Source organism: Ruegeria sp. AJ12, assembly GCF_056536245.1.
Map to the genome: position 1 here is coordinate 1429345 of NZ_JBQFJJ010000001.1, position 56342 is coordinate 1485686.

The 56342-nt window shown below is 58.6% G+C and carries 56 protein-coding genes and 1 tRNA gene (2 of these 57 only partly in view); 22 read left to right on the forward strand and 35 right to left on the reverse strand.

What is annotated here, in order from left to right:
* Together ACR3E0_RS07250 and ACR3E0_RS07255 are read right to left on the reverse strand one after the other, a co-directional pair.
* Positions 1–330: the 5' portion of a relaxase/mobilization nuclease domain-containing protein gene (locus tag ACR3E0_RS07250; protein WP_480477582.1), read on the reverse strand. Its footprint begins 978 nt before the window's first position; the window shows 330 of its 1308 coding nt (coding positions 1–330); the start codon lies at positions 328–330; the stop codon falls past the left edge of the window.
* 6 nt (positions 331–336) lie between these two features.
* Positions 337–756 carry a plasmid mobilization protein gene (locus tag ACR3E0_RS07255; RefSeq protein WP_480477584.1) on the reverse strand — a complete coding sequence of 140 codons (420 nt, stop codon included), beginning with the start codon at positions 754–756 and terminating at the stop codon, positions 337–339.
* 358 nt (positions 757–1114) lie between these two features.
* Here ACR3E0_RS07255 and ACR3E0_RS07260 point away from each other — a divergent pair.
* Positions 1115–1200, forward strand: a tRNA-Leu gene (locus ACR3E0_RS07260).
* 285 nt (positions 1201–1485) lie between these two features.
* Here the strand turns inward: ACR3E0_RS07260 and ACR3E0_RS07265 are convergent.
* A complete protein-coding gene (locus ACR3E0_RS07265; RefSeq protein ID WP_480477586.1) occupies positions 1486–2241 on the reverse strand; it encodes an IS5 family transposase in 756 nt (251 codons plus the stop codon).
* 28 nt (positions 2242–2269) lie between these two features.
* Positions 2270–3280, reverse strand: coding sequence for a tyrosine-type recombinase/integrase (locus ACR3E0_RS07270; protein ID WP_480477588.1), 1011 nt, complete (start codon positions 3278–3280; stop codon positions 2270–2272).
* 339 nt (positions 3281–3619) lie between these two features.
* On the opposite strand from ACR3E0_RS07270, the gene ACR3E0_RS07275 reads away from it, so the two are divergent.
* Together ACR3E0_RS07275 and ACR3E0_RS07280 are read left to right on the forward strand one after the other, a co-directional pair.
* Positions 3620–3997, forward strand: a complete 378-nt coding sequence (locus ACR3E0_RS07275; protein ID WP_480477590.1) for a rhodanese-like domain-containing protein — start codon at positions 3620–3622, stop codon at positions 3995–3997.
* 94 nt (positions 3998–4091) lie between these two features.
* Positions 4092–4280 (forward strand): hypothetical protein, encoded by a 189-nt coding sequence (locus tag ACR3E0_RS07280; RefSeq protein WP_480477592.1) that lies wholly within the window; start codon positions 4092–4094, stop codon positions 4278–4280.
* On the opposite strand, the gene ACR3E0_RS07285 is transcribed toward ACR3E0_RS07280, so the two are convergent.
* Complete coding sequence (locus ACR3E0_RS07285) at positions 4281–5039, reverse strand: alpha/beta fold hydrolase (RefSeq protein ID WP_480477594.1); 759 nt, start codon at positions 5037–5039, stop codon at positions 4281–4283.
* 90 nt (positions 5040–5129) lie between these two features.
* On the opposite strand from ACR3E0_RS07285, the gene ACR3E0_RS07290 reads away from it, so the two are divergent.
* Positions 5130–5504: a hypothetical protein gene (locus ACR3E0_RS07290; protein ID WP_480477596.1), complete on the forward strand. Its 375-nt coding sequence runs from the start codon at positions 5130–5132 to the stop codon at positions 5502–5504.
* Between the two features lie 130 nt (positions 5505–5634).
* Here the strand turns inward: ACR3E0_RS07290 and glyA are convergent, their stop codons facing one another.
* A complete protein-coding gene (glyA, locus tag ACR3E0_RS07295; protein WP_480477598.1) occupies positions 5635–6930 on the reverse strand; it encodes a serine hydroxymethyltransferase in 1296 nt (431 codons plus the stop codon).
* A gap of 166 nt (positions 6931–7096) precedes the next feature.
* On the opposite strand from glyA, the gene ACR3E0_RS07300 reads away from it, so the two are divergent.
* Positions 7097–7858, forward strand: a complete 762-nt coding sequence (locus ACR3E0_RS07300) for an NAD kinase (protein WP_480477600.1) — start codon at positions 7097–7099, stop codon at positions 7856–7858.
* A 265-nt stretch (positions 7859–8123) separates the two neighbouring features.
* Here ACR3E0_RS07300 and ACR3E0_RS07305 read toward each other — a convergent pair whose 3' ends face one another.
* The 4 genes from ACR3E0_RS07305 to ACR3E0_RS07320 all read right to left on the reverse strand — a co-directional run bounded on the left by ACR3E0_RS07305 (position 8124) and on the right by ACR3E0_RS07320 (position 14495).
* Positions 8124–9584: an amidase family protein gene (locus tag ACR3E0_RS07305; RefSeq protein ID WP_480477602.1), complete on the reverse strand. Its 1461-nt coding sequence runs from the start codon at positions 9582–9584 to the stop codon at positions 8124–8126.
* Positions 9585–9667: 83 nt separating this feature from the next.
* On the reverse strand, positions 9668–11557 hold the full coding sequence (gene prpE / locus ACR3E0_RS07310) for a propionate-CoA ligase PrpE (protein ID WP_480477604.1): 1890 nt from the start codon (positions 11555–11557) through the stop codon (positions 9668–9670).
* Between the two features lie 231 nt (positions 11558–11788).
* The gene (locus ACR3E0_RS07315) at positions 11789–12178 is read right to left on the reverse strand and encodes a GFA family protein (protein ID WP_480477606.1); all 390 of its coding nucleotides are present in this window, start codon (positions 12176–12178) and stop codon (positions 11789–11791) included.
* Positions 12179–12221: 43 nt separating this feature from the next.
* On the reverse strand, positions 12222–14495 hold the full coding sequence (locus ACR3E0_RS07320; protein WP_480477608.1) for an NADP-dependent malic enzyme: 2274 nt from the start codon (positions 14493–14495) through the stop codon (positions 12222–12224).
* A gap of 214 nt (positions 14496–14709) precedes the next feature.
* Between ACR3E0_RS07320 and ACR3E0_RS07325 the strand changes: the two genes are divergently transcribed.
* The 6 genes from ACR3E0_RS07325 to upp all read left to right on the forward strand — a co-directional run bounded on the left by ACR3E0_RS07325 (position 14710) and on the right by upp (position 20429).
* The gene (locus tag ACR3E0_RS07325) at positions 14710–15813 is read left to right on the forward strand and encodes a cupin domain-containing protein (RefSeq protein WP_480477610.1); all 1104 of its coding nucleotides are present in this window, start codon (positions 14710–14712) and stop codon (positions 15811–15813) included.
* 91 nt (positions 15814–15904) lie between these two features.
* Positions 15905–16297 carry a cytidine deaminase gene (locus ACR3E0_RS07330; protein ID WP_480477612.1) on the forward strand — a complete coding sequence of 131 codons (393 nt, stop codon included), beginning with the start codon at positions 15905–15907 and terminating at the stop codon, positions 16295–16297.
* Positions 16298–16301: 4 nt separating this feature from the next.
* Positions 16302–17609: a thymidine phosphorylase gene (locus tag ACR3E0_RS07335; protein ID WP_480480968.1), complete on the forward strand. Its 1308-nt coding sequence runs from the start codon at positions 16302–16304 to the stop codon at positions 17607–17609.
* Complete coding sequence (locus tag ACR3E0_RS07340) at positions 17606–18817, forward strand: phosphopentomutase (RefSeq protein WP_480477614.1); 1212 nt, start codon at positions 17606–17608, stop codon at positions 18815–18817. Before ACR3E0_RS07335 ends, ACR3E0_RS07340 begins: the two co-directional genes overlap by 4 nt.
* Positions 18814–19800 (forward strand): adenosine deaminase, encoded by a 987-nt coding sequence (locus ACR3E0_RS07345; protein WP_480477616.1) that lies wholly within the window; start codon positions 18814–18816, stop codon positions 19798–19800. Before ACR3E0_RS07340 ends, ACR3E0_RS07345 begins: the two co-directional genes overlap by 4 nt.
* Entirely contained in the window at positions 19797–20429 is a 633-nt protein-coding gene (upp, locus tag ACR3E0_RS07350; protein ID WP_480477618.1) for a uracil phosphoribosyltransferase, read from the forward strand. The genes ACR3E0_RS07345 and upp overlap by 4 nt, the downstream gene beginning before the upstream one ends.
* A gap of 6 nt (positions 20430–20435) precedes the next feature.
* On the opposite strand, the gene ACR3E0_RS07355 is transcribed toward upp, so the two are convergent.
* Complete coding sequence (locus ACR3E0_RS07355) at positions 20436–21449, reverse strand: hypothetical protein (protein ID WP_480477620.1); 1014 nt, start codon at positions 21447–21449, stop codon at positions 20436–20438.
* Positions 21450–21602: 153 nt separating this feature from the next.
* Between ACR3E0_RS07355 and ACR3E0_RS07360 the strand changes: the two genes are divergently transcribed.
* The 3 genes from ACR3E0_RS07360 (at position 21603) to ACR3E0_RS07370 (ending at position 24143) form a co-directional block, all read left to right on the forward strand.
* Positions 21603–22538, forward strand: a complete 936-nt coding sequence (locus ACR3E0_RS07360) for a DMT family transporter (protein WP_480477622.1) — start codon at positions 21603–21605, stop codon at positions 22536–22538.
* Positions 22535–23182, forward strand: coding sequence for a sulfotransferase family 2 domain-containing protein (locus ACR3E0_RS07365; protein ID WP_480477624.1), 648 nt, complete (start codon positions 22535–22537; stop codon positions 23180–23182). Before ACR3E0_RS07360 ends, ACR3E0_RS07365 begins: the two co-directional genes overlap by 4 nt.
* A gap of 187 nt (positions 23183–23369) precedes the next feature.
* Entirely contained in the window at positions 23370–24143 is a 774-nt protein-coding gene (locus ACR3E0_RS07370; RefSeq protein WP_480477626.1) for a Hint domain-containing protein, read from the forward strand.
* A gap of 56 nt (positions 24144–24199) precedes the next feature.
* On the opposite strand, the gene ACR3E0_RS07375 is transcribed toward ACR3E0_RS07370, so the two are convergent.
* From ACR3E0_RS07375 to ACR3E0_RS07410, 8 genes are all read right to left on the reverse strand, one after another.
* Positions 24200–26401, reverse strand: a complete 2202-nt coding sequence (locus tag ACR3E0_RS07375) for a 3-hydroxyacyl-CoA dehydrogenase NAD-binding domain-containing protein (protein ID WP_480477628.1) — start codon at positions 26399–26401, stop codon at positions 24200–24202.
* Positions 26394–26882 (reverse strand): cupin domain-containing protein, encoded by a 489-nt coding sequence (locus tag ACR3E0_RS07380; protein ID WP_480477630.1) that lies wholly within the window; start codon positions 26880–26882, stop codon positions 26394–26396. The genes ACR3E0_RS07375 and ACR3E0_RS07380 overlap by 8 nt, the downstream gene beginning before the upstream one ends.
* The gene (locus ACR3E0_RS07385) at positions 26882–28093 is read right to left on the reverse strand and encodes an acetyl-CoA C-acetyltransferase (RefSeq protein WP_480477632.1); all 1212 of its coding nucleotides are present in this window, start codon (positions 28091–28093) and stop codon (positions 26882–26884) included. Before ACR3E0_RS07385 ends, ACR3E0_RS07380 begins: the two co-directional genes overlap by 1 nt.
* A 12-nt stretch (positions 28094–28105) precedes the next feature.
* Positions 28106–28744 (reverse strand): glutathione S-transferase family protein, encoded by a 639-nt coding sequence (locus ACR3E0_RS07390; protein WP_480477634.1) that lies wholly within the window; start codon positions 28742–28744, stop codon positions 28106–28108.
* A gap of 59 nt (positions 28745–28803) precedes the next feature.
* A complete protein-coding gene (locus tag ACR3E0_RS07395) occupies positions 28804–29016 on the reverse strand; it encodes a hypothetical protein (protein ID WP_152457422.1) in 213 nt (70 codons plus the stop codon).
* Between the two features lie 55 nt (positions 29017–29071).
* Positions 29072–30853, reverse strand: a complete 1782-nt coding sequence (locus ACR3E0_RS07400) for an acyl-CoA dehydrogenase C-terminal domain-containing protein (protein ID WP_480477636.1) — start codon at positions 30851–30853, stop codon at positions 29072–29074.
* A gap of 37 nt (positions 30854–30890) precedes the next feature.
* On the reverse strand, positions 30891–31292 hold the full coding sequence (locus tag ACR3E0_RS07405) for a MerR family transcriptional regulator (RefSeq protein ID WP_480477638.1): 402 nt from the start codon (positions 31290–31292) through the stop codon (positions 30891–30893).
* 276 nt (positions 31293–31568) lie between these two features.
* Positions 31569–31937 (reverse strand): MerR family transcriptional regulator, encoded by a 369-nt coding sequence (locus ACR3E0_RS07410; protein ID WP_480477640.1) that lies wholly within the window; start codon positions 31935–31937, stop codon positions 31569–31571.
* A 115-nt stretch (positions 31938–32052) separates the two neighbouring features.
* Here ACR3E0_RS07410 and ACR3E0_RS07415 point away from each other — a divergent pair, with 115 nt between their 5' ends.
* The 3 genes from ACR3E0_RS07415 to ACR3E0_RS07425 are packed head-to-tail and all read left to right on the forward strand — an operon-like array spanning position 32053 to position 34311.
* Entirely contained in the window at positions 32053–32472 is a 420-nt protein-coding gene (locus ACR3E0_RS07415; protein WP_480477642.1) for a PaaI family thioesterase, read from the forward strand.
* 1 nt (position 32473) lies between these two features.
* Positions 32474–32992: a PaaI family thioesterase gene (locus ACR3E0_RS07420; protein WP_480477644.1), complete on the forward strand. Its 519-nt coding sequence runs from the start codon at positions 32474–32476 to the stop codon at positions 32990–32992.
* Between the two features lie 2 nt (positions 32993–32994).
* Positions 32995–34311, forward strand: coding sequence for an MATE family efflux transporter (locus tag ACR3E0_RS07425; RefSeq protein ID WP_480477646.1), 1317 nt, complete (start codon positions 32995–32997; stop codon positions 34309–34311).
* Here ACR3E0_RS07425 and arsC read toward each other — a convergent pair.
* Genes arsC through ACR3E0_RS07445 form a run of 4 tightly spaced genes read right to left on the reverse strand, consistent with a single transcriptional unit; the run spans position 34308 to position 36467 of the window.
* Positions 34308–34649 carry an arsenate reductase (glutaredoxin) gene (gene arsC, locus ACR3E0_RS07430; protein ID WP_480477648.1) on the reverse strand — a complete coding sequence of 114 codons (342 nt, stop codon included), beginning with the start codon at positions 34647–34649 and terminating at the stop codon, positions 34308–34310. The genes ACR3E0_RS07425 and arsC overlap by 4 nt on opposite strands.
* Complete coding sequence (locus tag ACR3E0_RS07435; protein ID WP_480477650.1) at positions 34646–35704, reverse strand: quinone-dependent dihydroorotate dehydrogenase; 1059 nt, start codon at positions 35702–35704, stop codon at positions 34646–34648. The genes arsC and ACR3E0_RS07435 overlap by 4 nt, the downstream gene beginning before the upstream one ends.
* On the reverse strand, positions 35701–36132 hold the full coding sequence (locus ACR3E0_RS07440) for a DUF1330 domain-containing protein (protein WP_480477652.1): 432 nt from the start codon (positions 36130–36132) through the stop codon (positions 35701–35703). Before ACR3E0_RS07440 ends, ACR3E0_RS07435 begins: the two co-directional genes overlap by 4 nt.
* Complete coding sequence (locus ACR3E0_RS07445; protein ID WP_480477654.1) at positions 36129–36467, reverse strand: DUF952 domain-containing protein; 339 nt, start codon at positions 36465–36467, stop codon at positions 36129–36131. The genes ACR3E0_RS07440 and ACR3E0_RS07445 overlap by 4 nt, the downstream gene beginning before the upstream one ends.
* A 108-nt stretch (positions 36468–36575) precedes the next feature.
* On the opposite strand from ACR3E0_RS07445, the gene ACR3E0_RS07450 reads away from it, so the two are divergent.
* The gene (locus ACR3E0_RS07450; protein WP_480477656.1) at positions 36576–38153 is read left to right on the forward strand and encodes a bifunctional metallophosphatase/5'-nucleotidase; all 1578 of its coding nucleotides are present in this window, start codon (positions 36576–36578) and stop codon (positions 38151–38153) included.
* 54 nt (positions 38154–38207) lie between these two features.
* Here ACR3E0_RS07450 and ACR3E0_RS07455 read toward each other — a convergent pair whose 3' ends face one another.
* A complete protein-coding gene (locus ACR3E0_RS07455) occupies positions 38208–39899 on the reverse strand; it encodes a tetratricopeptide repeat-containing sulfotransferase family protein (protein ID WP_480477658.1) in 1692 nt (563 codons plus the stop codon).
* A gap of 5 nt (positions 39900–39904) precedes the next feature.
* On the opposite strand from ACR3E0_RS07455, the gene ACR3E0_RS07460 reads away from it, so the two are divergent.
* The gene (locus ACR3E0_RS07460; RefSeq protein WP_480477660.1) at positions 39905–40594 is read left to right on the forward strand and encodes an SOS response-associated peptidase; all 690 of its coding nucleotides are present in this window, start codon (positions 39905–39907) and stop codon (positions 40592–40594) included.
* Between the two features lie 22 nt (positions 40595–40616).
* Positions 40617–41669: a tRNA 2-selenouridine(34) synthase MnmH gene (gene mnmH / locus ACR3E0_RS07465; RefSeq protein WP_480477662.1), complete on the forward strand. Its 1053-nt coding sequence runs from the start codon at positions 40617–40619 to the stop codon at positions 41667–41669.
* Here the strand turns inward: mnmH and selD are convergent.
* The 7 genes from selD to ACR3E0_RS07500 are packed head-to-tail and all read right to left on the reverse strand — an operon-like array spanning position 41660 to position 49755.
* A complete protein-coding gene (selD, locus tag ACR3E0_RS07470; RefSeq protein WP_480477664.1) occupies positions 41660–43819 on the reverse strand; it encodes a selenide, water dikinase SelD in 2160 nt (719 codons plus the stop codon). The two genes, mnmH and selD, sit on opposite strands and share 10 nt — an antisense overlap.
* Positions 43820–43824: 5 nt before the next feature.
* Positions 43825–44211 carry a Na+/H+ antiporter subunit G gene (locus ACR3E0_RS07475; RefSeq protein ID WP_480477666.1) on the reverse strand — a complete coding sequence of 129 codons (387 nt, stop codon included), beginning with the start codon at positions 44209–44211 and terminating at the stop codon, positions 43825–43827.
* A gap of 7 nt (positions 44212–44218) precedes the next feature.
* Positions 44219–44488: a K+/H+ antiporter subunit F gene (locus ACR3E0_RS07480; RefSeq protein ID WP_480477668.1), complete on the reverse strand. Its 270-nt coding sequence runs from the start codon at positions 44486–44488 to the stop codon at positions 44219–44221.
* Positions 44485–44982, reverse strand: coding sequence for a Na+/H+ antiporter subunit E (locus ACR3E0_RS07485; protein ID WP_480480970.1), 498 nt, complete (start codon positions 44980–44982; stop codon positions 44485–44487). Before ACR3E0_RS07485 ends, ACR3E0_RS07480 begins: the two co-directional genes overlap by 4 nt.
* Positions 44982–46529, reverse strand: coding sequence for a monovalent cation/H+ antiporter subunit D (locus tag ACR3E0_RS07490; protein WP_480477670.1), 1548 nt, complete (start codon positions 46527–46529; stop codon positions 44982–44984). The genes ACR3E0_RS07485 and ACR3E0_RS07490 overlap by 1 nt, the downstream gene beginning before the upstream one ends.
* The gene (locus ACR3E0_RS07495; RefSeq protein ID WP_170433082.1) at positions 46526–46885 is read right to left on the reverse strand and encodes a Na+/H+ antiporter subunit C; all 360 of its coding nucleotides are present in this window, start codon (positions 46883–46885) and stop codon (positions 46526–46528) included. Before ACR3E0_RS07495 ends, ACR3E0_RS07490 begins: the two co-directional genes overlap by 4 nt.
* A complete protein-coding gene (locus ACR3E0_RS07500; protein ID WP_480477672.1) occupies positions 46885–49755 on the reverse strand; it encodes a monovalent cation/H+ antiporter subunit A in 2871 nt (956 codons plus the stop codon). Before ACR3E0_RS07500 ends, ACR3E0_RS07495 begins: the two co-directional genes overlap by 1 nt.
* 219 nt (positions 49756–49974) lie before the next feature.
* Between ACR3E0_RS07500 and ACR3E0_RS07505 the strand changes: the two genes are divergently transcribed.
* Together ACR3E0_RS07505 and ACR3E0_RS07510 are read left to right on the forward strand one after the other, a co-directional pair.
* Positions 49975–50445: a rhodanese-like domain-containing protein gene (locus tag ACR3E0_RS07505; RefSeq protein WP_480477674.1), complete on the forward strand. Its 471-nt coding sequence runs from the start codon at positions 49975–49977 to the stop codon at positions 50443–50445.
* Positions 50445–51260, forward strand: coding sequence for a CE1 family esterase (locus ACR3E0_RS07510; protein WP_480477676.1), 816 nt, complete (start codon positions 50445–50447; stop codon positions 51258–51260). The genes ACR3E0_RS07505 and ACR3E0_RS07510 overlap by 1 nt, the downstream gene beginning before the upstream one ends.
* Here the strand turns inward: ACR3E0_RS07510 and mdoH are convergent, their stop codons facing one another.
* The 4 genes in view from mdoH to ACR3E0_RS07530 are tightly spaced (at most 28 nt apart) and all read right to left on the reverse strand, a layout consistent with a single transcriptional unit that may run on beyond the window.
* The gene (mdoH, locus tag ACR3E0_RS07515) at positions 51261–53129 is read right to left on the reverse strand and encodes a glucans biosynthesis glucosyltransferase MdoH (protein WP_480477678.1); all 1869 of its coding nucleotides are present in this window, start codon (positions 53127–53129) and stop codon (positions 51261–51263) included.
* Positions 53126–54625: an OpgD/OpgG family glucan biosynthesis protein gene (locus ACR3E0_RS07520; protein ID WP_480477680.1), complete on the reverse strand. Its 1500-nt coding sequence runs from the start codon at positions 54623–54625 to the stop codon at positions 53126–53128. Before ACR3E0_RS07520 ends, mdoH begins: the two co-directional genes overlap by 4 nt.
* On the reverse strand, positions 54622–55842 hold the full coding sequence (locus ACR3E0_RS07525) for an OpgC family protein (protein WP_480477682.1): 1221 nt from the start codon (positions 55840–55842) through the stop codon (positions 54622–54624). Before ACR3E0_RS07525 ends, ACR3E0_RS07520 begins: the two co-directional genes overlap by 4 nt.
* Before the next feature lie 28 nt (positions 55843–55870).
* On the reverse strand, positions 55871–56342 hold the final stretch of the coding sequence (locus ACR3E0_RS07530) for a tetratricopeptide repeat protein (RefSeq protein ID WP_480477684.1). Its footprint extends 899 nt past the window's final position; only the last 472 of its 1371 coding nucleotides appear in the window; its start codon lies beyond the right edge, outside the window — the gene reads right to left on this strand; its stop codon occupies positions 55871–55873.

The following is a 56342-nucleotide window of genomic DNA, read 5'->3' on the forward strand; positions in this document are numbered from 1 at the left end:
CGCATGCGCATGGGTGCGCCCCTTCTTGGTGTGCAGAACGATGGCGCGCGGCTGACCTGCAAGACCAAGGCGATCCTCGGCGCGATCCACTGTGGCTTCAAACTCATCGGGGGAAAGGTCCGCATCATGAGGCGGGTTCAGGCTCAGGCTAAACAGATGTTGCTTGCATCGCGTTGCTCGCGATATGGCGTATGATTCCTGAAATGCCGATTGCAGATCATCCGAAGCAAAGCCACGGATTTGATGAACATGCACATGCTCATTCTCATCCTTCATCAAATGAAGGGCGAGGTTCTTTCCACCACCGCGTTGATTGCCAACAAGGATCATGACCGCTCAGCCTTTGAGGCCGAGTGCCTTGATCAGCTCTGACCTAATACTGCGAACCGTCGCACAGGCCTCGCGAATATCGGCTTCCACCTCGGCAGACGCTTCAAGTTTTTGTTGTTCGATAGCCAGCACAAGCGCAGATAAGCTCGTATAGATATCGGAGCGGCCCATGAGGCTCAGCGCCCGTGCCAATGCCTCATAGTCTTTAATAGGGGCTCTGCCGCGCGTTCGGGAGGGTGTGTCCTCTGAAAACAATCGTGCGCGTACATAGCTATTTACCGAGCGCCCCGCAGCATCTCGCGTGAGACGTTCTCGCTCTTCTTCACTCACGCGCACGGATATCGGAGCGGGGCGCTTCTTCTTCGTTGCTACCTTGCGTATTGCCGTTTGAGCAAACGATTGAGAAAGGGAAGGGGCGTGTTTCATGGCTCCAAATCCTGCAATTCAACACCGCTTGCTTCGAGCAGTTGCTGGCAGTCTTGGAGTGCTTCAAAGACCTCGTTGATGTCACCATTGAATGCGTTTTGGAGATCGTGTTTGGAGTTCGATGTGGTTCCCGTTGGGGGCACCATTCAGCCGATAACTTACTGCCTTTCCAATCGGATGACTTGATTGTAAGAGTTCCGGAAGTTGTCGGTGGAACAAACCCGATGACTCGCGGATGTGGCGAAACTGGTAAACGCAAGGGACTTAAAATCCTTCGCTTCCGCCCGCAAAGCGCATTGTATTCATGGCCTTGTGGCCGTATGGAGATTTCCAGGCCCGGAATAGGCCCGACACGCTTGCCCGCGTGGTGGAATGGTAGACACAAGAGACTTAAAATCTCTGGGCCGGAAGGCCGTGCCGGTTCGAGTCCGGCCGCGGGTACCAGTTCAAGACAGTGCCGGAGGAGCCAAGCCGCGCGTGGTAGGTTCCGCCAAACGTTGTAAACCGTTTGCCTATTTTATTTTAGCAATTTGCTTCGGATTGATTAGTTTGCTTCGTGCATAAATCCACCTATGCGACACATTCGGAATACTCTACTTTTGATCCTTCTGAGGCTGAAAAAATAACGCTGCTGCAGGAAACGCTTTCGACAAAAGTCAGTGTGTCAGGGCATTCATCTTCAAGAATTGTCAAGGGAGTTGATAACTGCTTAAGTTCTAGGGTCAGGACTCATAGCCAATAGATGACCAGAGCGGCGAGTGCGATTGCGGAGAGGAAGACCTTGGGACATCTGTCGTATCGTGTGGCAACACGCCGCCAATCCTTCAGCCTGCCGAACATGATCTCAATCCGGTTGCGGCGTTTGTAGCGGCGCTTGTCGTATTTTACGGCTTTCTTGCGCTGTTTCCGACCTGGGATGCAGGATCTTACCCCTTTGTCTTTCAACGCTTCTCTGAACCAGTCGGCGTCATAGCCTCGATCCCCAAGCAACCACTCGACCTTGGGCAAGCTGCTCAGCAACGCCCGTGCTCCGATGTAGTCGCTGACCTGTCCGGCGGTGACGAACAAGTTGAGTGGCCGCCCCTGACTGTCGCAGATGGCGTGCAACTTGGTGTTCATGCCGCCTTTGGTCCGACCGATTAGGCGCCCACGCCCCCTTTTGACGCCCATGCTGGCCGCTGTTCGGTGGGCCTTGAGATAGGTTGCGTCGATCATCACGGTCTTCTCTTCGCCGTGGTTAGCCGCCAGACCGGTCATCATCTGCGCAAAGATGCCTTTATCGCTCCAGCGCTTCCAACGATTGTAGAGCGTCTTGTGAGGACCGTACTCCCTCGGCGCATCACGCCACCGTAAACCATTGCGATTGATGAAGATAATCCCACTCAACACACGCCGATCATCGACGCGGGGTTTGCCGTGGGACTTGGGGAAGAAGGGCTCAAGACGCGCCATCTGCGCATCTGTCAGCCAGAATAGATCAGACATATTCACCGCTCGTTTTTACAACTGTGAATCATGCTGCCGTGCGGAAATCAATGGGTCCTGACCCTAGCGCATGCGTCCGGTAGGTATGGCGCATCTGATGCGGGGCGTATGGAAACAATTTCAGGCGCACCATCTGCTCGACGTGACCCGACTTGGCGGTCGCCGAAGGAAAGATGAATGGGTTCTCCAGCGGCTTTGTCAGTTCTAGAACCTCACCAAGCTCCTGGATCATGAGGCGGGGTAGGGGCAGGTGAAAACTGCGACCTGATTTGGCTCGAGGGATGAACAGCACCCCATTTTCGTCAAGATGCTCCCACCTCGCCGAACGGGCGTTCGAGGAGCGAAGTCCCGTGGTCAACATTAGCAGCCAGCAGGCGCGACGAACAGGGTCTTCCATCGCATCCAATCCGCGCCAGAGTTGAGGCATCTCATAAGGGCCGACCGCCCAGTCACGCGCATGCTCCTTGTTCATTCGCACGCCGCGCGTGACCGGGTTAGGCGGAAGATCGTGCGTTCGAGCTACGTCATTCAACAGCAGTTTGAGGACCCGCATGGCTCCGTTCGCGCAGTAGGGCCCAGATTTCTTGGTAAGCCGCTCGTGAAGCGACCTTACGGCTTCGCGGTCGATCCGATCTGCTGGCAGTTTGCGGAGGCCGCTGAGCGAACCGTCGACCTTCTGGCGGTACCATGAGACCGTCTGCTCACTCAGGTCGGGCCGCCCCTCTAGATAGCGCTCGAGGGCCTCCGCGATGGTCGGTACCGCTGCCTTCTTGGTCCTCGGATCATCGCCTCGCCGTAACGCCAGCCGGAGCTCAGCCGAGCGCTCCCTAGCGCTGCGCAGAGACACCTCGTCCGTCCTGCCGATGATGGACACGTAGCGGTTGGTGCCGTCATTGATGCGCCCCACGTGCTTGTAGGAGATTCCGCGCTTGCCCACGACGAGCCTGAGGCCCTTCGCCTCGCTGTCGTAGATTTGAGCGCCAGGTTGATGATCTTCGGCCAGTCCATACACTATTGCTTGTGTGAGTCTTTTGGTCATCCTTGATCGCCTCTGTAGGCCATGTTACAGGCCATGTCTCGGTTAGGTCCTGACAGGTCTCAGGACATGCTGTGAGACGATGATGTCTTGTTTTCTTGGCTTCGCGGACCCTCAATACGTGCTATTGGGCGATAAAATATCTCGGGCTCAGTAACTTAAAATCCCTCGCCTACGGGCTTGCGGGTTCGATCCCCGCCATCCGCACCATTTTGATACTCAATGAAAAAACTGCCGGGAAGTGTCGGTACCCGAGCTCCCGGGCAATATTGGATTTATACGGCTACGCCACCTAATTCCTGCATGTTAGCTTCAGATAAACCAGCGAATGGAGAACAGTGCATGCCGGCCACACTCAAGGACATGATGGAAGCTGCCAATGCGGCGGTCGAGCGCATCAATACGGATCAGGCCAAAACTTTGCTGGAACATGGTGGCCTGCTTTTGGATGTGCGGGACGCGATCGAGGTTCAGCGTACAGGCCGTGCCGCCGACGCTCATCATATTCCACGCGGTATGTTGGAATTTCGTGCCGACGACACGCTGCAATCTCATGATCCTGAAATGCGCAAGGATCGTGCCATCGTGCTGTATTGCGCGTCTGGCGGGCGCTCTGCTCTGGCGGGGAAACTTCTCAAGGATATGGGGTACGAGCGGGTCTACAATCTCGGCGGCCTGACCGATTGGGTCAGTGGGGGCGGGGACGTCGTCGATTCGTAGGAATTGACCGTACCCGATCTGACACACATCAAAGTTGTGCGCTTGCAACTTCAATAAAATAGCGGCCAGTATTCAACCAATAGGACCACTGGCCATGTTTCGCCTTGCCGCTATGCTGTACACATTGATCGCAACCGCTCTGGCAGGATCAGCCGTTATTGCGGTTCTCTCCGCCGGGTTGTTTTCTGTCGTTGCAATTGTGTCTGCTGCGGCTGCGGGCGCGGTTGTCGCAGCTCCGGCGTCGTGGCTGGTTGCCAAAAGAATCTACCAGGACCAGGCCTGATCAGGCGTTCAGAAACGTCCTAACTGCGGCTTCGAATTCACGCGGTTTTTCGGCATGCAACCAATGGCCAGCGCTGGGGATTTTTGCGAACTTGGCATTGGGAAACAAGGCTCGGATCCGGTCGCGGTGGTGTGGCTGGACGTAGTCTGACGCGCCTCCGGACAAAAACAGCGTAGGTCCTTTCCACGTGGCCGCAATGTGCGGAAACCCCATGATCTCAGGCATTTCCTGGGCCAGCACGTCCAGGTTCAAAAGCCAGCGCCGGCCTTTGACATCAAGCGATTGTGTGAAGAAGCTTTGCAGGGCAGGTTCAACGCCGCGATTGGCCAGTTGCTGTTCCGCGTCCGAGCGGCGCGAGACCTGCGACATATCCACTGCACGCATGGCATCGATGAACTGGATCTGGCTGTGGCCATACGTCACCGGCGCGATGTCAGCCACAACCAGTTTGTGGATCAGGTCGCCATGTTCCAGCGCAAGGACCATCGCGGCCTTGCCACCCATGGAATGTCCCAAGACGTCAGCGGAGCCACCAAGGTTATCGATTACTTCTGCAAGGTCTGCGGCCAGATCGGTGTATCTGTGGCAGGGGTCCCATCTACTATGGGCATGATTGCGCATATCCACGGCTGCAACCTGTCGTTCGTCTGAGAGCCGCTTTGCTATGACGCCCCAGTTTCGGGCCGAGCCATATAGGCCGTGTGCAATGACCAGGGGCGGTTTCGAAGACGGTGCGCCATGTACAATCGTGTTCAGCATGATTGGGTGATACCCGGCAGGGGTGGGGACGACCAGCCCCATTGTAGACCTTGGACTGTGCAGATAGATTGATCCGTCAGGAGGCGTCGCATGTCGCAGGATACAGACATTCATATCCGGATCACCGAGACGATCCTTCTGCTGCGCGCCAAGTTGGGCGTGCGCGACAAAACCCTGTTGGCCTCAGTGAGGCGCGCAAAGCGCCGGTTGCCTCGTCGCATCTATAAACAGGCAATGGCTCTGGCTGGTGCAGAGCAGATGGCAGCACATCCAAAGCTGCGGTTGGTTCTGGATTCTCCGAAACTGCAGCAGGCGGCAGAAGAGGTTCAGACCTATCTGAGCAGCATCAATCTGGCAGATCGGCGATGGGGCTGGTTTCTGGGCATGCTGGGGGGGCTGGCTTTCAACGTTTTGGCGTTTTCAAGCCTGCTGCTGATCTTTCTTTTGTGGCGCGGCCTGATCTGACACCACCCGGTCTGCAGCTTTGGGCGGCGCTGCACACAGAGTTTTCAGCGCACCGGCTGCGCGCGCCAAAGAAAACACTTGGCCCAAATTGCCCGAACGGCACCGCTCGGGTGCCGTTCAGCAGTTCTGTTTAATGGTTCGGGTAGATCGGGAAGCGCGTGCAGAGCTCGGCCACCTCGGCCTTTACCTTGGCTTCGACCGCCCCGTTGCCGTCTTCGCCATTGGCGGCCAGCCCGTCGACTACGTCGATGATCCAGTCTGCGATCTGGCGGAACTCGATCTCTCCAAAGCCGCGAGTGGTGCCGGCGGGTGATCCCAGACGGATGCCGGACGTGATGGTCGGTTTTTCAGGATCAAACGGCACGCCATTCTTGTTGCAGGTGATATGCGCCCGTCCCAGAGCCTTTTCGGTGGCGTTGCCCTTGACCCCTTTGGGGCGGAGGTCAACCAGCACCACATGGGTGTCAGTGCCGTGGGTCACGGTGTCCAAACCGCCTTTGATCAACTGGTCCGAAAGCGCCTGTGCATTGGTCACGACCTGCTGGATGTAGCTTTTGAACTCGGGACGCAGGGCTTCACCAAAAGCCACCGCTTTGCCCGCGATCACATGCATCAGCGGGCCGCCCTGAATGCCTGGGAAGATCGCCGAATTCACTTTCTTGGCGATATCTTCATCATTGGTCAGGATCATACCGCCACGCGGGCCGCGCAGGGTCTTGTGTGTGGTGGTTGTGGCCACATGGGCATGCGGAAAGGGGTTGGGATGCTCATCGGCGGCCACCAGACCCGCGAAATGCGCCATGTCCACATGCAGATAGGCACCGACCATGTCGGCGATCTCGCGCATGCGGGCAAAATCAATCTGACGCGGGATAGCCGAACCGCCTGCGATGATCAGCTTCGGCTGGTGTTCCTTCGCCAGCGCTTCGACCTGGTCATAGTCCAGCATGTTGTCTTGCTGGCGCACACCGTATTGTACCGCGTTGAACCACTTTCCCGACTGGTTGGGCCGCGCGCCATGGGTCAGGTGGCCACCGGCATCCAGGCTCATGCCCAGAATGGTGTCTCCGGGTTTGATCAGCGCCTGGAACACGCCCTGGTTCGCTTGACTGCCCGAGTTCGGTTGGACGTTGGCGAAATCACATCCGAACAACTGCTTGGCGCGGTCGATGGCGAGGTTCTCGGCGATGTCGACGAACTGGCAGCCGCCATAATAGCGGCGTCCGGGGTAACCTTCGGCGTATTTGTTGGTCATCACCGATCCCTGCGCCTCCATGACGGCGGCGCTGACGATGTTTTCGGATGCAATCAGCTCGATTTCGTCGCGCTGGCGACCCAGTTCGGATGTGATCGAGGCGTAAATATCAGGATCACGATCAGCCAGAGACTGGGTGAAAAAACCGGTGTCACGAAGATTGGCGTTCATGGTGGCTCCACATAGCAGGGATTATCTGGCGGATTTCCTATCGGAAACACTGCCGGTGCAAAAGGCTTAAAGCGACGAATTGGCCGGCTACGGCGTCAAGTCTGGCCTAATGGGGAAAGGTATGTTTGTTTCGGAACCAAATGCGTAGCACCGGAAACCGGAATACATGATCAAGAGAATCGCTTTTCTCGCCAGCGATGTCAAAGTGGCGCAAACCGCCCGGGACAGTCTAATTGCACGATACGGCAATGCCGCGCCTCGGGATGCGGACGTTGTCGTCGCACTCGGCGGTGACGGGTTCATGCTGCACACCCTGCAAAACATGCAGCACCTCGACACGCCGGTCTATGGTATGAATCGCGGAACCATCGGGTTTCTGATGAACGGGTTCCACGAAACTGACCTGATGGATCGGCTGGCCGCTGCCGAGGAAGAGGTGATCAACCCACTGGCGATGCGTGCAATGGATCAGGCGGGAAAGTTGCACGAAGCACTGGCGATCAACGAAGTCTCGCTGCTGCGCGCGGGACCGCAGGCCGCGCGGCTGAAGATCAGCGTCGATGGTCGGTTGCGCATGGCGGAGCTTGTCTGCGACGGGGCATTGCTGTCCACACCAGCCGGATCCACCGCATATAATTATTCTGCCCATGGCCCAATTCTGCCGATCGGGGCCGACGTTCTGGCCCTGACGGCGATTGCTGCGTTTCGTCCTCGGCGCTGGCGCGGCGCGTTGCTGCCAAAGATCGCCAATGTACGATTCGATGTGTTGGATGCGGAAAAAAGACCGGTCATCGTTGCCGCCGACTCTGTGTCCTTTCCGGACATCGACTGGGTGGAAATTCGATCAGAACCGGCCATCCAGCATCGCATTCTGTTCGATCCCGGGCATGGCCTCGAAGAACGGCTCATATCCGAACAATTCACGTAAAATTTGTCTGACGAGAGTTAATTTCACCCAGTGTGAACCAGTTCACAGGCGATTCCTTGACTATTGGCTAACGTGATCTTGCCCGGAGAACACGCCAAGGTGGGAGTGAGTGGCCACCAGACGGCGTTTTCGAATGATTGCGCAGATTTCGCGCTGGCGAGGGTGGGTGGTGCTACGCTCGTCATCAGAAATCCGGGCATATTTTAGCAGCTGGACCCCGGGCAAAATAACCCGGGGTCTATTAATTCTGCATGGTGCAGAACCTTTAGTCGGACGTGCCCATTTGATCCCACGACGTGCCCATTTGATCCCACAAGGGAAAGCACATCTGTCCGACACGAGCCTCAATAGCGGCAGCGGCATCCACCGCCAGATCCTCTCGCCAGCGCCGGGCGGCGATCTGCACGTTTATCGGTTGCGGGCCTTCCGGCAAGTCTGAAAGTCGCGCCGGAACGCAGGCCGCAGGCAGGCCCAGAAAATTCATTGCGTAAGAGTAAACGGCGCACCCAAGAACCTCATGGACACCTTCGACCCCTTCGGTGTCACGGTCCGGTTTGAAAAAGGGTTGCGGCAAAAACGGGGACAGGACCAAAGGATAGTCCTGCATAAAAATCGACCACTCGCGCGCATAGTGACTGCGCTTGGCCAGCATGCGGATCAGTTCGGTTTCAACGATCGGCGGGAACTCCTGGAAATAAACATCAAAGATATCCCGTATGGTCTGTGATCCTGCCGCCTCGATGTCCGATTTCATCAGGGTCAAAACTTCGCCCATCAGCGCGCGATACCCGATGCGACCTGCTTCGAATACGTCCGGCGGCTCTGCTTCGTGCACCACATACCCCGCGTCGACCAGCGTATCGCGCGCTGTATCCAGCGCTTTTTCGACCTCTGGATGCAGGGCGTAGCCAAATGTGTTCTTGGTGACGGCAACTTTCACGGGGCCGTCCAGTGCGTCGCCGCGCCATGGAAGCGGTGCGTGGAACGGATCGCGCGGGTCCGCCGCGATCAGGCTGGGCATCGACAGATGCAGATCTGCGGCAGAGCGGGTGATGACGCCCTGCACCGACATGGATTGTGCCAGCAGCCCGCGCTCGGCTTGTTGGCTGGGGTTCCACGCGGGCACGCGACCAAGTCCGGGTTTCACTGTGACCGCACCGTTGGCTGCTGCCGGAAACCGCAGGCTGCCGCCGATGTCATTGCCGTGCCCAAGCGCGCCGATACCGGCCATAACCGCCGCGCCAGCCCCGCCAGAGGATCCGCCCGCAGATGTATGGCGGCCCCAGGGATTATGTGTGCGCCCGTAGAGGGGATTGTCCGTGTCCGCGCGGAACGAGAATTCTGGCGTATTGGTCCGCCCGATGACTACCGCGCCGGCGTTTTGCAGATTGCTGACAACCGGCGCATCCGCCGGTGCAATCATGTCTTTCAGGGCAACCACGCCATTTGTCGTCGCATGGCCTTTCTGGTCCACATTGATCTTGATGGTGACCGGAACACCGTGCAACGGCCCGATTGGGGCACCCTGAATGCGAGCCCGGTCTAAGTTGCGCGCGCGCTTCAACGCCTCGGCGCTCAGGTCTTCGACAACCGCGTTCAGGTCCGGATTGACCAGTAGCATCCGACTGACCGAGGCCTGCACGGCTTCTTCTGCGCTGACGTCTCCCGTGCGGGTCAGGGCTGTTAGTTCAGTGGCGTTGAGACGCCAGAGTTCGTTTTGTGTCATTGGCCCTCTCTGTCTCATTGCGACAGTACGGGGCCTGATCCGGGTTGCAAGTCAAGATCGGCCAGGTCGATGCCGACCCGGGTTTACTGCGCGTATCCTATCGATTGCAGTGCCGACTTGATCTCATCCAGAATGGCAGGGTCGTCGATTGTCGCAGGCATTTTGTAGTCTTTGCCATCTGCAATCGAAACCATGGTGCCGCGCAGAATCTTGCCCGAGCGGGTTTTGGGCAAACGATCCACGACAACCACCAGCTTGAACGCGGCGACAGGTCCAATCTTCTCGCGCACCATTTTGACAACTTCTTGCGCGACTTCACCGTTGTCACGGGCCGCGCCCGCGTTCAGGCACAGGAATCCAACCGGCATCTGCCCCTTGAGCTGATCCGACACGCCGATCACAGCGCATTCGGCGACGTCGGGATGTGCGGCCAGAACCTCTTCCATGCCACCCGTGGACAGGCGGTGGCCGGCCACGTTGATGACATCGTCGGTCCGGGCCATGATGTAGAGATACCCATCCTCATCGATCATGCCTGCGTCACCGGTTTCATAGTATCCCGGAAAATGCTCAAGATATGACTTCTTGAAACGCGCCTCGGCATTCCAAAGGGTTGGCAGCGTTCCTGGTGGCAAAGGCAGTTTGACCGCAATGGCCCCCAACTCCCCCGGTTTCATCGGATGGCCCCCTTCGTCCAGAATCTGAACGTCGTAGCCCGGCATGGGTTTCGCAGGGGATCCCAGCTTGACCGGCAATTCCTCAATACCCAGTGGATTTCCGGCGATGGTCCAGCCTGTTTCCGTCTGCCACCAATGATCGATCACCGGAACCTTCAGCGCATCTTGTGCCCAGAGGATCGTGTCGGGATCAGCCCGTTCACCCGCCAAAAACAATGCGCGCAACCCGGAGAGATCATATTTGGCAAGCATTTCGCCTTTGGGATCCTCGCGCTTGACGGCGCGGATTGCGGTCGGGGCGGTGAAGAAGCTTTTGACACTGTGCTCGGAAATCACCCGCCAGAACGTGCCTGCATCGGGGGTGCCCACGGGCTTGCCTTCGAAAACGATTGTGGTGTTGCCGTGGATTAACGGCGCATAGCAGATATAGGAATGACCGACGACCCACCCGACATCCGAGGCCGCCCAGAACACATCGCCGGGGTCGACATTGTAGATGTTCTTCATTGACCAGTTCAAAGCCACCAGATGGCCTGCGGTTGGCCGGACGACGCCTTTTGGAGCTCCGGTTGTACCAGAAGTGTAAAGGATATAGGCCGGATCATTGCCTGCGACCGGCACGCAGTCTGCCGGTTCGACACCGTATTGAAACCCGTGCCAATTGAAATCGCGGCCCTCGACCAATTTGGCAACCTCTTGCTCCCGTTGGAAGATGACGCAGAAATCCGGCTTGTGGCTCGCCATCTCGATGGCGCCGTCCAGCAGAGGTTTGTAATGCACGACACGACCCGGCTCCATCCCGCAGGAGGCCGCGATGATCGCCTTGGGTTTTGCGTCGTCGATGCGGACGGCCAGTTCGTTGCTAGCAAACCCACCGAACACGACCGAGTGCACTGCGCCCAGACGCGCGCAGGCCAGCATCGCCTCCAACGCTTCTGGGATCATTGGCATATAGATGATGACGCGGTCGCCTTTTTCTATGCCTTTGGCGCGCAATGCTCCGGCAAGGGTCGCGACGCGATTGCGCAGCTCGACATATGAGATTTCGCGCTTGGTGTGGGTGATCGGGCTGTCGTAGATGATGGCCGTCTGTTCGCCGCGGCCGCTTTCGACATGGCGGTCAACCGCGTTCCAGCATGTATTGACCTGAGCGTCCGAGAACCATTCATAAAGCGGCGCGTTGTCGTCAAACAGAGCTTTGCTGGGGGCTTTGACCCAGTCGATCCCTTTGGCGGCCTCCATCCAGAACGCCTCGGGGTCGGTTTTCCAGCTTTCATAAACGTCTTGATATGCCATCTCGTCCTCCTCCCAAAGCCGTCCGCAAGTTGTTAGGCATCCCGGCTGCCATGAACAAGCAACTGAAATGACGGCGCGTCAGTTTATCGCGAAATATTTGCAATCTGGTCCAATCTTCCCTGCAAATTTTTGCAAACTGCTTTCTGTGTAGCACCTTGTTTGCAGCAGAGAGGCTTATTTGCAAACCTGCAAACCCAAGCGTGCAAAATCGTGTGCGCTAACAGATTCGGGTCAGCCGGCATTTTTTGCATAACGCGGCAGGCTGTCCTGAATGCTCAGCCAGCGGATATGATCCGCATGATAGACGTGGAACCGGGGTGGCAGGTCATCCGGGTCTTCGAGCGTCGCGATGTAAAGATGTATGTTCTTGGTGTCGAGTGCGTTGCGGTACGCCATTTGCGTCCCGCATGTGGCGCAAAACAATCGCTCCACACCCTTTGACGACCGGTAGATGTTCGGCGCGTCACCCTGCCATTTGACCGAGCTATTTGGTAATCCAAAAAACGCAGTGACCGGTGACGCGCAATTGCGGCGGCAATCTGTGCAATGGCAATAGCAACTCCACGCCACTTCGCCGTCGCTTTCCCAGCGCACCGCATTGCAGTGACAATGCCCCTTCATGCTGACCTCCCTGAATGGCGGCCAGCCGATGGGGCCGCCTGGCTCAACCGTAATGTGCGACGGGCGTTCCGGCAATGGCGGCCATGTTCAGCAGACCCCGCGCGGTGATGGAAGGCGTCACGATATGAGCCTTGTTGCCCATACCCATCAAAATGGGCCCAACTTCGATCCCGTCTGCTTTCATTTTTAGGACGTTGCGAACCCCGCTGGCGGCATCCGCATGCGCAAAGATCAAGACGTTTGCTGCGCCTTTCAGACGCGAGGCCGGAAGGATGCGCGCCCTCAGATCTTCGTCCAGCGCCGCATCCAGGTTCATCTCGCCTTCATACACGAAATCACGCGGTTTCTGATCCAGAATCTCCAAGGCCGCGCGCAGACGCTTGCCTGACCCCTCAGCTTGATTCCCGAATTGCGATTGGGAACAGAATGCGATCTTGGGTTCCAGTCCAAACCGGCGAACGTGCCGAGCGGCACCGATTGTGCTCTCAGCCAGTTCCTCGGGTGTCGGCAGTTGCCGGACATGGGTATCCGCGATGAAAAGCGGGCCATCGTCGAGAATCATCAGCGACAATGCGCCGTGCGGGCGCAGGTCGCCGTCATCCAGCACCTGTTCAACGTAATTCAGGTGCCAGCGGTACTCGCCAAACGTGCCACAAATCAGACTGTCGGCCTCGCCTCGATGAACCATGATGGCCCCGATTGCCGTCGTGTTGGTGCGCATGATCGCCTTGGCCAGATCCGGCGTGACCCCACGGCGCTGCATGATTTGATGGTACGAGTTCCAGTAGTCATAATACCGGGGATCGTTTTCCGGGTTTACGATCTGGCAATCTTTTCCGGGCCGAATGTTCAGGCCAAGCTTTTCGCAGCGTGTTTCGATCACATCCGGTCGCCCGATCAGGATGGGCGTTTCGGTGGTTTCCTCCAATATGGCCTGTGCGGCCCGCAAAACCCGTTCGTCTTCGCCCTCGGCGAACACGATCCGGCGGGACGCAAGGGCAGCGGCCTCGAACACCGGGCGCATGAGCAGGGCGGATTTAAAGACCGTCTGGTTCAGCTTTTCCTTGTAGGTTTCAAGATCGTCGATCGGTCGCTTGGCCACGCCACTGTCCATCGCAGCTTTGGCCACGGAGGACGAGACCACACCAACCAGACGTGGATCAAAGGGTTTCGGGATCAGGTAATCCGGACCAAATGTCAGTTGCTCACCTTTATACGCGGCAGCGGCCTCGGCGCTGGTCGTGGCGCGCGCCATCTCTGCAATCCCGTCAACGCAAGCGATTTGCATTTCATCGTTTATCTCGGTCGCGCCGACATCCAGTGCACCCCTAAAAATGAAGGGAAAACACAGCACGTTGTTGACCTGATTGGGAAAATCGCTGCGTCCGGTGGCAATGATGGCATCGGGTGCAACCTCGCGCGCGGCCTGCGGCAGGATTTCCGGGGTCGGGTTGGCAAGGGCAAAGATGATCGGGCGCTTGGCCATTCGTTCGACCATCTCCGGCTTCAGGACATTTGGTCCACTGAGACCAAGAAACAGGTCGGCATCGCCGATGACGTCATCCAGGGTTCGCAGGTCCGACTTCTGCGCGAACTGATCCTTGTGGGGGTTCATGTCTTCGGCCCGCCCTTCGTAGACCAGACCATGAATGTCACATAGCCAGATGTTTTCGCGTTTGACGCCCAGCTTTACCAGCATGTTCAGGCAGGCAATGCCCGCCGCGCCGCCGCCGGTCGAGACGATCTTGATATCCTCAAAGGATTTCCCGGCGACATGCAGGGCGTTTTTGGCGGCGGCGCCGACGACGATGGCGGTGCCATGCTGATCATCGTGAAAAACGGGAATGTTCATCCGTTCGCGGCACAGTTTTTCGACGACAAAACAATCGGGCGCCTTGATGTCTTCAAGATTGATTGCCCCGAAGGTCGGTTCCAAAGCGCAGACGATGTCGGCCAGTTTTTCCGGGTCCGCCTGATCGACCTCAATGTCAAAGCAGTCAATACCGGCGAACTTTTTGAACAGGACGGCTTTGCCTTCCATAACCGGTTTGGACGCCAGCGCACCAATATTTCCCAAACCCAAAACCGCTGTCCCATTTGATACGACCGCGACGAGATTGCCGCGTGCGGTGTAGCGTTCTGCGTTTGCAGGATCAGCCTTGATTTCCAGGCTGGCCTCGGCAACGCCGGGGGAGTAGGCACGGGCCAGATCACGCCCGTTGGCCATCGGCTTGGTCGCCTTGATCTCCAGCTTTCCGGGCTTTGGATGGGCGTGGTATTCCAGCGCGGCCTGCCGCAGGTTGGGTGTGTCTGACATGAGCGATTCAGCTCCCTTTTGAAATTTGATTTAGTATTAAACTATTTTTTTGAGGTTGGCTATGCTGCGACGTTTTGCACCCGTTTTGCCGGTCCGGAAGGGTGGGGGCGGTTCTTGTTTACAGGGAAAGAAACGCATGGGATGCGTTTTCGATTGGCAATTTTGTGCCGTTCTGGTCGGATGGCGCAAGCCGAAGAGAAAAGAGAAATAATAAATGACCCGTACATCACCTCAAACAGCGACGCGCGCCGAGATTCGCCTTCCGACGCAAGAGTTGCGAGATGATATCCCGTTCTACACCAAAGTGCTCGGGATGCAGATGGACATGATTTATCCTGCCGATGATCCTCGGGTTGCAGTGTTTTCAGGGCACGGGTTGCGGTTGCGCATCGAAAAGGACGCGCCAGAAGGACCCGGAACGCTCCGAATTCTGACCGATGACCCCGAGGGATTTGCGGAGGGTCGGCGTGTGCTCGTCGCCCCGAACGGAACCCGAATTGAGATTGAGGAACTGGACCCACCGCTGGTCATGCCGGAAACGGTACATTCCTTTGTGGTGCGCAGGCTCAAGGATCAGGCGCCATGGATCATTGGCCGGGCTGGCATGCACTACCGGGATTTGGTGCCCGACAGGCTGGGCGGATCCATTATCGCCAGCCATATCCGCATCCCGGATGGCGGCCCGGTGCCCGATATGGTTCATTTCCACAAGGTCGGGTTTCAATTGATCTTTTGCATTCACGGCTGGGTGGATGTGGTTTACGAGGATCAGGGCGAAAAGATGCGGCTGACCGCAGGAGATTGCTTCATCCAGCCACCGGAAATCCGTCACCGCGTATTGGAAGCATCCGACAATGTGCAGGTGATTGAGATCGGAGTACCGGCCGAACATGTCACCGAAATCGATTATGACATGGAATTGCCCACACCACATCTCCGACCGGATCGCGAATGGCAGGGGCAGCGCTTTGTCTACAACCAGGTCAAGGACGCGGAATGGGGGCCGTTCCGCCTGCCGGGTTACACCTGCCGTGACACGACGATTGCCCAAAACACCAAGGGCGTTGCAGGGGTGCAGGTCGCGCGACGGGGGCAGGGCGAACCAGTCTGGTCCAGCCACGATACCGATATCCACTTCTCATTTGTGATGAATGGGGCCGTCACGCTGGAGGGTGAGGGGCGCGAGCCCTATCGGCTGGAACAGGGTGACGCCTTTGTCATACCGCCGGGTATGCGCACGCGCCTTGGCGACCCCTCCGACGACATCGAAATAATGGAGGTCACTTTGCCGGGCACCTTCAAAACGCATCTGGATTGACTGAAAATCCCGCTGCGGGTCTTCTATTCCCTCTATAGTTTCCATTAGGGTAAGTGTTTCTGACCAGACGATCAAAAATTGGGGAATCGCCATGTCGCTGAAGGACGCCGCCTTGTCTGTGCGTGAAAAAGCTTACGCGCCCTATTCCAACTTCAAGGTGGGTGCGGCGATCCGATCCGCATCTGGTGAGATTTACGCGGGCTGCAATGTCGAGAACGTGGCCTATCCCGAAGGCACCTGTGCCGAGGCCGGAGCCATCGCTGCGATGGTGGCTGCGGGTGAACAGGAACTGGCCGAAGTCTATGTGGTAGCGTCGAGCCCTCAGCCGGTGCCGCCCTGCGGGGGGTGTCGGCAAAAGCTGGCTGAATTCGGAAAGCGCGACGTCAAGGTGACGCTGGCAACCGTTGATGGCGCAGAGCTGGAAACAAGTATCGGGCAACTGCTGCCGGGTGCTTTCGACGCATCGCATATGGAAGATGCCTGACCGGATGGACGCCCGCTCGATCATTGCGAAACTGCGCCAGCACCATGTGCCAACCCAACCGGAATTGGTTTGGTTTGCGCAGGGACTGGCTGACGGCAGTGTCAGCGACGCTCAGGCTGGGGCATTTGCCATGGCGGTTTGCATGGGCGGTCTGGGTGCGCAGGGGCGGGCTGATCTGACCATCGCAATGCGGGACAGTGGTGAGGTTTTGACCTGGGATCTGGATGGCCCGGTGATCGACAAGCACTCGACGGGCGGCGTGGGCGATTGTGTCAGTCTGGTGCTGGCACCGGCGCTGGCAGAATGCGGCGCCTATGTTCCGATGATCTCCGGGCGCGGTTTGGGACACACAGGGGGTACACTGGACAAGCTTGAGGCAATTCCGGGCGTGAGCACGCATATCAGCCAGGATAGGCTGGCGCATATCCTGCGCGATACAGGTGCAGCGATCGTGGGGGCCACCAGCCAGATCGCGCCGGCGGACAAGCGTCTCTACGCAATCCGGGATGTCACGGCAACGGTTGAAAGTCTGGACCTTATCACCGCGTCGATCTTGTCCAAGAAACTGGCTGCCAGCCCGGACGCCTTAGTACTGGACGTCAAAGTCGGCAGCGGCGCGTTCATGAAAACCATCGAAGACGCGCGCAAGCTCGCCATTGCCCTGACCGAGACTGCAAACACGGCAGGGTGCCGAACGTCCGCCGTGATTACCAATATGCATCAACCGTTGGCGCCGGCGTTGGGCAATGCGCTGGAAGTGGCCGAGGTCATGAAGGTATTGACGGGTGCGTCGGGTACTCCGCTTGCAGAGATTTCAACTGAACTGGGCGGTGTCCTGCTGCGTGATGCCGGGATGTGTGACACGGTGGATCAGGGCCGGGCCAAGATTGCCCAGATCATCGCGGATGGTCGTGCAGCCGAACGGTTCGGACGTATGATGGCGGCAGTGGGTGGTCCGTTGCGGCTTGTCGATACCTGGTCAAGGTTCCTGCCAGAGGCAAATGTGATCCGCGAGGTACCGGCCCCCAAAGATGGCTATGTGACCGCCATCGACGGAGAGGCGCTGGGCCTCGCAGTTGTTGCTTTGGGAGGTGGCCGCCAAGTGGAAAGCGACGAGATTGACCCCGCCGTCGGTCTGTCGCAAATCCTGCGCCTTGGCACGCGCGTTGCCAAAGGGGCTCCGCTTGCCTTTGTCCATGCGGCTCGTGAGGATGCGGCACAGCGTACAGCAGCTACGGTGACAGCAGCCATGACCATAGAAGACGAACAGGGCGCAGAGCCGGACCTTGTCCACGAAAGGATCACCGCATGAGCCGAGCCTTTCTTGTGGTAATGGATTCGGTGGGTATCGGCGGCGCGCCGGATGCCGGTCAGTTCTATAACGGGGAAACCCCGGATACCGGTGCCAACACGCTGGCTCATATCGCGCAGGCCTGTGTAGCGGGCGGCGCAGAAGAGGGTCGGACAGGTCCTCTGCACCTGCCAAATCTGGACGCTTTGGGTTTGGGGGCGGCTGTAGCTTTGGCGTCGGGTGATCGGGCTCCGGGATTGGGCGCTGATCCGACCGGCCTGTGGGGGTGCGCCCGCGAGCATTCTCCGGGCAAGGACACACCGTCGGGTCATTGGGAACTGGCAGGTGTGCCGGTGCCTTGGGATTGGCACTATTTCCCGGACACGGTACCGGCATTTCCCCACGATCTGACGCAAGCCGCCGCGCAGGCTGCCGGAACGTACGGCATACTGGGCAATTGCCATGCCTCCGGAACCGCAATTATTGCGGAACTGGGAGCGGAACACATGCGGACTGGTCGGCCCATCTGTTACACCTCCGCGGACAGCGTGTTTCAGATCGCGGCGCACGAGGAAAGCTTTGGTCTGGATCGACTGCTCAAAATGTGCCGAACACTCGCACCACGTTTGCACGACATGAAAGTGGGACGGGTCATCGCGCGACCTTTTGTCGGTACGCCCGAGGAGGGGTTCACCAGAACAACAAATCGAAAGGATTTTGCCATTCAACCGCCCGCACCGGTCCTCACCAATTGGGTGCAGGACGCCGGTCGCCGGGTCCATGCGGTGGGCAAGATCGGTGACATTTTCTCGATGCAGGGGATCGATACGCTGCGCAAGGGCTCGGATGCGGAATTGATGCGGCACCTCTCGGATCTGGTGGACAATGCTGAAGAGGGCAGCCTGACATTTGCCAATTTCGTCGAGTTCGACAGCCTTTACGGTCACCGTCGTGACATCAGTGGGTATGCCCGCGCTTTGGAATGGTTTGACCGAGAAATCGGCAAAGTCCTGAAAAAACTGCGCCCGGGCGATCTGATACTGTTGACCGCAGATCATGGTAACGATCCCAGTTGGACGGGGACAGACCACACCCGGGAACAGGTCCCTGTGCTGATTGCCGGTCGGGGCGCGGGCAAGATCGGTCAGGTAAACTTCACCGATGTGGCCGCCAGCATCGCCCACCACCTGAACGTCCCGGCACAAGGCCCGGGAAGGAACTTTTTATGAATGTCGCCGACCTGCCAAAGATTGAACTGCACCTCCATCACGAAGGTGCCGCACCACCGGCTTTCATTCGCCAGCTGGCACATGAAAAACAGATCGACCTGAGCGGTATTTTCAAGCCGGACGGGTCGTATGACTTTCGCGATTTTGCGCATTTCCTGAGCGTTTATGAAGCGGCCTGTGAGGTGCTGAAGACGCCCGAGGACTTTCGGCGGCTGACCTTGGCCATTCTTGAAGAAAGTGCGGAGAACGGGGTGGTTTACTCCGAGACGTTCCTCAGCCCGGATTTCTGCGGCGGAGGTGATCTGCACGCCTGGAAAGACTACTTGAACGCCATTCGGGATGCAGCGGATGAAGCCGAGGACAAGTTCGGAATCACTCTGCGGGGTATCGTCACATGTGTCCGTCATTTCGGTCCTGAACAAGCCAAGCGCAGCGCCCGTTGCGCGGCCGAAACGGCCGGAGACTGGATCACCGGCTTTGGCATGGGCGGCAATGAATCAATCGGGGCTCAGGGCGATTTCAAATGGGCGTTTGAGTGCGCGGGCGAGGCCGGCCTTCGACTGACAACGCATGCCGGCGAGTTCGGTGGACCTGACAGCGTTCGGGATGCGATCCGCCATCTGGGGGTCGAACGGGTCGGCCACGGCGTGCGTGCGATCGAAGACCCGGATCTGATCGGCGAGTTGGTTGATCGACAGGTGACGCTGGAAGTGTGCCCTGGCTCGAACGTTGTGCTGGGCCTCTTCCCCGATTTCGCGACCCATCCAATCGCGCGACTGCGCGATGCGGGTGTCAAGGTCACGGTCTCAACCGATGACCCTCCGTTTTTCCATACGACGATGCGGCGCGAGTATGAGATGCTGAATGCGGCCTTTGGCTGGGATGCCAAGGATTTTGCGGCTCTGAATGAGATGGCGCTGAACGCCGCTTTCTGCGATGAAGACACCCGCGCGCGGGTCAAGAAAAGACTGGAGATAACATGAGCGAACATCTGACCATCGTCGATCACCCGCTGGTGCAGCACAAGCTGACGCTCATGCGGGACAAGGGCACGTCGACCGCCGTCTTCCGGCAGTTGCTGCGCGAGATCACGCTGTTGCTGGCCTACGAGGTCACGCGTGAGCTCAAACTGACCACACGCCACATCGAAACCCCGATGGAAGAGATGGACGCGCCCATTCTGGCGGGCAAAAAGCTGGCGCTGGTTTCAATTCTGAGGGCCGGAAACGGAATGCTGGACGGGGTGCTGGAATTGATCCCGTCTGCCCGTGTCGGGTTTGTCGGCCTCTATCGCGACGAAGAAACGCTGAAACCGGTACAGTATTATTTCAAAGCGCCCGAAGGGTTGAAGGACCGGCTGGTCATCGCCGTGGACCCGATGCTGGCCACCGGCAACAGCTCGGCCGCTGCCATCGATCTGCTGAAAGAGGCTGGGGCCACGGATATCCGGTTCCTGTGTCTGCTGGCCGCGCCCGAAGGGGTGGCACGCATGAAAGACGCCCATCCGGACGTGCACATTGTGACGGCCGCACTTGATCGCGAGTTGAATTCCAAGGGTTACATCATGCCCGGCTTGGGCGATGCGGGTGACCGAATGTTCGGGACAAAATAGCCTGCGCTAGTCACCGCAGATGTTCTGGAGCCGGACCCAATCCCGGTCCGGCAATACTTGCTCCAGAGTGCGACCCGCCATCGGGTCGGCCTCAATCAAGCCCAGCACGGTTTCTCCGGTGATATCGCGCGCATAGGCGTAGGGCGTCGACGGCAGGGCCGCTTGTCCAAACGCGGCCAGTAGGGTTTCATCCGCCAAAGACGGGCGCGGCTCAGACAGAACCTGTTCCGTGTACGTGTCCACCATATCCGCCGTCAGTTCACCTGTCGTCAGCAACCGGAAAGCAGTCGTCGGACCGGTCCGGTCGAGAAGATCACCCAGCGGATCATGCGCCTGAGCCCGGGTGCGTTCGGCAATAATGTACCCGGCGGCCACGGCAGGGTCTTCGTGATCCTCGACAAGGGCCCGGTTCAGCAGAATGGTGCCGCCCGGCAAACTCAGGCTGTCCAGAACGCCGGCTGGCAGAATGATGATCTGACGGACACCCGTGCGCTTGGCCAACCGGTCCAAAGAGGTCTGCGCATCCCGCGCGGAACACGCCTTGCCCGAAACCCGTTCAATGCGCTGCAGGATCGTGTCGCCGATTTCTTGGCGTTTGACCTCGGGCACGACGGACACGACGTGACTTTGCAGGGCGACGGGCAACCACAAGACCAGGACAGCAAGCACGGCAACAATGACGCCTGCAACGCTGGCCCAGCGCAAGCGCCCGGGGTGGGGGCGTGATCGGTCGATGGCGCGCTGTAGACGGTCAATGGCTTCAATCATTGTGGTCTCGGATTGCGCCAGTTCCAGCGTTTCATCCGGATCGCCATCGGGATTGAAGATGGCCGGGAATGACCCCGGGTTCTGACGTTCCAGTGCGGCCAGCGACCAGTGCGTCAGGGCGCGGTCGTTGAAATCTGAAATCGTCAATGTGGCCTCGCCAATTGACACCACGACCTCCCGCCGCTGCTCATCGGGCGATGGGCGCCACAGACCGGTGGCTTCGATCCGCTGGTACTGTTTCAGGGCCGTCATTGGGTAAGGTCTGCTCGATTTCGTTTTGCCAAATCTTAGCATGGCGAATTCGCATCGCGCAAACCAGTTGCGCCGCATTTCGGATTTGTGCTGGATAGCATGATGTGCGGAGGTTCGGGTCCACCGCTCTTTGCACTCGGACGGGGACGCAGCATGCACGCAGACAAACCGACTTCGCCGGTGTTGGCATCGATGCTGATGATCAGCGCAATGGCGATCATCGGTGTCGTAGACAACGTTGTGATTCTTCTCGCCGACACCATCGGCCTGTGGCAGTTCCACCTGAGCCGCGCACTTTTGATGCTGCCGCTTATTGTCGGTCTGTCTCTGCTGGGGCTGGGCGGGTTGCGCCCCAAGCGGCTGGGCCCGGTCGTGCTGCGCAGCGTCTTGGTCACGCTGGCCATGCTGTTCTATTTCGCCTCACTGGCCTTGATGCCGATTGCGCAGGCCTTGGCAGGCCTGTTCACGTCGCCGATCTTCGTGCTGTTGATCTCTTCGCTGGCGATGAAACAGGCCATCGGTCCGTGGCGCATCCTTGCCGTCTTAGCGGGGTTTGCTGGGATTTTGTGTGTGCTGCAGCCGAACCCCACAGATTTTGACGCCCGGACGCTGCTGCCGGTTGCCGGCGGTTTATTTTATGCCTTCAGTGCCATCATCACGCGCAGTCACTGTTCCGACGAAAGCACGGTGGCCTTGCTGGCCAGTATGGTGATTACGCTGGGTCTGGCCGGGGCCGTGGGTTTGGCTGTGTTCACCGCTCTGCCGCTCGCCGCACCCGATGGTCCGGGCGGGTTTGCAATGCGTGGCTGGGTCTGGAACATGCAACCGGCCCTGCCTTGGGTCGTGGTGCAGGCGGTTGGTTCGACCGTTGCGGTGTTTATGCTGATCAAGGCGTATCAAGTGGGTGAGCCCTCTTATGTGGCTGTTTTCGAATACTCCGTGATGATCTTTGGCCCGCTCTTTGCCTGGGTTGCCCTGGGGCAGACGATCGGTGTTATGCAGATCGCAGGCATCGGACTGATTGCAGCAGCCGGGGCGTTGTTGGGATGGCGGGCAGGGCGGGCAGCTGCGGAAGTGGGGGCGCCATGATCATTTCCAAAGGTCGAGCCTATGTGTTTGTCCACATCCCTAAAACCGGTGGGACATCCCTGTCTCTGGCCCTGGAACAACGGGCGATGAAAGATGATATCCTGCTGGGCGACACCCCCAAAGCTTTGAAACGCCGCCATCGCGCGAAAGCGCTGAAGGCCGCGGGCCGATTGTGGAAGCATTCAACACTTGCCGATATTGACGGGGTGCTGCCGCCCGAGGACCTGCAATCGCTCTTTGCGTTCACGCTGGTCCGCAACCCGTGGGATCGGATCGTCAGTTACTATTACTGGCTGCGCGAGCAGAGCTTTGACCACAGGGCTGTCGCTTTGGCAAAATCCTCGGACTTCGAGACATTCGTCTTGAGCCCCGCGATGTTGCGGTCTTTTCAGCAGTTTCCGGCCCGCGCTTACATGACGAGGGCCGACGAGGTGGAGCAGTGTCAGGCGTATATTCGGCTGGAGCACTTTGAGACGGACGCCCAACCGTTGTTCGATCACTTGGGGTTCAAAGTTGAATTGCCATGTCTCAATCGATCAAACCGCAAGAAGGATTTTCGTAGCTATTACTCGCCTCAGACAGCGGCAGCGGTGGCACAAGTCTGTGCTGAGGATATTCAGAGATTCGGATATCGGTTCGACTGATCCGTCAGGCTTGCGTTTCCAAAACGGAATTAAATGATGAATCTTTTGGTGCTCTGTTCCGGTTTTTGAGCTTTATCGCCCCTATGAAGGCTCAATTTGGGCGCAAATATGTCAAAATTAAGTCGCCCTTTCACTTTCCATGCTAGCAGTTGCAGACGATTGAAGGTGCCAAAAGGGGGTGAGGCACGTGTTTGAAGTAACGAGTGTTTCGGATTTTTCCGATTTTTCTGAAGAGATGGATGCGACGGTGCCTCGCGATGCGGTCAACGCGCGCCGGGGTGGGTTTCTGCACGGAACCAAAGTTGCGACAGCGGGTGGATGGAAGCCGGTTGAGCGGCTTGTCGCAGGTGATGTCGTCCGCACGCTGGATCACGGGTTCAAGGAGGTGTGTCGCGTCTCGAACAACCGCGTGGCCGTGCCGCTCGGTGAAACCCGAGCCGAGAACCTGCCGGTCTTTGTTCCTGCACACACCGTCCATAATGGGCGACCGGTCTGGCTGATGCCGGAACAAGGCATCGCCATGGACCTTAACAAGCTTGACCCTGAGACCGAAGGTCTGGCGGTGTTCCCGGCGCGGTTGCTCAGTGGCAAATGCCAGCTCAAATCCCGCGCGCCTGGAACATCATTTGCGGTTAGCACGCTGTTTTTCGAACAGGATGAGGTCATCTTTGTTGAGGGTGGGCTGCAGGCCTATTGCCCGTCAGGCCGGTTCAACAGGCGCACAGCGTCTGATCAAACGCTCTACAGCGTGGCGGACGAAGACACAGCTATTGCGTATACTAACATGATTGCAACCAAGGGCGATTTGTCCGCCCTTGCAAACTCGTTGGGTGCACTGCCTGCACCCATCCCGCAGGAACCGGTTTTCCCGATCCGTCCCCCCAGGGGGATACGCAGACCGGGGCGTCCGGGTCGGCCCGATGCGTCGGCCTTGTTTCTGCGGTCAGAATGGCAGACCTAACCAAACATCACGAGAACGATGCAGGCGCGTGATATCGCGCGCCTGCATCATATGGGTTAAGCCGCCTTTGCTTCGGGGTCGAAGCGCCCGTAGAAGCTCTGGCCCTTTTCAGCCATCTCACGCAGCAGCGCCGGGCAGGCAAAGCGTTCACCATAAGCCTCGCTCAGTTGATCGCAGCGTTCAGCGGCGTAGGGCGTGCCGATGATATCCAGCCAGCTGAGCGGACCACCCGACCACGGGGCAAACCCCCATCCAAGGATCGCACCCACGTCGCCTTCGCGGATGTCCTCCAACACGCCTTCTTCCAGCGCGCGGACGGCCTCAAGGACCTGTGCGAACATCAGACGTTCCTGCACCTCGATCAGATCAGGCTGCTCGGTGGCCAGCGGGTACTTGTCTTGCAAACCCTTCCAGTATTCGACGCGCTTGCCTTTTTCGTCATAGTCGAAAAAGCCCGCGTTGGCCTTGCGACCCAGACGGCCCTGTTCTTCCATCCAGAAGATCAGATCGTCCGAGGGGCTTTCGGGATAGGCATTGCCCATCGCTGCCTTGGTCGCACGTGCAATCTTGGCCCCCAGATCAATCGAGGTTTCATCGGTCAGCTGAATCGGTCCAACCGGGAAGCCCAACTGACGTGCCGCGTTGTCGATCAGGATCGGGCTGACGCCCTCGGTGATCATGCGCGCGCCTTCATTGATGTAGGGGATGATGCAGCGGTTGGCGTAGAAGAAACGTGCATCGTTGACCACGATCGGTGTCTTGCGGATCTGACGCACATAGTCCAGCGCCTTGGCCACCGCGCGATCACCGGTTTCCTTGCCTTTGATGATCTCAACCAGGAACATCTTTTCAACAGGTGAAAAGAAGTGAATGCCGATGAACTGATCCGCGCGGACCGACGCCTTGGCCAGATCGCTGATCGGCAGGGTGGAGGTGTTCGAGGCAAAGATGCAGTCGTCTGGGATGATCGCCTCGACCTTCTTGGTCATCTCGGCTTTCACGCCCATGTCTTCGAACACAGCTTCGATGATCAGATCGCAGCCTTTCAGGTGCGCAAGGTCAGGCGTGGCGGTGATGCGACCCAGCATGGCTTCTTTCTTCTCAGCCGTAACCTTGCCGCGTTTCATGCCCTTGTCCAGATAGGTCTCGGTATAGGCCTTGCCCTTGTCGGCAGCTTCCTGATCGCGGTCGACAAGAACAACTTCCATCCCGGCTTGAGCCGATACCAGCGCAATACCTGCGCCCATCATTCCTGCGCCCAGAACACCGATCTTCTTGACCGATTGATCCGGCACACCTGAGGGACGCACGGCACCTTTTTCCAGCGCTTCCTTATTCAGGAACAGCGAGCGGATCATCGCGCCCGAAGACGGGTTCATCAGAACGGACGTGAACCAGCGCGCTTCGATCTTCAGCGCAGTGTCGAAATCGACCAGCGCGCCTTCATAAACTGCGCTCAGCAGAGCTTTGGCAGCCGGGAACGCACCTTGGGTCTTGCCGTTCACCATCGCCGAGGCACCGACGAAGTTCATGAAACCCGCGGGGTGGTAAGGGGCACCACCGGGCATCTTGTAACCCTTCGCGTCCCATGGCTTGACGATATCGGCATCCTTGGCGTTCAGCACCCATTCCTTGGCTGCGGCCATCGGATCGGCTGCGATCTCGTCGATATAGCCCGCGCCCTTGGCCTTTTTGACGTCCAGCATTTTGCCTTCCAACAGCAACGGGGCCGCCGCGATGGCGCCGACCTTGCGGACCATCCGCGTCGTTCCGCCCGCGCCAGGAAAGATGCCGACCATGATCTCTGGCAGGCCATATTTGGCCTTGGGGTTCTCAGCCGCAAAGATGCGGTGCGTCGACAGTGGCAGTTCCATTCCGATGCCTGCAGCGGTGCCGGGCAGAACGGTGGCAATCGGTTTGCCGCCCTTTTTCGTCTTGGGGTCCATGCCTGCCATCTCGATCTTGCGCAACAGGGCGTGCATCTGCATCGTGCCGTCGAACAGACCTTTGGCCGGGTTGTCGCCTGCCTGTTCCTTCATCACGGCCAACAGGTTCAGGTCCATGCCGCCCGCAAACGACCCGTCCTTGCCCGAGGTGACGATAATGCCCTTGATCTCATCATCGGCAAGCGCCTGATCAATGCAATCGCTCAGCTGAGCCAAGCCGTCAAAGGACATCACGTTCATCGTTTTGCCTGGAACATCCCAAGTGATAATGCCGACGCCGTCCGCGTCTTTGCTCAGAGTGAAATCAGTCATTGTCATCTCCAATCTGGTCAGCCGTCAGCGGGCTGCCGTCTTTCCGGGTGAAAGAGAATCCGTTCTCATCATCCTTCACCATCATGTCTATGTCGCTGTAATAGCCGGTCTCGGTCGGGGTCCGCGTGCCCACCACCAAAAAGGTTGCGGGCGCATCGGTCTTGTTGACAAGGTGATGGCCGTTGGCCTCACCTGCTGGCCAAGCGGCGCAGTCACCGGGCAGCATCTCATGTTCACCATCCTCATCGATCAGCACGCATTGGCCGCTGAGCATGATGGCAAACTCGTCCTGCTCCATGTGGTAATGGCGCAGCGAGGACAAAGCCCCCGGTTCAAGCCGTACGACGTTGACCCCAAATTGGGTCAGCCCGCCAGCATCTCCGACGCCTTGGTTGAAACGACCGCCAACCGCCTTAGCCAGTTTGCCGGGATAGGACGAACCGCCCCGAAACGGGATCTGCGAAAGGTCGAGCTTGGGCATCAGACGCGCTCGATAATGGTTGCCGCACCCATGCCGGACGCGATGCAGAGCGTGGCCAGACCGGTTTCCTTGTCCTGACGCTCCAGCTCATCCAGCAGCGTGCCGATGATCATCGCGCCGGTTGCGCCCAGCGGGTGACCCATCGCGATCGAGCCGCCGTTGACGTTTACCAGAGCCGGGTCGACGTCGAACGCCTGCTGGAAGCGCAGCACGACCGAGGCGAAGGCTTCGTTCACCTCGAACAGGTCCAGATCGCTGATCTGCATGCCGTTGTCGGCAAGGATCTTCTCGGTCACCGGAACCGGACCGGTCAGCATGATGGTCGGGTCGGTGCCGATCTTGGCGGTTGCTTTGATGCGGGCACGTGGCTTGAGGCCGTATTTCTCACCGAATTCCTTGTTGCCGATCAGAACAGCGGCTGAGCCGTCCACGATGCCCGAGCTGTTGCCCGCATGGTGGATGTGGTTGATCCGCTCCAGATGCGGGTATTTCAGCATCGCGACTTTGTCGAAACCTGGCATTTGCTCGCCCATCATCTGGAAGGACGGGTTCAACGCGCCGAGGCTCTGCATGTCGGTACCGGGGCGCATGTATTCGTCACGGTCCAGAATGGTCAGGCCGTTCTGGTCCTTGATGGTGATGACCGACTTCTCGAACCGGTTGTCTTCCCAGGCGGCTGCTGCGCGTTTCTGAGATTCGACGGCCAATGCGTCGGCGTCATCCCGGGAGAAGCCATACTCGGTTGCGATGATATCTGCCGAGATGCCCTGAGGCACGAAATAGGTCTCCATTGCCAGCGACGGATCGACCGCTATCGCGGCACCATCGCTGCCCATGGCCACACGGCCCATCATCTCAACGCCGCCAGCGATATAAGCATCACCCGCGCCGCCTTTGACCTGGTTCGCGGCCAGGTTCACGGCTTCCATGCCCGAGGCGCAGAACCGGTTGATCGCCAGGCCGGGGATCGACTGGTCGAGGTCAGAGGCCAGAACCGCCGAGCGTGCCAGACAGCCGCCTTGCTCCATCACCTGCGTGACGTTGCCCCAGATCACGTCCTCAACGGCGTGGCCTTCGAGGTTGTTACGCTCTTTCATTGCGTTCAGGGTCAGGGCGGACAGGCGCACCGAGGTGACCTCGTGCAGGCTGCCATCCTTGCGGCCCTTGCCGCGCGGTGTGCGCAGGGCGTCATAAATATATGCTTCGGTCATGGGGTCTTCTCCTTAAGCTCGATCCGACGGGTTGCCGGGCATCAGGTCATAGGGGTGTTTCCAGCCGGGCTGCTCGGACAGGCGTTGCAGCCAGGCGTCGATATTGGGCCAGTCGGCACGGTCAAAGCCGAATGGTTCGGGGTAGTAGAGGTAGCCACAGCAGCTGAGATCGGCGTTGGTCACGCCGTCCCCAACAATCCAGTCGCGGCCCTCAAGGTGGGTGTTCAGAACATCGTAGGCCGCTTTCAGGCGACCTTGGTTGAAGGCAATCACATCTGCATTGCGGTGTTCTTCGGGGAGGAAGTTGATCAGAAAGCGTGTCACGCCCGCCATTGAGCTGAGCTTGTGATTGTCCCACAGAACCCAGCGCAGGATGTCGTAGTTCTCTTCCCGGGTCTTGCCGCCAAACTTGCCAGATTTCTCAGTGATGTAGGCCTGAATGGCACCAGATTGGGAGGTTTTGAAATCACCATCGATCAAGAAAGGTGCTTCGCCCATCACGTTGACGTCCGAGCGGAACTCGGGGCTGCGGGTGACACCTTTGAAGAAATCGACAAAGACCGGCTCCCACTCGAGGCCGGACATTTCCAGCGCCAGAGCGGCCTTGTACGAATTGCCGCTTTCACCGAAGCAGTGCAGTTTTATGGTCATGCGATCGCCCCTCCCGTGGCGTTTGTGCATCGTCCGCCCAAGCTTTTCGGCCTTGGTGCCTAGCGCTTGCGTGCCTCCAACTCGGAATTGAAGAGACGCAATCGATGGGTCAGGTTGTCTTCATCGATGACGCTGTTGAAATTCTCGAACAGAAAAGACAGCGCTTCGCCTTCATCCAACCCGGCCTCACGGGCAAAAGCCCTGAGTTTGCGATAGCCGTCTTCGGTCATGGCAACCGGGAAGCGGCGCGTAAGGCGAAAGCGTTTGGGCATTCTGTCTCCTCCGAAGTGTAGGGCTCGGGCGGTGCCGCCCGAGCCCAGACTGTGATCAGAAGCTCGCCGCGTCCAGTGCCATTACCGTGTCCGCGCCGGTCTGAATGCGCGCTAGGTGCACACCCGTCGCGGGCAGGCGGCGCGCCATATAGAAACGTCCGGTGGTGATCTTGGTCTCGTAGAACTCTTTGTCCGAGGCTCCACCGTCCAGCGCATCTTGCGCGGCCTTTGCCATCTGCGCCCACATCAGGCCGAGGCAAACATGGCCGAACATGTGCATGAAGTCATAAGACCCGGACAGAGCATTGTTCGGGTTCTTCATACCTTCCTGCATGAAGTACATGCCAGCGGCCTGCAGGTCCTTCGACGCGGCTTTCAGCGGTTCGATGAACGCTTGGTCATAGGCCTCGTCCTTGCCGCTGTTTTCCTTGCAGAAGGTTTTGACCATATCGAAGAAGGCCATGACGTGCTTGCCGCCATCCTGCGCCAGTTTACGGCCCACGAGGTCCAGCGCCTGAACGCCGTTTGCGCCTTCGTAGATCATCGCGATCCGGGCATCGCGGGTGTATTGCGACATGCCCCATTCTTCGATGTAGCCGTGACCGCCATAGACCTGTTGGGCCTGAACGGTCATGTCATAGCCTTCGTCCGTCAGGAAGCCCTTGATGACCGGGGTCAGCAGCGAGATCAGCCCGTCCGCATCCTTGTCGCCCGACCGATGCGCCTTGTCGATCATCGTAGCGCCCCACAGGATGAAAGCACGCGCGCCCTCGGTGAAGCTTTTCTGATCCATCAGGCTGCGGCGGATGTCGGGGTGAACGATCAGCGGATCGGCAGGGCCGTCAGGGTTCTTCACGCCGGTCACATCGCGGCCCTGCAGGCGGTCCTTGGCATATTCCAGAGCGTTCTGGAACGCGGCCTCGGCCTGAGACAGGCCCTGCATCCCCACACCCAGACGCGCTTCGTTCATCATGGTGAACATGGCGCGCATGCCTTTGTGCTCTTCGCCCAGCAGCCAACCGGTTGCCTCGTCATAGTTCATGACGCAGGTCGAGTTGCCGTGGATGCCCATCTTTTCTTCGATCTTGCCAACCGAGACGCCGTTGCGTTCACCTAGTGAGCCGTCTTCGTTCACCATGTATTTGGGCACGATGAACAGCGAGACACCCTTGATGCCTTCGGGGCCGCCGGGGATTTTCGCCAGTACCAGATGGATGATGTTGTCGGCCATGTCATGATCGCCGGACGAGATAAAGATCTTCTGCCCCGAGATTTTATAGCTGCCGTCGCCTTGCGGTTCCGCCTTGGTGCGCATCAGGCCCAGATCGGTACCGCAATGCGGTTCGGTCAGGTTCATGGTGCCGGTCCATTCACAGCTGACCATGTTGGGCAAATAGGTGTTCTTCTGTTCGTCGGTTCCGTGCGCCAGAATGGCCGAGGCCGCACCATGGGTCAGGCCCTGGTACATCACGAAGGCTTGGTTCGCACCCGAGAACATCTCACCCACTGCGGTACCTATCACGTAGGGCATGTTCTGGCCGCCATACTCTTCCGGCATGTCGAGGCCAGTCCAGCCACCTTCCTTCATCTGCTCGAAGGCGTCTTTGAAACCGGTAGGGGTGTACACAATGCCGTTTTCCAACCGGCAGCCTTCGGTGTCACCGACCACGTTCAGCGGGTGCAGAACGTTGGTGGCAACCTTGCCGGCCTCTTCCAGAACCGCGCCGGTAAACTCGGCCTCCAGTTCGTCATAGCCGGGGATATCCGACTGAGAGACTTTCAGAACGTTGTGCAGAATAAACTGCGTGTCTTTGGTTGGCGCGTTGTATACGGGCATGTGAAGCTCCCTTAATTCATATGTCCGGAGGTTGGGCTTATTCAGCCGCCTTCTTTTCCTGTTTCATCGAGGCGATCACTTTCTCGCCCCAGCGCAGTTGTTCTTTCAGATCGTCGATGGCTTGCGTCAGTTCTTCGCGACGCGATTCCATGTCGGCCAGACGTTCGCACGCAATCTCATAGGTGCGGGACATCTGGGTCAGTTGCTGGTCACCCACATGGTACAGATCCAGAAGCTGGCGGATTTCTTCCAGGCTGAAGCCAAACCGTTTGCCACGCAGGATCAGTTTAAGGCGTGCGCGGTCGCGCTTGGTGAACAGGCGTTTCTGGCCGTCACGGATTGGAAACAAAAGCTCTTTTGCTTCGTAGAACCGCAAAGTGCGCGGAGTGACATCGTAGGTCTCGCACATTTGGCGGATGGTCATCAGATCTTCGGTCATTCGTCAAACTCTCATCACTGGCGTCATGCGCCATGAGTTGCGCAGTTGCTGCACGCTTTACAACATCTGAGTGACGTTTACGTAATCTGAACGCTGCGTCATTTCAAAGTTGACGTAACATCCGGGCGCGTAAAGTGAGGTTGGCGCAATTTTCTTCCGCAGGGTAGAGCGAGTTTTGACACTGCTTCACGGAGTCTAACGGCATTGCCCAAGGGTTTCGCCGAATCCTGATTGGATCTTGGCTAGGCCCGATACCTTCACAGATTTCTAAGCGGGTCAGCTCAAGGATCGGGCCGTCTGGTCACGAAGGCGTTTGAGCTCGTCCATGGCCTCATCCAGTTGCTCGCGCTGCTGACGCAGTTCCGCCATCTGGCGATCGGCCATGTCGACGAATGTGGCCATCTGGGCCTGATTGCCCTGATCCTCGTAAATCAGCAGCCACTGGCGAATTTCTTCCAGAGGAAAACCGAATTTTCGCCCTCGCATGATCAGCTTCATCCGTGCGCATTCCCGCGCCCCATAGAACCGGGACCGGCCTTCCCGGTCCGGCTGCAACAGCTCGATATACTCGTAGTAGCGCAGCGTGCGCGGTGTCACATCAAACTCGGCGCACATCTCTTTGAATGACAAACGGTTGTCGGACATTCGGGGTCTCCTCGTTCGCAACCTAGGGTGTCGTGACGACAAGCGCAACAGGTGGGCTTGCCCTTTGCTTGGGCCCCGGCTCATAAAGGGGGACAAGACAACAGGACGCAACCCCATGGTCGACAAGACAGAATTAGCCCGACAGTTCATCGAGGCGATCCCTCACGCCAGGGCGCTGGGCCTCAAGCTGGTGCAGATCGGCGCGGGTGAGGCGGAAATCACCATGCCGTACAACGAGGACCTGATCGGGGACCCACGGACCGGCGTGATTCACGGCGGCGCGGTCTCGACCATTCTGGACACGTGCTGTGGGGCCGCCGTGATGAGTCATCCCTCCGCACCGGGTGGGACGGCCACGATCGATCTGCGCATCGACTATATGAGGGCCGCAACGCCGGGGCAGACGATCACAGCCAAAGCCAGTTGCTATCACATCACACGAAACGTCGCCTTCGTGCGGGCGACCGCCATGGATGACGATCATGACCGCCCGGTGGCGACGGCCTCAGGCTCCTTCACGGTCGAGGGGATTTAAGATGGCCAGACCCCGTCCCGAACCTATGCAGGTTGTCAAAAACCGCCGAGATGCGGCGCTGAACGCGCTTGTTGGCGGTGTCCCATACATCCGCTTTCTGAACATCACTTTCGACCGCCGCGGGGACGAGCTGACCGGCGTTCTGAACTTTGATGACAAGCTGATCGGTAACCCTTTGCTGCCTGCGATGCACGGTGGCGTGACAGCCGCTTTCCTTGAGGTTACGGCCGTGATCACGTTGAGTTGGGAGCACATGTTTCCCCGCATCGAAAGTGGAGAGATTGACGCAGAGGCGATTATCAAAGACGCAAGCATCCGCTTCCCCAAAACCATCGACTTCACGGTTGACTACCTCCGTTCCGGTTTGCCCCGAGACGCATATGCCCGGGCGTTCATAAACCGATCCGGGCGCCGTTACGCCTCGGTCCGGGTAGAGGCCTGGCAGGACAATCACGCGAAACTCTTCGCCCAGGGTACCGGTCATTTCCTGATGCCCCAGCCGGCACGCGCCAAGGGCTGATCATGCACGACGCCTCAGCGCCCATCACGCACAGGCGGGTGCTGAAGATCGCCGTACCGATCGTTCTGTCGAACGCCACGGTGCCAATCCTCGGCGCTGTGGATACTGGGGTGGTGGGCCAGATGGGGCAGGCGGCTCCGATTGGCGCTGTTGGCATCGGCGCGGTCATGCTGTCTGCCATCTACTGGATTTTCGGCTTTCTGCGCATGGGAACAACCGGTCTGGCAGCACAGGCCAGAGGGGCCGGGGACGCGGCAGAAACCCGAGCCCTGTTGATGCGAGGGCTTTTGCTCGGCGGTTCGGCCGGGCTGGTCTTGATTGCTGCGCAGGTCGCGGTTTTCGCTGGGGTATTCGCGCTGTCGCCAGCCAGCCCAGAGGTCGAGGCGCTGACGCGGGCGTATCTGGAAATCCGCATCTGGGGTGCGCCGGCCACGATCGCGCTCTATGCGGTGACAGGATGGCTGATCGCGGTTGAACGCACGCGCGGTGTCTTTGTTCTGCAGATCTGGATGAACGGTCTGAACATCGTTTTGGACCTGTGGTTCGTTCTTGGACTTGGATGGGGCGTCGAAGGGGTTGCGATCGCAACGTTGATCGCAGAATGGACGGGGCTGGCGCTGGGCCTTTGGCTGTGCGGGGACGCGTTCCGGGGCCGTCAGTGGCGCGACTGGCCGGTTATCTTCAACACGGAACGCCTGCGTCGGATGATGCAGGTGAACGCAGACATCATGATCCGGTCCGTCCTGCTGACCGGATCCTTCACGACCTTTCTCTTTGTTGGCTCGGATCTGGGTGACGTCAACCTGGCCGCCAATCAGGTGTTGCTGCAGTTTCTTGAGATCACCGCCTTTGCGCTGGACGGGTTTGCCTTTTCCGCCGAGGCACTGGTGGGAAGTGCCGTAGGCGCGCGCGACCGCTACCAGGTCAGGCGCGCGTCGATCATGGCATCGCAATGGGGCGTTGGCGGGGCAATCCTGCTGGGTGCCGTGTTCTTTGTTGCCGGTCCAGCCCTGATTGATCTGATGTCCACTTCGCCCGAGGTTCGCGTAGCGGGGCGCGAGTTCCTGATCTGGGCCGCGATAGCGCCTGTAATCGGTGTGGCCAGTTGGATGTTTGACGGCATCTACATAGGCGCGACCTGGACCCGGGCAATGCGGAATGCGATGTTACAATCGGTTGCCATATACGTTGTCGCCCTGTTCATTCTGGTGCCCAGTTTCGGCAATCACGGACTTTGGGCGGCTTTGATGGTCCTGAACCTCACGCGCGGCATAACCATGGGGTGGCGCTATCCCAGGCTCGAAGCGCAAATTGGCTAGATCAGCGCAAGCAGGTTTTCCGGTGGGCGTCCAATTGCAGCTTTGTTGCCGGAGATTGCTATGGGGCGTTCGATCAGCACCGGGTTCCCGGCCATGGCACGGAACAGGTCGTCTTCGGATGTGGTCCGGGTCAGACCCAGTTCCTTGAACCGCTTTTCACCTGTGCGCATTATCGCAATGCCCGGCAGCCCCAATATTGCGCATACCTCGCGCAATTCCTGCTCTGACGGTGTGTCTTCCAGATACTTTCGGATTTTCACCTCAGCACCACGTTCTTCCAGCAGGGCAAGCCCTGCGCGCGACTTGGAACAGCGGGGGTTGTGCCAGTAGTCGATCACAGCCAATCCTCTCGTTTGCAGCCGACGGCCTCGGCGACCGAGTTGAATCCGTCTCGAGCCAGCAGAGCATCAAGCCCTCGCGCGATCTCGGTCGCCAGAGAAAGACCCCCGTAGACCATCGCGGTGTAAAACTGCACCGCTGACGCACCGGCGCAAATCTTGGCATATGCCTGCTCAGCATTGCCAATGCCACCGACACCGATCAACGGGATGCCGGCCCCGGCCAGCTTGCTGAGTTGAGCGACGACACGTGTCGATTTCTCGAATAACGGCTCACCGGACAGGCCGCCGTGCTCATCTTTATGTTTGCTGAGCAGACCGTCCCGCGAGAGGGTGGTATTGGTGGCGATGATCGCGTCGATGCGCGCGTCGCTTGCGACCTCGGCAATGTCCGCCAGTTCGGATTCCGAAAGGTCAGGTGCGATTTTCAAGAAGATCGGGATCGGCCGTTCCAGCGTGTCCCGGGTTTCGATCACGCGCGACAGCAGCGCGCCAAGTGCGGCCTTGCCCTGCAGATCGCGCAGTTTCTCGGTATTGGGCGAGGACACGTTGACGGTGGCGAAATCCAGATGCGCGGCGCAATGCGCCAAAACCGTTGCAAAATCCCCGGACCTGTCATCGCTGTCCTTGTTTGCGCCCAGGTTCAGACCGATGACTGCGTCTTTTGGCCTGTCGGCCAATCGTCGGGCCACGACGCCCATACCTTCGTTGTTGAACCCAAAGCGATTGATCGCCGCCTTGTCCTCGGTCAGCCGAAAAAGGCGCGGTTTTGGGTTTCCGGGCTGCGGACGAGGAGTTGTGGCGCCCACCTCGATAAACCCGAACCCGGCTCGTGACAGGGGCGTTAGAACTTCGGCATTCTTGTCAAACCCGGCGGCGAGACCAACGGGATTTGGCAGGTCAAGGCCGGCGATCTGCGTGCGAAGGCGCGGTGACGTGACCGGGCCCGATGCAGGGGCAAGCCCGGCACGCAGCGCCTTAAGGGACAGTCCGTGTGCGGTTTCAGGGTCCAGTCGATGCAGCGCGGCCAGCGCAAGCCGTTCGGTCAGTTTCATCCGAATGATGCCCCGCCCTGTGCCGATCCGCACCGGATCAGGCGTGACGTTTCTACGGCGGCCTGACGATGCACCACCGCCGCGCGGTAAGCCGGGTCTGTCACCATCTCCAGAAACGCATGCGCATTGGGATAGCGTGCAACAAAAACCTCATCCCAGGTTTCATCTGCGGGTCCGATCAACGTGGTCTGAAATGCGCCACGCCAGATGATCGATGCGCCCAACCGGGCAATGATGGGTGCGGTCTCAGCGCCATAATTCCGATAGGCTTGAGCCCCGCTCAGACCGGCCCCGGCGAGTTTGTGATCTGCCGGGTATTCTGCCTGATCCAGAAACCTTACCAGATTGAGCATTTCTATCGGCTGATCCCGATCCAGACCCTTAAAGGCTTCAAACTGCGCGCGCTCCGGGTCGATATATGCGGTCATACCATCTCCTCTGGGAAAACGTGCGTGTCGTCTACCAGCGGAAGGGGGCGTGACCAGATTACATCCGTCATCCGGATCGGGCGATAAAGATGCGGGAACAGGGCGTCTGCGCGCGACATTTCCCATTTCAGGTCTTCGCCCATCGAGTCGGTGTTGCACGCCACAAGCGTTAGCCCGTCGACCCCGGCAAAATGCTTGGCCGCCGTTTCGGCTACCTGCTCGGCAGTTGAGAAATGCACGAACCCGTCCGCTACATCAATCGGTGCGCCATCCGAGGCGCCTTTGGCCTGCAGATCAGCCCATTCGCCCGGGCGGAAAATCTTGTAAATCAGCATGAGGCCGTGATGCCCCGAGCGATCAAGGGAATCAAGCCGGATTTCCCCCTTTGACTCTTTTCCTTGGCCAGCGCACGATTATAGAAAACATCATCAGGGAGTATCATAATGTTAACCCGTTTTCTGACCTCCGCCGCAGTATTGGCATTGACCGCTGGTATAGCGGTAGCTGACTACAAACTGACTATTCTTCATACCAATGATTTCCACGCCCGTTTTGAGCCGATCAACAAGTATGACAGCGGCTGCAGCGCTGAGGACAATGCCGAAGGCAACTGCTTTGGTGGATCCGCGCGCCTTGTCACAGCGGTTCAAGACGCTCGCAGCCGGGCGGGGAATTCGATTCTCGTGGATGGGGGCGACCAGTTCCAGGGTTCGTTGTTCTACACCTACTACAAAGGCAAGGTTGCGGCCGAGTTCATGAACAAACTGGGCTATGACGCAATGACCGTGGGCAATCACGAGTTTGACGACGGGCCCGAAGTGTTGCGCGGGTTTATCGATTCCGTTGATTTTCCCGTCTTGATGTCCAACGCCGATATCCGCGACGAAGAACTGCTGACCGACAAAATCAAGAAATCCACAGTGATTGAGGTTGGCGGGGAAAAGCTTGGCTTGATCGGACTGACACCCATTGACACGGATGAGCTCGCCTCACCCGGTCCGAACATCACCTTTTCCGATCCCGTGCCCGCGGTACAGGCCGAAGTGGACAAGCTGACGGGTGAAGGGATCAACAAGATCATCGTGCTCAGCCATTCGGGCTACGGGGTGGATCAGCGTGTCGCGCAGGAGACGACCGGCGTTGACGTGATCGTCGGCGGCCATTCAAACACCTATCTGTCCAACACGTCCGATAAGGCCGCAGGGCCATACCCGACCGTGGTTAACGGAGTTCAGATCGTTCAGGCCTACGCCTACGGGAAATTCCTCGGCGAACTGAATGTGACCTTTGATGACGATGGCAACGTGGTTGAGGCGGCAGGTGAGCCGCTGATCATGGACAATACCGTGACCGAGGATCAGGCCGCACTGGACCGTATTGCCGAACTCGCCGTTCCGCTGGATGAAATCCGCAACAAGGTGGTGGCGAACACCGCCGAAGCAATCGAAGGCGACCGCGCGGTGTGCCGGGTACAGGAATGTCAGATGGGCAATCTGGTCGCCGACGCAATGCTGGCGCGCGTTGCGGATCAGGGTGTGCAGATCGCCATTGCCAACTCGGGCGGGCTGCGGGCATCGATCGATCCGGGGGACGTGACCATGGGCGAAGTGCTGACCGTGCTGCCGTTCCAGAACACGCTGTCGACTTTCGAGATCAGCGGGCAGGGCATCATCGATGCGTTGGAGAACGGCGTCAGTCAGGTCGAGGAAGTCAAAGGACGGTTCCCGCAGGTGGCTGGTATGACGTTCACTTGGGACGCGTCTGTCGCGCCGAACGAAGGCCGTGTCAGCGATGTTATGGTGGCCAGCGGAGACGGTTTCGAGCCGATCGATCCCGCTGCGACGTATCTTGTCGTAACTAACAACTATGTTCGCAACGGCGGAGACGGGTACAAAATGTTCGAAGGTGACGACAAAAATGCCTACGATTTCGGCCCTGATCTGGCAGATGTCACAGCTGAGTATCTGGCCGAGAACATTCCGTACCAGCCTTACCTTGACGGTCGTATCAAACAGAAATGACGGGCTGCATTCCCCAAAAGCTGCGCCGCTCTGACGTGGCTTTTGGGGTGTTGCTCAGCTGAAATCGTATTCCGGCCACAAGGCGGGGTCGAACCCATCCAGCATGGGTTGAATGTGCTCAGCCACCTCGCGCCATCCACCGATGGATTTTGTCGAGATCTTTTTGCGAACCTGATCGATACTGGCTGTGCGCACCTGTTTCTTGTTCTCTTCCGGGTGCATCATGCTTTCTTGCCATTCGATTCCGCAGAAATCCGCGACCTTCTGACTGTACGTCTTTGGATCGGCAACAAGGTCCTCATACTGAACGGTCAGGATGCGGTCGCCGAATACAGCATCCCAATGCGCCATATACCGACGGTACAGGTTCGCAGAATGTGCAATCGACTCGAGGTTAGAGGCATAATTCATTCCGCCGGCCGGGAACCGCCTGATCCACTTGGACAGGCCCACGTCCCGCGGGTCCCGTAACATGTTTATGATCTTCGCGTTGGGAAAGGCTGCCAGTATGAATCCGACGCGTTGGAAGTTGTGCGGCATCTTGTCGACGAAAGCGATTGAACCGTTTGGGATCGGTGGCATGAGTTCGCGGAAGTCTATCGCAAAATCTCTTGCCGCGACTGCGTCAAATTCCCTAGCGCCCTTTCTATATTCGCCGGAAAGATCGGCTGCCAAAGTGAGTTCCCCGCATCCAGCAATATTGGGGGCCGAACTCAGCATCATTTCCAGAAGGGTTGTGCCTGATCTTGGCTGTCCGATGATGAATATTGGAAGCGGCGTTTCTACGGCAGTGGTATTTTCGGCAGTATTGCCTATTTGGAAGAGCGTTGAAATCGTTTGGAACTTCACTTCTTCTGCAGCCGAGTCATAGGGGTTCGGGTCATGTTGGGCGGCATTTGCGCGAAAAAACTGTGGCAGGGCCGCCTCAAGCCCCCTGCTTTTCGAGGTTAGATGAGCTTTTGCAAACTCAAGTTCAACCAATACGTCTTCGCTTTCTCCGATAGCTTCCTCGACTACTTCTAGTAGCCTGGGAGCTTCTGTTTTGTTAACCATTGTGGAAAGTTGCAACAAAGCACCCTTATGGTGCGGTTGGCTTTCCAGTATCGAACGCAATATCGAAACGGATCCGTGCTTGTCTCCACTTTGGTGAAGGTTCAGTGATTTTGAAAAGGCAACTGCCGGGTTCTCAGGATCAAGGTCGAAAGCCAGAGAAATGTCGCGCGTGTTCTCCTCCACAAACCCAATGCGACCATATGCACGCGCACGACTTGAGAGCAATTCAGCGTTTTCTGGGTCAATCTTCAATTTGCGTGTTACATAATCGATAATGGACCGCCAATTCTGACCCTTTAGCGATATCTCGTCGACAACCCGAATAAGCTCTTTGTTGTTTGGGAACTCCTCAAGTTTTTTTTCTGCATATGAAAGCGCACGTGGAACCTGCCCGGTTTGCATCAGAGCATTCGCCAGATTTTCTACAAACTGTGGGTCGTCCGGTTTCATACGGGCCGCTTCGACGAAATGTGGAATAGACTGCTGGTACTTCTTCATTTCGGTCAGCACAAAACCAGCAATTGCGTGATAATCCGAGTCCTTGGGGAACTTTTTGATGCCAAGCTGCGCTTTTTTAAGCGCCTGCGGCAGTTTGCCTGACTCCAACAAAGCCACTGCCTTGCTTTTTAGGGTTTTTGCCGTTTGATACTCCATCGGACCCTGTGCCTGTAGAAACAATTGTCGATGGTTCATTACCCATGTGCGGACGGTTTGCAATAACCCTTCAAAATGACGCGATGGCCCAGCTGTTTGCTGCGCGACCGGCGAATGACTTGTCGGGACCTCCGAATTTCAACGTTTGCCCGACAAATCAGGTGCATGTGGTGCGGGCGGGCGACACAGGACGCAGGTTGGACGCATTGCGTTGGGGATTTCTACCACATTGGTACAAAACCGAAACGGCCGGGCCGCTGCTGATCAACGCCCGGGCCGAAACACTCGCGGAGAAACCGGCCTTTCGGTCTGCCTGCCGCGAACGCCGGTGTTTAATTGTGGCAACCGGGTTCTATGAGTGGACGAAGACGGAACAAGGCACTCGATTGCCCTGGTACATTCACCGGCAGGACGGCGCGCCCATTGCCTTTGCAGGTATCTGGCAGGACTGGGGGTCTGACGCGGCATGCTACGGGACCTGTGCCATCGTAACAACGATGGCCAATCAAAGGTTGAGTGGGATCCACCACCGCATGCCTCTGATCCTGGAGCCCGAAGACTGGCCGCTCTGGCTCGGAGAAGCGGGCAAAGGCGCTGCGCGCTTGATGCGGCCGGGGGCCGAGGACGTGCTGGCCTTTTACAGGGTTGGTGAGGCGGTGAATTCGAACCGTGCTGTTGGACCGGAACTGATAGAAGCGTTGGAGGGCCAGCATGGAAGAACTTCCCTTGCCTGACTGTGCAAGCTAGACCGCTGGCATGTCCCTGAAGCTTTCAAATCTGTCTGAACTGTATGCGCATGAATTCGACACTGTGATTGACGTGCGCAGCCCGGCCGAGTTTGCCGAGGACCATCTGCCGAGCGCGATCAACTTGCCGGTTCTGGACAATGAAGAGCGCGCCAAAGTCGGCACGATCTATGTGCAGGAAAGTCCGTTTCTGGCCCGCAAGCTGGGTGCCGCGTTGGTGTTCCGGAACGCCGCCAGCCACATTGAAAACAGTCTCAGCCATCACGACGGCAGTTGGCGCCCGCTGATCTATTGCTGGCGCGGCGGGCAGCGGTCGGAATCCTTTGCGTGGATGCTGCAACAGATCGGATGGCGGGCTGAATTTGTCGACGGCGGATACAGAAGCTACCGTCGCTTGGCGAAGTCATACCTGTATGACACGCCTTTGCCGCATCAACTGGTCGCGCTGGATGGGTATACAGGTACCGCCAAAACCGAGTTGCTGTCTTATCTCAGATCATCTGACGTCCAGGTCCTGGATCTGGAAGGCCTTGCCAACCACCGGGGGTCATTGCTGGGCGAGATGCCGGGCGGTCAACCCAGCCAGAAATCCTTTGAATCGGCGTTGTCCGCAGCGCTTTGCGCGTTGGACGTGTCACGGCCGGTCGTGGTCGAGGCGGAATCGTCCAAAATCGGTAATCTGATCCTGCCGCCCGGTCTGTGGACCGCCATGTGCGCAGCGCCTCGGGTTCAGATTGCTGCACCGATCGAGGTGCGCTCGGCCTATCTGGTCCAGGCTTACCAAGACATTCTCTCGGACGGCGGCCGTCTGTGCGATCGCCTGTCGCCGCTACGGGTTCACCGGGGGCATGAGGTTGTGGATGGATGGATTCACCTGATCGCCGCAGGAGACAAACAAGCATTCGCGCGCGCCCTGATGGAACAGCACTACGATCCAGCTTACGAAAAGTCGCGGCGAGCTCGGCAGGTCAAAACACTGGCAAAGATCAACGTTGCAAATCTGAATGGCGCAGGCCTGTCAGATGCGGCTGAACATATCAAACTATTGCTGGATCAACTCTGAACCTGCACCCCTGACCCCTCGGTTAGCCGACCAATGAGCGCTGCCGGATAACCCGCGCCACTCAGTTGGCTCAGCAGGGTTTCGGCCTGATCCGCTTCGACCGCGGCCAGCAGGCCTCCGGCGGTTTGCGGGTCGAACAGCAAGGCGGCTTTGCCTGTGTCGGGCAAGTCTGGGGCAAGACGCCTGTTGTCGGCGAATAGTGTGGACCGGACACCAAGGTCACTCAGTTCACGTGCGCCTTGCATCAATAGAACAGCTGCCAAATCGATTGTCGCACCACAGCCCGAGGCGTCGCACATGCCCAACAGATGCCCGGCAAGGCCAAACCCGGTGACATCTGTCATCGCATGTGCGTTCGCCAAAAAGCGCGACGCCTCCGCTTGCGGTGTGATCATCTGCCGATAGGCAGCCGACACACAGGCCCCGTTGGCAAGGCTGGCCATCTCGGCCGCCAAGATCACGCCACTGCCCAAGGGTTTGGTGAGCAAAAGAACGTCGCCCGGCCGCCCGCCCGACAAAGTGACGGGTTCGCCAGCGCACAGGCCAGTCAGAGTGAACCCGATGGTCAATTCATCCCCCATCGAACTGTGCCCGCCGACGATGTCAGCGCCAGCGTCGCGCATCACCTTGTTTGCAGTCGCCATAATTTCGGACAGTGTTCGATGCTGAAGGTCTTGTGACATTCGGGGCAGAATGATTGTCGCAGTTGCGGCCTGCGGCTCTGCCCCCATGGCCCAGACATCTCCCAAGGCGTGCACCGCGGCGACGTGCGTCATCAGCACCGGATCATTGGAGAAACTGCGCAGGTGATCCGACGTGATCACTTGTCGCATGTCTCCGCTTGTCAGCACGGCGGCATCGTCGCCGGGCAAGGGGCGAATATCGGACCGCTTCGGCTGTGGCAAAGGTCGCACAGCCGACTGCAAGGCTGCGCGCCCGACCTTGGCCCCGCAACCGCCGCACATGGGTTTGTTTCCCAAGGCCTCGCGCAGGCCAGCGGCATGATCCTTTGGTAAGGGGGGGTGTTTCATCTGCGGCAGGTCCCGGAACCTGTTCATGAACGACTGGTCGATATGGTTCTTCCATGTCCACATCAACGGACCGCTGAAAGACGTGCCCAGACGCTCGGCCAAGGCGGATTTGCCGCCCAGTGAGATGAGCTTGAGATAGTCCTTTTGCGGTGTGTAACGTCGCATTTCCCCGGCGCCCAACGCAGCGCGAAGGTTGGTAAAGAGTACAGGCGCCTCGCGCACGGCGTAGACGCCCGCTTTTGGGCGTGGGTTCTCCGTCAAATGCGCGCAGTCGCCTGTCGCAAAAATCGTAGGATCGCTGGATTGGAGATGGCTGTTCACACGGATGTAACCGTCCTGAAGATCCAGACCCGCGTTCGAAATCCATTCATAAGGTCTTGCTCCGGCTGCCCCGGTTACGAATTCTGCCGGGATCCGGCGGCCATCCGACAGTTCCACATGATCCTCAGCAATCTGCGTTATCTGAACCTCCTCGAGGACGGTTACCCCCAAGGCGGACAAGGTGCGGAGAATAGTGGCCGCGGCCTTGCGACTGATCGCTGTCAGTGCCTTTGAGTTGTCGATAAGCGTTACGGTCGCCGCCCGTTCCCTTGATTTCAGCGCGTGTGCCATGGCCATGGCCAGTTCCACTCCGGCAACACCAGCCCCGACAACGGCCACCGCGGCAGGCCCGGCCATCTTCAGATACGCGTCCCATCGCGCCGCAAAGGCACCGAGTGGTTTTGCCGGAACTGCGTGTTCTGAGAATCCGGGCAGGGAGGGCATGTCCGACGTGATGCCGATATTGATCGAGGCCACATCAAACCCAATGGGTGGTCGCCTGGGTACATGAACCTCTCGACGGTCCGTGTCGATCCCGTCAACAGCGCCCAAGATGACCCGCGCGCCGGCAAAACGGGCCAGCTTGATCAGATCGATATCCAGCTCGTCGCGCCGGTAGTGACCGGCAACAAAACCGGGCAGCATGCCGGAATAGGGCGCGGTCGGACCGGGGTTGATGATGGTCACGCGTGCGCCCGGCAGCGGGGTCATCCCCCATTTCCGCAGCAGCAACGCGTGGGTGTGACCTCCGCCAATCAAAACCAGGTCGCGGGTCAGTGGCAGCGGAGGTGTATGCATCAGGGTCAGTTCGTACTGTGGTCCGGGACGTCTTCGACCTGCTCGACGGCATGGGTGGCCCAAAGCTCGTCCTCGCCTGCATTTGGCAGATCATCGGGCTGTTCATGACGGTGAATGTGCCATTTGGCAATGAACAGGGCCGTGATCGGCGCGGTCAGGAACAGAAACAGCGTGATCAGCAGCTCATGCAGGGACAATTGTCCCTCGATCAGGACCGAGTGGAAAATCGAGGCCAGCAAAACGCCGCCGACACCCAAGGTGGTGGCCTTGGTTGGCGCGTGCAGGCGGGACATCGGGTCTTTGAGCTTGATCATCCCGAAGGAGCCGACAAAACCAAAGATGCCCGAGACGATCAGAAAGACAGAAATCAGCAGTTCGAACAGAAACTCCATACCGTCCTCACTCGATGATGTTGCCGCGCAGCATAAAGCGCGCGTAGGCCACGGTTGAGACAAAGCCCAACATGGCGATGATCATGGCGGCTTCGAAAAAGATCTCGGTTCCTTGCGACAGCCCATACAGGATCATCAGGGCAATCGTGTTGATCACCAGCGTATCCAGGGCCAGCACACGGGTGCCGACACCGTCGGCGGTGATGATCCGCCAGAGACACATCAAGATCGCCGCACCGAAACAGGCAAATGCAAAGTAAATCGCGTAGTCGATCATTCAAAAATCTCCTTGAGGCGGCGTTCGTAGCGCTGCTTGATCTGATCGCGGACGGCGTCCGGGTCGGGCGCGTCAAGGCAATGGACCAGCAGGTTGTGCCCTTGCGCAGACAGATCGCAGCTAACCGTGCCCGGCGTCATCGTGATGGTCCCGGCCAGAACCGTGATGGCCTCGGGTGTGCGCAGTTCAAGAGGAACACAAATCCAGTTCGGTTCCCGGTCCGCATCCCGCTTGAACAGGATGATCCGCGCAACGGTGATATTGGCCATCACGATGTCCCAGAGCACCACAAGCATGTACTCAACGACCATTGGCCAGTTCCGCAATTTGGGGCGGTCGGGCCAATAGGGCTGTGTGATGAAGGGGATGATGATCCCCAGAATGAGGCCAAAGACCAAGGAATTCAGCGATGGCCGGTTGGCCAGAAACACCCAGACCAAAGTCAGCAGAAAGGTCAGATGAGGGTGCGGGAATATTCTGTGCAGAAGCTTTATCACTCTTCCCCTCCCAATACCGCGGAAATGTATTGCTCGGGCGTGAACAACTGTTCTGCGGTCTTACTTGTGTACTCCAATGCAGGCCCCGCAAACAGGGTCAGAAGGATCAGACCCGCCACTGCCCCGAAAACGGCCGTAAAGGCCAGCCCGGGTTGCGGTTCGGGTGCGGTGGCTTGCGGTTGCTCTTCGTCGGTGTCCTGCGGGTCGGGGTCGCCGACATATTGGACATCATGACTTTTCCAGAAGATCAGCGACCCGGCGCGCGCCAAACCAACGATGGTGACGAAAGAGCCAATCAGAACGACCGCCCAGACCGCGTTGGCATCGGACGCGTCCCGCGCGGCATCCAGAACCAGCAGCTTTCCGACGAAACCGGACAGTGGCGGCATCCCGGCCATAGCGATTGCACCAACAAAGAAGAGGGACGCGATCAGGCCGCTCTGCGCCATGGGTGGCTTTGGTGCGATTGCACCGCCCCGGCGCTCCATAACCAAGTCTGCAACAAGGAATAGAAGCGCGGTAGCAAGGGTTGAATGGAACACATAGTATAGCGCGGCCGCCGTTGCGTCCGGCGTGAACAGTGAAATGGCGATGAGCAGCGTTCCCATCGAGGCGATGGCACAAAAGGCCACCATTCGGGCGATGTGTTGGGCCCCCAATATGCCGATGGCTCCTACAGCAAGGGTCAGCAGCGCCGCGGGTTGCAGCCAGTCACCGACCAACCCTTTGGTCGCTTCGACTTCGGGGCCGAATGCCAGCGTATAGACGCGCAGGATCGAATAGGCACCGACCTTGGTCATGATTGCAAACAACGCCGCCACTGGCAGCGGTGCGTTGGCATAGCTGGCCGGAAGCCAGAAATGCAGCGGCAACACGGCGGCCTTGATACAGAAGACCAACAGCAACAGCACGGCACCAACCCGCAGCAAGGCGGTGTCCTCAGCAGGCAGCTCTGCAACACGCACGGCAATGTCCGCCATGTTGAGCGTGCCTGTCACGCCATAGAGTGTACCGAGGGCAAACAGGAACAGGGTCGAGCCCAACAGGTTGTAAGCGACATATTGCACACCCGCCTTCAGGCGCACCGAACCGCCCGCATGGGTCATCAAACCATAGGAAGCGATCAGCAGAACCTCGAAAAACACGAACAGGTTGAACGCGTCGCCTGTCAGAAACGCGCCGCAGACTCCCATCAACTGGAAATGCAGCAACGCATGAAAGTGCTTGCCCCGTTCGTCCCACCCGGACGCGATAGCGTATAAAACGATGGGTAAGGCCAGTAGCGCGGTCAACAGAACCATCATCGCCGACAGCCTGTCCAGAACCATCACAATCCCAAACGGCGCGGGCCAGTCCCCCAGCTCATAGACCTGAATGTCCCCGCCCATCGCCTGCACGGTGACGGTCAGGGCAATGCCGATCAAAGCCACAACGCCCGCGACCGAGAAGATACGCTGCAGGTCCAAGTGGTAGCGCAGAACCATGATTATGAACGGGGCCAGGATCGCGGGAAGGACGATCGGCGCAACGATCCAGTGGTTCATGCGTCTTCTCCCGGCGCATCCGTGCTGTCCTGGGCGGTCATGTCGATATGATCATCCTTTGACGAGAGGTAGGCGCTGAGCGCAATCATCACGATCACAGCCGTCATCCCGAACGAGATCACGATGGCTGTCAGCACCAGCGCCTGGGGCAACGGATCGGTATAGGGAACCTCTTCGTATTTGTTCAGAACTGCAGGCGCATTCAGTGCCAATCGTCCGGTGGCAAAGAGGAACACGTTCACCGCGTAGGTGATCAGGGACAGGCCCAAAATGACCGGGAACGTTCGGCGGCGCAGGATCAGGAAAATCCCCGCAGCGGTCAGAACGCCTACAGCAGAGGCTACCAACGCTTCCATCAGGCCTGCTCCTTCTCTTTGTCTTCTTCCGGCGGATCATCCCGCAGCGGGTTGATATCCATTGGGAATTCCTGCGCCATACCCGGTTGCCACGCAAAGCGGGACAGACTGTCCAGCGCCAGCATCACCGCGCCTAAAACGGCCAGGAACACGCCAGTGTCGAACAGCAGGGCCGTGGCCCATTCGAACTCTTCCAGCGGCGGCCAGTTGATGTAGCCAAAATCGCTGGTCAGGAAGGGGCGTTCGTTGAACCATGCGCCCACACCTGTGGCGGCGGCAATCAGAACCCCCCAGCCGATGGTGCCGTGATAGTAGAACCTTTGCCGTTCAATCGCCCATGTGTAGCCGCTGGCCATGTATTGCATCAGGAACGCGATCGCGACGACGAGACCGGCGATGAACCCGCCGCCGGGCTGGTTGTGACCGCGGAAGAAGATATAGGCCCCCACCATCAGCGCGATTGGCATCATGACGCGGGTCACAACAACCATCATCAAGGGATGCGCATCGCCAGATTGCGGCCAGTGCGGTTTGCGATTTAGCAGATAGCCCCGGACATTGCTGCCAAGAACAGCCTCGGTCAGGGCAAAAATGATCAGTGCGGCGATACCCAGAACGATAATCTCACCAAAGGTATCAAAGCCCCGGAAATCGACGAGGATCACGTTGACGACGTTGGTGCCGCCGCCGCCCTTGTACGAGTTTGCCAGATGGAAGTCCGAGATCGTCGGGAAGGCGAAGTCGCGCATCATGATCGCGTAGATGAGCGCTCCGGCCCCGATACCCGCCACAACGGAAATCGCCGCATCCCGCCATCTGCGCGCGGCCGTGCTGTCCCAGGGCGTTTCTGTCGGCAGGAAGTTCAGCGACAGAAGCAGCAGGATCATCGTCACCACTTCGACCGAGATCTGCGTCAATGCCAGATCCGGTGCCGATAGATAGTTGAAGGCAACCGAGACGATCAGGCCAACCACACCGATCAGTACCAGCGACAGCAGACGGTTGCGATGGAACCACATGATTCCCAACGTTGCGCCAACGAGGCAGATCCAGCCGATGATCGGTATGATCTGGGCCGGGATCGGGACGCGTGTTTCAACACCGATGGTTCCGGTGGAATAGGCGTAATACCCCAGTGCCACCGTGAACGCGACAAAGATGATCGCGTAGCGGCTGAGAACGCCGTTATGCAATTCGTCGGTGACCCAGCGGCTGAGCCTTGTGAAGGCATTGATGATGGATTCGAAAATCACTTTGGCTTCGGGGCTGGGCAAGGCGTTCCACACTTGCTCGCCGCGTTGATGAAGGGCCAGCAGGAACAGACCGCCCAGCGTTGCCACAACCGACATGTAGAGCGCCGGTGTGAAGCCATGCCAGAGTTTCAGCGAGTAGTATGGCAGCTTCTCCCCGCCGATCACCGCGCTGGAGACCACCGCCACCAAGGGTCCGACAATTGCCGCCGAATAGAGGCCGATCAGAACAACCAGTACCACGAGGAATGCAGGCGCGATCCAGAGACCGACAGGCGGGTCGTGCGGCTTTGCCGGATAGTCGTCTCGCTGCGGACCCAGAAAGACATGGCTGATGAAGCGGAAGGAATAGGCCGCAGAGAACAGCGCGGCCAGCAACGCCAGCCCGGGCACCAGATAGTGCGAGTTCAGCCAGGTCGTGTCGACCGTTTCCTCCAGCATCATTTCCTTGGATAAGAACCCGTTCAGCGGGGGCAGACCCGCCATGGACAATGCGGCGATTGTTCCGACCGTGAAGGTGATCGGCATCAGGTGGCGCAGCCCGCCCAGCCTCTTGATATCTCGGGTTCCGGTTTCGTGATCCACGATCCCGGCGGTCATAAACAGCGCTGCCTTGAAGGTCGCGTGGTTGATGATGTGAAACACGGCTGCAACCGCCGCGAACGGGGTGCCGAAACCCAGCAGCATGGTGACGAGGCCAAGATGCGAGACGGTCGAAAATGCAAGCAGGGCCTTGAGGTCATCCTTGAACAGGGCAATTACCGCGCCCAGCAACATGGTGATCAAGCCCGTCGTGGCGACGATGTAGAACCATGCATCGGTTCCGGACAGAACCGGCCACATGCGCGCCATCAGGAACAGGCCCGCCTTCACCATCGTCGCCGAGTGCAGATAGGCCGAAACCGGCGTCGGTGCCGCCATGGCATGCGGCAACCAGAAATGGAACGGGAACTGCGCCGATTTTGTGAAACATCCCAACAGGATCAGGATCAGGGCCGGCAGGTAATAGGGCGAGGCCTGAATCAGCTCTTTATTTTGCAGGATGACACTCAGGTCATAGGACCCAACGATATTGCCCAGGATCAGCATCCCCGCAATCATCGCCAGGCCACCGCCACCGGTCACGGCCAACGCCATCCGGGCGCCCTGCCGGCCTTCGGGCAGATGTTTCCAATACCCGATCAGCAGGAACGAGCTGAGTGACGTCAATTCCCAGAAAATAAGCAAAAGCAGGATGTTATCGGACAGAACGATGCCAACCATCGCGCCCTGAAACAGCAGCAGATAGGTATAGAACTGTCCCATCGGGTCTTCGCGCGACAGGTAGAACCGCGCGTAGAGTATGATCAGCAGACCAATGCCGAGGATCAGCAGCGCGAACAGAAATCCCAGCCCATCCAGCATGAAATTCGCATTCAGACCCAGCCCGGGAATCCAGTCGAACCGGGCTGTGACCACTTCGCCCCGCATGACGGTCGGGATGTGTATAAACAACCCCGCGAGCGCCATGAATGTAGTCAGCCCGGCCGCCGAAGCTGCTGCATTTCGGCCCGCCCGGATCAGGAGGGCTGGAAAAACAGCTCCGATAAAGGGAAGGGCCGCGATAAGGAATAGGGACAAGTGCGATACTCCGTACTGGGCGCTTGAAGTGTTACAGAATTTGTAGGGATAATTTAATGACTGTTCAGAAATTGCAAGGTTCGCGCAAATTCCAAAACGTGTATATTGAATGCTTCTTCTGCGTAATAATGACGCGAACTTGATCCTTTCGACTGATTTCGGCACGGAAATGCCGGACCGGGTGTGTTAATACGCTTCAGGCGGCCCAGGGAATTTAGCATGGCGAAGATGGAGAACAGGACCCGAAGATGGGTTTTGCTGGGTGGTGGAGCCGCCATTCTCATCGGCTTTGCGGTCCGTGAATACCGCCTGATCCCCCAGGATTATGCAGGTCGTCAGCTTGATGTGACCGAGGCGCACAGGCAAGCGGTCAGTGGTGGCTTGCTTTTGGTCGATATCCGCACGCCCCGGGAATGGACAGCGACTGGCTTGGGCGAGGGGGCACATCCGCTTGACATGCGCCGCGCGGATTTCTCCGAGGTGCTCGGACAATTGGTAGGCGGGGACCGGAACGCTCCGGTTGCGTTGATTTGCGCGCGGGGCGTTCGATCGGCCCGGCTCGGCAACCAACTGAGCACGGCCGGCTTCACCAATATCATCGATGTGCCCGAGGGCATGCTGGGTTCAGCTGCAGGACCCGGCTGGGTTCGGACCGGGTTACCAATCAAAGACTACAAAGGGGGCGCCTGATGAGATTCAAGCCGTGGATGGCGATCTGTTTTGCGCTGTCCGCGCAAATGGCTCAGGCCGCGTGCGGCGCAGTCGAGGGAATGTGTGAGACCGAGTCCGGCGGGTATCAGATCGAACTGCCCGAGGCGGACAATCCGCCGATAGTGGTTTTTTTGCATGGCTATGGTGGCAGCGGAACCGGCACGATGAAAAACCGGAGCATGGTTGATCCGTTGTTGGCCCGGGGATACGCCGTGATGGCACCCGAAGGTGCGATCAGCAATGGTCGCCAAAGCTGGAATTTCTATCCCGGTTGGGACGGGCGAGATGAAACAGCCTTTCTCATCGAAGTTGTCGATGATGCGGCCGAGCGGTTTGGTGTCGATCCCGAAAGAGTGGTTCTTGGCGGATTTTCTGCCGGCGGGTTCATGGTCAACTACCTGGCCTGCGCAGCACCGGATACGTTTTCAGCATATGTCCCGGTTTCAGGCGGGTTCTGGCGTCCACATCCCGAGGCCTGCGCGGGTCCGGTGCGCCTGTTTCACACCCATGGCTGGACCGACAACGTCGTTCCGCTCGAAGGGCGTTTTCTGGGTGGCGGGCGCTTTCAGCAAGGCGATATCTTTGCAGGGCTGGAAATCTGGCGTGATACCAATGAATGTGTCGACAACCGTCCGGATGGCTTCGGCCAAACCGATGAGTTCCTGCGTCGGAAATGGACCCGTTGCGCTGAGGGCAGTGCGCTGGAACTCGCGCTGTTTCCCGGTGGACATTCCGTGCCCAAAGGGTGGTCGGACATGATGCTGGACTGGTACGAAGGATTGCCCGGCGGCTGATCATTCCGCCGGGGTCATGGTGCCCTTGCCCTCAATCAGGCGCTTCAACTCGTCCCGGTGCCGGCGCGCTGACCGGGTGATTGCCGGTTCATCGAAGTCCTCGCGCATTCCAACCATGTGACGGGCGGCCCCGGCCGATACACCGCTGAGCGCAGACAGCGGAATGGCCAGTGCCAGGCTGATGGCAATCGGTGCCAGCCAGAACGAGACCAGACCTGCCAGAATACCGATGCTGAGGGCGATGCCGCTGATGGTTTCAAGCGAGTGGCACAACACGAGTGTGCGCAGCTTGTATGTGCTGCCGTCCCGCGCCTGGGGCGACCAACCTTTTTGGAGGCCCAGTGCAGTGCGAAACACTGCAATCATCTGTTGCACCATCAGAATTGGCGCATACAGGATCGACAGGACCACTTCGGCCAGGAAGGATGTGAAAAACCGCCGACCACCGCCAAAGTCAGAATATCGCACCCCGGAAAGAGGCAGAGCGGCGACGCCCAGGACCTTGGGTGCCAGCAGCATTGCATACATGACCAGAATGATCAGAACATGGCGTGTTTCGGTCATTTCCGGCCATTGGGGAAAGAGTGGATTTTCAGGGCTGAAGTAATGAAGCACGGAGGCGTCCTGTCCCTGACCGATCAATGCCCACATCACCAGCAGGGCGAACCAGAGCGGTGACATCAGGTATCCAACCGCCCCATGAAACATGTGGAACCTGGACACAGAGCGAAAACCGCTGGTTCCGAGCAGTTTCAGATGTTGCAGGTTACCCTGACACCATCGCCGGTCACGCATGGCGTGGTCGATCAGGGTGGGGGGCGTTTCTTCGTAAGAGCCACGGATTCGCGGCAAAAACCGCACGGCCCAACCGGCCCGGCGCAGCAAGCCTGCTTCGACGAAATCGTGGCTCATGATCAGTCTGTCTTTTCCGTTGACCGAACGCAGTTTTGGCAGACCGGCGCAGGTGGCAAAGGCCCGGGTGCGGATAATGGCGTTATGACCCCAATAGTTGCCTTCCTGTCCACACCAGCGAGCGAGCCCCTCGGCAAACGCGATCCCGTACACGCCGTTGGCAAACTGCTGCATCCGCGCAAAAACGGATTGCGCGCCGATCAGCTGCGGATAGCTCTGGATCAGCCCGGCGCCGGGATCACGCGCCAAAGCATCGGTCAGACGGGCAATTGCACGACCGGTCATCAGGCTGTCGGCATCCAGTACCAGCATCGCATCCCAGTCATTGCCCCAGCGGCTGACCCAGTCGGCAATGTTGCCGACTTTGCGATCAGTGTTCTGGTTCCGGCGGCGATAGTAGAGTTCCAGTCCGGGCGCCAGGGTTGTGCGCAGCGCTTCGATACTGGCCTGTTCCTGCGCGGCGATGTCCGGGTCGCGCGTATCTGACAAGATGAACATGGCATAATGGTTCTGACCGCCGCGTGACTGCAAATCTTCCAGCATCGTGCGGGCATTGCCCAGAACGTACCATGGCACCTCGTTGTAGACCGGCATCAACAGGGCAACGCGCAGAGGGTCCGCGCGGCTGCGCCGCACCGGGGGCTCTTGCCGAGAGAGCGAGATCATACCCAGCAAAACGGTACAAACCGTGAAAGATATCCAGAAGAAATTGAACGAGATCAGAGTCAGCAGAATGCCCTCGATCACATTGATCCCCTCGGCTCCGAACCAGTCGGTCATGACCCATAGCAGGCCCAGCGTTGCGGCCATGGCTGGCGAAAAGGCCAGCGCGCGCCAGAACCCCGTGGATGATCGCCGAGAGGGCGGCACATCCGCGTCACGGAAACCCGTGCGCAAGTCCTGCGTTGGCATCGCCAGCGGAGCCTCGGGCGGCATGATATGCAAGTCTTGGCTCATGTGGTCCATCTGTACAGCCAGACCTCGGACGCGGCCTGTTTCCCAAGCCGCAACTGTGCCCTCAGTTCGACATGATCGCGATCGGAAGGTTCAAACGAAAACGCAAGACGCACGCCGCCTGTGTCCGGGTTGTATTGCAATACGCCATCGGATGTTTCGGCATGCGGCGATTGCACGTAGATTTTGATTGCGTCGAGATCTTCAAAAAGCTCGCTGGCTTCAAAGTCAATGACGGCCAGCCGCCCTTCGCCAAAGGTGTTTTCGCCCATCGCCGTGTTGATCACGCGTGGCATCGACGTGCGTTGGGGCTCTTCCCCCCAGATCAGAGAATACGATAAATCGACCTGTTGGCCCGAACTATAGGGTACAGCGGGTCGCCAATAGGCCACGATGTTGTCGTAGATCTCCTGATCGGCCGGGATCTCCACCAGTGTAACCGTGCCTTTGCCCCAATCGCCTTTTGGTTCGACCCACAAACCCGGTCGTTTGTGATAATTGGCTTCGAGATCGGCATAGTCCGAAAACATGCGTTTTCGCTGCATCAGTCCAAACCCCTGCGGGTCCGTATCCACAAACGAAGAAATCTGCAGCCGGGTTGGGTTCGCCAGAGGACGCCAGATGACTTCGCCCGCACCGTTGCGGATCATCAGCCCGTCACTGTCATGCACCGCGGGTCGGAAGTCATCGAACCTGCTGTGGTTGGTCTGATCGAACAGGAACATCGAGGTGCCCGGTGCGATACCCACGTGATCAAGCTCGACCCGTGGGAAAAGGGTGGCCTCGACGTCCATAACGCAGTCTGCGCCGGCGGTTACGTCAAAACGATAGGCGCCGGTGACGCTGGGGCTGTCCATCAACGCGTGGACAACCATGTTACGCTGGCCGGGTTTGGGGCGCTCCAGCCAGAAACGGATAAATTCGGGGAATTCTTCGCCTTCCGGATCGCCGGTTTTCAACGCAAGCCCCCGCGCCGACAGTCCATAGACTTCGTGCAGGCCAATCGCGCGAAAATAGCTGGCGCCCTGGAACACGCAGAACTCGTCGGTTTTGCCGGGCCGGTGCATTTCTGTGCGCAGGCGCAGACCGGAAAATCCAAGGGTCTCGTCCACGGGGAGCTTTGGGACGTCGTCTGACTTGTCGAACATGTCCAGGTCAAAGACGACAGGTTTGGTCATGCCATCTTCGACGGTCGACACCTGAACCGTCCGCGGGAAGTAAAGGCCCGGTGTGAAGAAATCGACGTTGAACGGGGTTTCGGTTTCAAACCATAACGCCCGATCCAACCGGAACCGGATCGAGCGATATTGGGGATATGTCAGATCCTGCCATTCCTGCGGCACCATCTCGCGTTCGGCAAACGGGCGGCTGGCAAGATCGCGGGCCAGGGCAATAACGTCATTGCGGTCAAACGGAACGTCCCCTCCTGTGGCAAAGGTTGCGGGCGCCATGAACAGCGCCGAGGTTGAGGCCAAAAATGCGCGGCGGGTCAAATTCATTTCTTTAATTTCCAAGGCTGTGACTTAAACCACGCGGCCAGATAGGCCACGCCGATGATCATGGCAAAGCCAATCATGTTGGCGACGAAAACACTGGCAACATCCCGCCCAGTCTGGTCCAGACCGACGCCGATCAGCCGGGCAGCGGCCATCGAGAACACGAACACGGCAAGCGACTGCTGACCCACCTTGGTGATCAATTTCAGCACCACCTGCCAGACGCGTGCCCCGAGGCTGTGACCGGACGCTATCAGGCGGTGGCCCTGCTCGCCTGCTACCACCCAGCCCAAATAGGCCAGCGACAGGAAGTGTAGATACCGAAACAGGCCGAACTCGGTCTTGCTGCGGAATTCTTTGGTCAGGGGCCAGACTTCGCGGATTTGCTCGGCCAGATCGGGCGCTGCGGACTGAATCCACAAAAACACCTTCCACGACCCGAAAGGCGCGGACAGAACCAGGAACAGAACCGCCGCCCAGATCAGGGTCTTGGACACTGGCGGCGCCGGAAGCCAGCCCCGCATAAAGGCAAAGCCGGTAAAGAACAGCAGTTGCCAACCGAAAGGGTTAAAGAACCACTGTCGGTCCGACCAGGGCTCGGCGGGCAGCGCCAGAACACCCGTCTGCGCGACCAGCCAGATTCCGACCGACGTTGTGGCAACGGCCCAGAAGCCGATGCGCGACAAAGCCATGAACATCGGCATCATCGCCAACACGACCAGATACATCGGCAGGATGTCGAAATAGTTTGGCACATAAGTCAGGGTGAACAGCCCGACCATCTGCGGCAGGGGGTCATTAAAGAAATGCTGCAGGTTCAGCGACGACACGTAGGTTTTTTCGAACAGCCCGGAAGTGTCCAGCGCGGCCATGCTCATGGCGACGAAAAAGAACAGGCAGATATGGGCCCAGTACACCTGCCAGATGCGAAACACCACGCGGGCCGTACCCATCCACCAGCCCTTGCGCATGAAGGCTCCGCCGAAAGCGATTGCCGAGGCCATTCCGGAACAGAACACAAAGATCTCCGTCGCGTCGGAAAAGCCGAACCGCGCCGGAATCCATTTGGCCCAAGGGTCGTTCGGAATGTGGGCAATCAGGATAATAAACATCGCGATGCCGCGATAAAAATCCAGCCGGGGATCGCGAACACGCGCCGTGGGGGCTGCGGCTGAGGCCGCAACCGGAGCAAAATCAGAAGCGGGCGAAACGGTCGCCATGCGGTTTCTGTCCTTCTTGGTCTTATTGTTATTCGGCGGGGACGCTCTGCGCGTCGCCACTGTCGCGGGCCGCGTCGATCAGGGCACGACGTGCAAGGGCGTAGTTGTCTTCGCCCCCGGCACGTTTCGCCCGCCGGTCGTCCAGAATGTGCTCAACGGCATCCAACCGACCTGCGCGCAAGCCGGAATCGATCGTGATGCGCTCGAAAACGTCGCGCTGGGCATGACTGCCACCGGCCAGTTGCATGGATCCGCGAGCGCTCGACAAAAAGTCGAAGGCGGCACCATATTGACCTTCACCGAATGCTTCCAACCCTTTGGCTGCGGCCACGCCCGGATCGGACATCCGGATGGCGGTGTCGCCGTGATTGCGACCGGCATCTTTCTGAATGCGCTGCAACAGCTTGCCTGTCGCGTCCGGGCGGTTGTCCCCGGTCAGCGCCAGCAGATAGTGCAGGTCAGCAAAAATCAGGCATCCGTCCTCGGTCCGGGCGGCGCTG

Coding starts and splice junctions, on each gene's coding strand:
- ACR3E0_RS07330 (WP_480477612.1), top strand. CDS start 15,905: ATGTCGCTGAAGGACGCCGCCTTGTCTGTGCGTGAAAAAGCTTACGCG.
- mnmH (WP_480477662.1), top strand. CDS start 40,617: ATGTCCCTGAAGCTTTCAAATCTGTCTGAACTGTATGCGCATGAATTC.
- mdoH (WP_480477678.1), bottom strand. CDS start 53,129: ATGAGCCAAGACTTGCATATCATGCCGCCCGAGGCTCCGCTGGCGATG.
- ACR3E0_RS07325 (WP_480477610.1), top strand. CDS start 14,710: ATGACCCGTACATCACCTCAAACAGCGACGCGCGCCGAGATTCGCCTT.
- ACR3E0_RS07320 (WP_480477608.1), bottom strand. CDS start 14,495: ATGTCAGACACACCCAACCTGCGGCAGGCCGCGCTGGAATACCACGCC.
- ACR3E0_RS07380 (WP_480477630.1), bottom strand. CDS start 26,882: ATGCCCAAGCTCGACCTTTCGCAGATCCCGTTTCGGGGCGGTTCGTCC.
- ACR3E0_RS07405 (WP_480477638.1), bottom strand. CDS start 31,292: ATGACCGAAGATCTGATGACCATCCGCCAAATGTGCGAGACCTACGAT.
- selD (WP_480477664.1), bottom strand. CDS start 43,819: ATGCATACACCTCCGCTGCCACTGACCCGCGACCTGGTTTTGATTGGC.
- ACR3E0_RS07395 (WP_152457422.1), bottom strand. CDS start 29,016: ATGCCCAAACGCTTTCGCCTTACGCGCCGCTTCCCGGTTGCCATGACC.
- ACR3E0_RS07255 (WP_480477584.1), bottom strand. CDS start 756: ATGAAACACGCCCCTTCCCTTTCTCAATCGTTTGCTCAAACGGCAATA.
- ACR3E0_RS07420 (WP_480477644.1), top strand. CDS start 32,474: ATGGCCAGACCCCGTCCCGAACCTATGCAGGTTGTCAAAAACCGCCGA.
- ACR3E0_RS07410 (WP_480477640.1), bottom strand. CDS start 31,937: ATGTCCGACAACCGTTTGTCATTCAAAGAGATGTGCGCCGAGTTTGAT.
- ACR3E0_RS07525 (WP_480477682.1), bottom strand. CDS start 55,842: ATGGCGACCGTTTCGCCCGCTTCTGATTTTGCTCCGGTTGCGGCCTCA.
- ACR3E0_RS07385 (WP_480477632.1), bottom strand. CDS start 28,093: ATGACCGAAGCATATATTTATGACGCCCTGCGCACACCGCGCGGCAAG.
- ACR3E0_RS07305 (WP_480477602.1), bottom strand. CDS start 9,584: ATGACACAAAACGAACTCTGGCGTCTCAACGCCACTGAACTAACAGCC.
- upp (WP_480477618.1), top strand. CDS start 19,797: ATGAGCGAACATCTGACCATCGTCGATCACCCGCTGGTGCAGCACAAG.
- ACR3E0_RS07390 (WP_480477634.1), bottom strand. CDS start 28,744: ATGACCATAAAACTGCACTGCTTCGGTGAAAGCGGCAATTCGTACAAG.
- ACR3E0_RS07355 (WP_480477620.1), bottom strand. CDS start 21,449: ATGACGGCCCTGAAACAGTACCAGCGGATCGAAGCCACCGGTCTGTGG.
- ACR3E0_RS07275 (WP_480477590.1), top strand. CDS start 3,620: ATGCCGGCCACACTCAAGGACATGATGGAAGCTGCCAATGCGGCGGTC.
- ACR3E0_RS07475 (WP_480477666.1), bottom strand. CDS start 44,211: ATGGAGTTTCTGTTCGAACTGCTGATTTCTGTCTTTCTGATCGTCTCG.
- ACR3E0_RS07435 (WP_480477650.1), bottom strand. CDS start 35,704: ATGAAACTGACCGAACGGCTTGCGCTGGCCGCGCTGCATCGACTGGAC.
- ACR3E0_RS07505 (WP_480477674.1), top strand. CDS start 49,975: ATGGCGAAGATGGAGAACAGGACCCGAAGATGGGTTTTGCTGGGTGGT.
- ACR3E0_RS07510 (WP_480477676.1), top strand. CDS start 50,445: ATGAGATTCAAGCCGTGGATGGCGATCTGTTTTGCGCTGTCCGCGCAA.
- ACR3E0_RS07315 (WP_480477606.1), bottom strand. CDS start 12,178: ATGAAGGGGCATTGTCACTGCAATGCGGTGCGCTGGGAAAGCGACGGC.
- ACR3E0_RS07345 (WP_480477616.1), top strand. CDS start 18,814: ATGAATGTCGCCGACCTGCCAAAGATTGAACTGCACCTCCATCACGAA.
- ACR3E0_RS07445 (WP_480477654.1), bottom strand. CDS start 36,467: ATGCTGATTTACAAGATTTTCCGCCCGGGCGAATGGGCTGATCTGCAG.
- ACR3E0_RS07460 (WP_480477660.1), top strand. CDS start 39,905: ATGTGCGGACGGTTTGCAATAACCCTTCAAAATGACGCGATGGCCCAG.
- ACR3E0_RS07415 (WP_480477642.1), top strand. CDS start 32,053: ATGGTCGACAAGACAGAATTAGCCCGACAGTTCATCGAGGCGATCCCT.
- ACR3E0_RS07270 (WP_480477588.1), bottom strand. CDS start 3,280: ATGACCAAAAGACTCACACAAGCAATAGTGTATGGACTGGCCGAAGAT.
- ACR3E0_RS07265 (WP_480477586.1), bottom strand. CDS start 2,241: ATGTCTGATCTATTCTGGCTGACAGATGCGCAGATGGCGCGTCTTGAG.
- ACR3E0_RS07450 (WP_480477656.1), top strand. CDS start 36,576: ATGTTAACCCGTTTTCTGACCTCCGCCGCAGTATTGGCATTGACCGCT.
- ACR3E0_RS07365 (WP_480477624.1), top strand. CDS start 22,535: ATGATCATTTCCAAAGGTCGAGCCTATGTGTTTGTCCACATCCCTAAA.
- ACR3E0_RS07285 (WP_480477594.1), bottom strand. CDS start 5,039: ATGCTGAACACGATTGTACATGGCGCACCGTCTTCGAAACCGCCCCTG.
- ACR3E0_RS07440 (WP_480477652.1), bottom strand. CDS start 36,132: ATGACCGCATATATCGACCCGGAGCGCGCGCAGTTTGAAGCCTTTAAG.
- glyA (WP_480477598.1), bottom strand. CDS start 6,930: ATGAACGCCAATCTTCGTGACACCGGTTTTTTCACCCAGTCTCTGGCT.
- ACR3E0_RS07520 (WP_480477680.1), bottom strand. CDS start 54,625: ATGAATTTGACCCGCCGCGCATTTTTGGCCTCAACCTCGGCGCTGTTC.
- ACR3E0_RS07425 (WP_480477646.1), top strand. CDS start 32,995: ATGCACGACGCCTCAGCGCCCATCACGCACAGGCGGGTGCTGAAGATC.
- ACR3E0_RS07360 (WP_480477622.1), top strand. CDS start 21,603: ATGCACGCAGACAAACCGACTTCGCCGGTGTTGGCATCGATGCTGATG.
- prpE (WP_480477604.1), bottom strand. CDS start 11,557: ATGGCATATCAAGACGTTTATGAAAGCTGGAAAACCGACCCCGAGGCG.
- ACR3E0_RS07455 (WP_480477658.1), bottom strand. CDS start 39,899: ATGAACCATCGACAATTGTTTCTACAGGCACAGGGTCCGATGGAGTAT.
- ACR3E0_RS07400 (WP_480477636.1), bottom strand. CDS start 30,853: ATGCCCGTATACAACGCGCCAACCAAAGACACGCAGTTTATTCTGCAC.
- ACR3E0_RS07480 (WP_480477668.1), bottom strand. CDS start 44,488: ATGATCGACTACGCGATTTACTTTGCATTTGCCTGTTTCGGTGCGGCG.
- ACR3E0_RS07300 (WP_480477600.1), top strand. CDS start 7,097: ATGATCAAGAGAATCGCTTTTCTCGCCAGCGATGTCAAAGTGGCGCAA.
- ACR3E0_RS07375 (WP_480477628.1), bottom strand. CDS start 26,401: ATGACTGATTTCACTCTGAGCAAAGACGCGGACGGCGTCGGCATTATC.
- ACR3E0_RS07290 (WP_480477596.1), top strand. CDS start 5,130: ATGTCGCAGGATACAGACATTCATATCCGGATCACCGAGACGATCCTT.
- ACR3E0_RS07280 (WP_480477592.1), top strand. CDS start 4,092: ATGTTTCGCCTTGCCGCTATGCTGTACACATTGATCGCAACCGCTCTG.
- ACR3E0_RS07495 (WP_170433082.1), bottom strand. CDS start 46,885: ATGGAAGCGTTGGTAGCCTCTGCTGTAGGCGTTCTGACCGCTGCGGGG.
- ACR3E0_RS07490 (WP_480477670.1), bottom strand. CDS start 46,529: ATGAACCACTGGATCGTTGCGCCGATCGTCCTTCCCGCGATCCTGGCC.
- ACR3E0_RS07335 (WP_480480968.1), top strand. CDS start 16,302: ATGGACGCCCGCTCGATCATTGCGAAACTGCGCCAGCACCATGTGCCA.
- ACR3E0_RS07340 (WP_480477614.1), top strand. CDS start 17,606: ATGAGCCGAGCCTTTCTTGTGGTAATGGATTCGGTGGGTATCGGCGGC.